The sequence below is a fragment of the Microcoleus sp. BROC3 genome (genome assembly GCF_036702515.1).
Lineage (GTDB): Bacteria > Cyanobacteriota > Cyanobacteriia > Cyanobacteriales > Microcoleaceae > Microcoleus.
In genome coordinates, this window is record NZ_JAUBTQ010000002.1 from 181,225 (window position 1) to 238,895 (window position 57,671).

General features: G+C 47.3%; 52 protein-coding genes and 1 pseudogene (1 of these 53 running past the window's edge). 34 read left to right on the top strand and 19 right to left on the bottom strand.

Annotated features, from left to right (window positions below; translation table 11 throughout):
* Nucleotides 1-872 (bottom strand): tetratricopeptide repeat protein (locus QUB30_RS02120; RefSeq protein ID WP_333328360.1); only part of this gene is annotated, 872 nt, incomplete at its 3' end.
* A 562-nt stretch (nucleotides 873-1,434) separates the two neighbouring features.
* On the opposite strand from QUB30_RS02120, the gene QUB30_RS02125 reads away from it, so the two are divergent.
* Nucleotides 1,435-1,809 carry a hypothetical protein gene (locus tag QUB30_RS02125; RefSeq protein ID WP_015179219.1) on the top strand — a complete coding sequence of 125 codons (375 nt, stop codon included), beginning with the start codon at nucleotides 1,435-1,437 and terminating at the stop codon, nucleotides 1,807-1,809.
* A 106-nt stretch (nucleotides 1,810-1,915) separates the two neighbouring features.
* Here the strand turns inward: QUB30_RS02125 and QUB30_RS02130 are convergent, their stop codons facing one another.
* Nucleotides 1,916-2,185 carry a hypothetical protein gene (locus QUB30_RS02130; RefSeq protein WP_333096050.1) on the bottom strand — a complete coding sequence of 90 codons (270 nt, stop codon included), beginning with the start codon at nucleotides 2,183-2,185 and terminating at the stop codon, nucleotides 1,916-1,918.
* A 254-nt stretch (nucleotides 2,186-2,439) separates the two neighbouring features.
* Between QUB30_RS02130 and QUB30_RS02135 the strand changes: the two genes are divergently transcribed.
* The 5 genes and pseudogenes from QUB30_RS02135 to QUB30_RS02155 form a co-directional block, all read left to right on the top strand.
* Entirely contained in the window at nucleotides 2,440-3,663 is a 1,224-nt protein-coding gene (locus QUB30_RS02135) for a hypothetical protein (RefSeq protein WP_333328363.1), read from the top strand.
* A gap of 10 nt (nucleotides 3,664-3,673) precedes the next feature.
* Nucleotides 3,674-3,907 carry a hypothetical protein gene (locus QUB30_RS02140; RefSeq protein ID WP_333328366.1) on the top strand — a complete coding sequence of 78 codons (234 nt, stop codon included), beginning with the start codon at nucleotides 3,674-3,676 and terminating at the stop codon, nucleotides 3,905-3,907.
* 167 nt (nucleotides 3,908-4,074) lie between these two features.
* On the top strand, nucleotides 4,075-4,497 hold the full coding sequence (locus QUB30_RS02145; protein WP_333328369.1) for a hypothetical protein: 423 nt from the start codon (nucleotides 4,075-4,077) through the stop codon (nucleotides 4,495-4,497).
* Nucleotides 4,498-4,876: 379 nt separating this feature from the next.
* Nucleotides 4,877-5,626, top strand: a complete 750-nt coding sequence (locus tag QUB30_RS02150) for an IS4 family transposase (RefSeq protein ID WP_333328372.1) — start codon at nucleotides 4,877-4,879, stop codon at nucleotides 5,624-5,626.
* Nucleotides 5,627-5,733: 107 nt separating this feature from the next.
* Nucleotides 5,734-6,000 (top strand): annotated as a pseudogene (locus QUB30_RS02155) (restriction endonuclease subunit R); the annotation flags it as partial.
* Nucleotides 6,001-6,122: 122 nt separating this feature from the next.
* Here the strand turns inward: QUB30_RS02155 and QUB30_RS02160 are convergent.
* The 3 genes from QUB30_RS02160 to QUB30_RS02170 form a co-directional block, all read right to left on the bottom strand.
* On the bottom strand, nucleotides 6,123-6,458 hold the full coding sequence (locus QUB30_RS02160; RefSeq protein WP_333328375.1) for a ribulose bisphosphate carboxylase small subunit: 336 nt from the start codon (nucleotides 6,456-6,458) through the stop codon (nucleotides 6,123-6,125).
* 45 nt (nucleotides 6,459-6,503) lie between these two features.
* Complete coding sequence (rcbX, locus tag QUB30_RS02165) at nucleotides 6,504-6,914, bottom strand: RuBisCO chaperone RbcX (RefSeq protein ID WP_333136955.1); 411 nt, start codon at nucleotides 6,912-6,914, stop codon at nucleotides 6,504-6,506.
* A 136-nt stretch (nucleotides 6,915-7,050) separates the two neighbouring features.
* Entirely contained in the window at nucleotides 7,051-8,481 is a 1,431-nt protein-coding gene (locus QUB30_RS02170) for a form I ribulose bisphosphate carboxylase large subunit (protein WP_190660564.1), read from the bottom strand.
* Between the two features lie 629 nt (nucleotides 8,482-9,110).
* Here QUB30_RS02170 and QUB30_RS02175 point away from each other — a divergent pair.
* From QUB30_RS02175 to panB, 5 genes are all read left to right on the top strand, one after another.
* Entirely contained in the window at nucleotides 9,111-10,868 is a 1,758-nt protein-coding gene (locus QUB30_RS02175) for a serine/threonine-protein kinase (protein WP_333328378.1), read from the top strand.
* 64 nt (nucleotides 10,869-10,932) lie between these two features.
* The gene (locus tag QUB30_RS02180; protein WP_333328381.1) at nucleotides 10,933-11,367 is read left to right on the top strand and encodes a hypothetical protein; all 435 of its coding nucleotides are present in this window, start codon (nucleotides 10,933-10,935) and stop codon (nucleotides 11,365-11,367) included.
* A 173-nt stretch (nucleotides 11,368-11,540) separates the two neighbouring features.
* Nucleotides 11,541-12,302, top strand: a complete 762-nt coding sequence (locus tag QUB30_RS02185; RefSeq protein ID WP_333328384.1) for a hypothetical protein — start codon at nucleotides 11,541-11,543, stop codon at nucleotides 12,300-12,302.
* 69 nt (nucleotides 12,303-12,371) lie between these two features.
* The gene (locus QUB30_RS02190; protein ID WP_333328389.1) at nucleotides 12,372-12,788 is read left to right on the top strand and encodes a hypothetical protein; all 417 of its coding nucleotides are present in this window, start codon (nucleotides 12,372-12,374) and stop codon (nucleotides 12,786-12,788) included.
* A 522-nt stretch (nucleotides 12,789-13,310) separates the two neighbouring features.
* Nucleotides 13,311-14,090 (top strand): 3-methyl-2-oxobutanoate hydroxymethyltransferase, encoded by a 780-nt coding sequence (gene panB / locus QUB30_RS02195; protein WP_333328392.1) that lies wholly within the window; start codon nucleotides 13,311-13,313, stop codon nucleotides 14,088-14,090.
* Between the two features lie 77 nt (nucleotides 14,091-14,167).
* On the opposite strand, the gene tatA is transcribed toward panB, so the two are convergent.
* Nucleotides 14,168-14,365, bottom strand: coding sequence for a twin-arginine translocase TatA/TatE family subunit (gene tatA, locus QUB30_RS02200; protein ID WP_333240485.1), 198 nt, complete (start codon nucleotides 14,363-14,365; stop codon nucleotides 14,168-14,170).
* Nucleotides 14,366-14,496: 131 nt separating this feature from the next.
* On the opposite strand from tatA, the gene QUB30_RS02205 reads away from it, so the two are divergent.
* The 4 genes from QUB30_RS02205 (at nucleotide 14,497) to QUB30_RS02220 (ending at nucleotide 19,090) form a co-directional block, all read left to right on the top strand.
* On the top strand, nucleotides 14,497-15,234 hold the full coding sequence (locus QUB30_RS02205; protein ID WP_333328395.1) for a phycocyanobilin:ferredoxin oxidoreductase: 738 nt from the start codon (nucleotides 14,497-14,499) through the stop codon (nucleotides 15,232-15,234).
* Between the two features lie 71 nt (nucleotides 15,235-15,305).
* On the top strand, nucleotides 15,306-16,949 hold the full coding sequence (locus QUB30_RS02210; RefSeq protein WP_333328398.1) for an HlyD family efflux transporter periplasmic adaptor subunit: 1,644 nt from the start codon (nucleotides 15,306-15,308) through the stop codon (nucleotides 16,947-16,949).
* A gap of 178 nt (nucleotides 16,950-17,127) precedes the next feature.
* A complete protein-coding gene (devC, locus tag QUB30_RS02215; protein WP_333328401.1) occupies nucleotides 17,128-18,288 on the top strand; it encodes an ABC transporter permease DevC in 1,161 nt (386 codons plus the stop codon).
* A 79-nt stretch (nucleotides 18,289-18,367) separates the two neighbouring features.
* On the top strand, nucleotides 18,368-19,090 hold the full coding sequence (locus tag QUB30_RS02220) for a DevA family ABC transporter ATP-binding protein (RefSeq protein ID WP_333328404.1): 723 nt from the start codon (nucleotides 18,368-18,370) through the stop codon (nucleotides 19,088-19,090).
* A 17-nt stretch (nucleotides 19,091-19,107) separates the two neighbouring features.
* Here QUB30_RS02220 and QUB30_RS02225 read toward each other — a convergent pair whose 3' ends face one another.
* On the bottom strand, nucleotides 19,108-20,019 hold the full coding sequence (locus QUB30_RS02225) for a hypothetical protein (protein ID WP_333328407.1): 912 nt from the start codon (nucleotides 20,017-20,019) through the stop codon (nucleotides 19,108-19,110).
* Nucleotides 20,020-20,420: 401 nt separating this feature from the next.
* On the opposite strand from QUB30_RS02225, the gene QUB30_RS02230 reads away from it, so the two are divergent.
* Entirely contained in the window at nucleotides 20,421-20,561 is a 141-nt protein-coding gene (locus QUB30_RS02230; RefSeq protein WP_333328409.1) for a hypothetical protein, read from the top strand.
* Nucleotides 20,558-22,618 (top strand): DNA polymerase III subunit gamma/tau, encoded by a 2,061-nt coding sequence (locus QUB30_RS02235; protein ID WP_333328412.1) that lies wholly within the window; start codon nucleotides 20,558-20,560, stop codon nucleotides 22,616-22,618. The genes QUB30_RS02230 and QUB30_RS02235 overlap by 4 nt, the downstream gene beginning before the upstream one ends.
* A 2-nt stretch (nucleotides 22,619-22,620) precedes the next feature.
* Here the strand turns inward: QUB30_RS02235 and QUB30_RS02240 are convergent, their stop codons facing one another.
* The 5 genes from QUB30_RS02240 to QUB30_RS02260 form a co-directional block, all read right to left on the bottom strand.
* Nucleotides 22,621-23,379, bottom strand: a complete 759-nt coding sequence (locus QUB30_RS02240; protein WP_333328415.1) for a GNAT family N-acetyltransferase — start codon at nucleotides 23,377-23,379, stop codon at nucleotides 22,621-22,623.
* A 26-nt stretch (nucleotides 23,380-23,405) separates the two neighbouring features.
* The gene (gene clpX / locus QUB30_RS02245) at nucleotides 23,406-24,749 is read right to left on the bottom strand and encodes an ATP-dependent protease ATP-binding subunit ClpX (RefSeq protein ID WP_333328418.1); all 1,344 of its coding nucleotides are present in this window, start codon (nucleotides 24,747-24,749) and stop codon (nucleotides 23,406-23,408) included.
* A gap of 9 nt (nucleotides 24,750-24,758) precedes the next feature.
* Complete coding sequence (clpP, locus tag QUB30_RS02250) at nucleotides 24,759-25,448, bottom strand: ATP-dependent Clp endopeptidase proteolytic subunit ClpP (protein ID WP_333045253.1); 690 nt, start codon at nucleotides 25,446-25,448, stop codon at nucleotides 24,759-24,761.
* Between the two features lie 347 nt (nucleotides 25,449-25,795).
* Entirely contained in the window at nucleotides 25,796-27,211 is a 1,416-nt protein-coding gene (gene tig, locus QUB30_RS02255; protein WP_333328422.1) for a trigger factor, read from the bottom strand.
* A 289-nt stretch (nucleotides 27,212-27,500) separates the two neighbouring features.
* A complete protein-coding gene (locus QUB30_RS02260) occupies nucleotides 27,501-27,677 on the bottom strand; it encodes a hypothetical protein (RefSeq protein ID WP_333328424.1) in 177 nt (58 codons plus the stop codon).
* A 118-nt stretch (nucleotides 27,678-27,795) separates the two neighbouring features.
* Here QUB30_RS02260 and QUB30_RS02265 point away from each other — a divergent pair, with 118 nt between their 5' ends.
* The 3 genes from QUB30_RS02265 to QUB30_RS02275 all read left to right on the top strand — a co-directional run bounded on the left by QUB30_RS02265 (nucleotide 27,796) and on the right by QUB30_RS02275 (nucleotide 32,006).
* Complete coding sequence (locus tag QUB30_RS02265) at nucleotides 27,796-28,839, top strand: aspartate-semialdehyde dehydrogenase (RefSeq protein ID WP_333328427.1); 1,044 nt, start codon at nucleotides 27,796-27,798, stop codon at nucleotides 28,837-28,839.
* Nucleotides 28,840-28,946: 107 nt separating this feature from the next.
* Nucleotides 28,947-29,870, top strand: a complete 924-nt coding sequence (gene dapA, locus QUB30_RS02270; protein ID WP_333328430.1) for a 4-hydroxy-tetrahydrodipicolinate synthase — start codon at nucleotides 28,947-28,949, stop codon at nucleotides 29,868-29,870.
* A gap of 267 nt (nucleotides 29,871-30,137) precedes the next feature.
* On the top strand, nucleotides 30,138-32,006 hold the full coding sequence (locus QUB30_RS02275) for a ribonuclease J (RefSeq protein ID WP_333328433.1): 1,869 nt from the start codon (nucleotides 30,138-30,140) through the stop codon (nucleotides 32,004-32,006).
* A gap of 245 nt (nucleotides 32,007-32,251) precedes the next feature.
* Here QUB30_RS02275 and QUB30_RS02280 read toward each other — a convergent pair whose 3' ends face one another.
* The 3 genes from QUB30_RS02280 to QUB30_RS02290 form a co-directional block, all read right to left on the bottom strand.
* On the bottom strand, nucleotides 32,252-32,527 hold the full coding sequence (locus QUB30_RS02280) for a MoaD/ThiS family protein (protein WP_333328436.1): 276 nt from the start codon (nucleotides 32,525-32,527) through the stop codon (nucleotides 32,252-32,254).
* Nucleotides 32,528-32,644: 117 nt separating this feature from the next.
* Nucleotides 32,645-33,943 (bottom strand): threonine synthase, encoded by a 1,299-nt coding sequence (thrC, locus tag QUB30_RS02285; RefSeq protein ID WP_333328439.1) that lies wholly within the window; start codon nucleotides 33,941-33,943, stop codon nucleotides 32,645-32,647.
* A gap of 370 nt (nucleotides 33,944-34,313) precedes the next feature.
* On the bottom strand, nucleotides 34,314-34,574 hold the full coding sequence (locus tag QUB30_RS02290; RefSeq protein ID WP_333328442.1) for a MoaD/ThiS family protein: 261 nt from the start codon (nucleotides 34,572-34,574) through the stop codon (nucleotides 34,314-34,316).
* Between the two features lie 274 nt (nucleotides 34,575-34,848).
* Between QUB30_RS02290 and QUB30_RS02295 the strand changes: the two genes are divergently transcribed.
* On the top strand, nucleotides 34,849-35,034 hold the full coding sequence (locus QUB30_RS02295) for a hypothetical protein (RefSeq protein WP_333328445.1): 186 nt from the start codon (nucleotides 34,849-34,851) through the stop codon (nucleotides 35,032-35,034).
* Between the two features lie 32 nt (nucleotides 35,035-35,066).
* Complete coding sequence (locus QUB30_RS02300; RefSeq protein ID WP_333328448.1) at nucleotides 35,067-35,354, top strand: hypothetical protein; 288 nt, start codon at nucleotides 35,067-35,069, stop codon at nucleotides 35,352-35,354.
* A 540-nt stretch (nucleotides 35,355-35,894) separates the two neighbouring features.
* On the opposite strand, the gene QUB30_RS02305 is transcribed toward QUB30_RS02300, so the two are convergent.
* Both QUB30_RS02305 and QUB30_RS02310 read right to left on the bottom strand, forming a co-directional pair.
* Nucleotides 35,895-37,271, bottom strand: a complete 1,377-nt coding sequence (locus QUB30_RS02305) for a cytochrome P450 (protein WP_333328453.1) — start codon at nucleotides 37,269-37,271, stop codon at nucleotides 35,895-35,897.
* 370 nt (nucleotides 37,272-37,641) lie between these two features.
* A complete protein-coding gene (locus tag QUB30_RS02310; RefSeq protein ID WP_333328456.1) occupies nucleotides 37,642-38,247 on the bottom strand; it encodes a hypothetical protein in 606 nt (201 codons plus the stop codon).
* Nucleotides 38,248-38,926: 679 nt separating this feature from the next.
* Here QUB30_RS02310 and QUB30_RS02315 point away from each other — a divergent pair.
* The 5 genes from QUB30_RS02315 (at nucleotide 38,927) to QUB30_RS02335 (ending at nucleotide 44,507) form a co-directional block, all read left to right on the top strand.
* Entirely contained in the window at nucleotides 38,927-39,493 is a 567-nt protein-coding gene (locus QUB30_RS02315; RefSeq protein ID WP_333328459.1) for a COP23 domain-containing protein, read from the top strand.
* A gap of 159 nt (nucleotides 39,494-39,652) precedes the next feature.
* Nucleotides 39,653-40,042, top strand: a complete 390-nt coding sequence (locus tag QUB30_RS02320) for a hypothetical protein (protein WP_333328464.1) — start codon at nucleotides 39,653-39,655, stop codon at nucleotides 40,040-40,042.
* A 111-nt stretch (nucleotides 40,043-40,153) separates the two neighbouring features.
* Entirely contained in the window at nucleotides 40,154-41,377 is a 1,224-nt protein-coding gene (locus QUB30_RS02325; RefSeq protein ID WP_333328466.1) for a COP23 domain-containing protein, read from the top strand.
* 210 nt (nucleotides 41,378-41,587) lie between these two features.
* A complete protein-coding gene (locus QUB30_RS02330; protein ID WP_333328469.1) occupies nucleotides 41,588-43,828 on the top strand; it encodes a phosphoketolase in 2,241 nt (746 codons plus the stop codon).
* A 79-nt stretch (nucleotides 43,829-43,907) separates the two neighbouring features.
* Complete coding sequence (locus QUB30_RS02335; protein WP_333328471.1) at nucleotides 43,908-44,507, top strand: Uma2 family endonuclease; 600 nt, start codon at nucleotides 43,908-43,910, stop codon at nucleotides 44,505-44,507.
* 488 nt (nucleotides 44,508-44,995) lie between these two features.
* On the opposite strand, the gene QUB30_RS02340 is transcribed toward QUB30_RS02335, so the two are convergent.
* A complete protein-coding gene (locus QUB30_RS02340; protein ID WP_333328474.1) occupies nucleotides 44,996-45,868 on the bottom strand; it encodes a methyltransferase domain-containing protein in 873 nt (290 codons plus the stop codon).
* Nucleotides 45,869-46,174: 306 nt separating this feature from the next.
* On the opposite strand from QUB30_RS02340, the gene QUB30_RS02345 reads away from it, so the two are divergent.
* The 6 genes from QUB30_RS02345 (at nucleotide 46,175) to QUB30_RS02370 (ending at nucleotide 55,906) form a co-directional block, all read left to right on the top strand.
* Complete coding sequence (locus tag QUB30_RS02345; protein WP_333328477.1) at nucleotides 46,175-46,846, top strand: response regulator transcription factor; 672 nt, start codon at nucleotides 46,175-46,177, stop codon at nucleotides 46,844-46,846.
* On the top strand, nucleotides 46,846-48,801 hold the full coding sequence (locus QUB30_RS02350; protein WP_333328480.1) for a CHASE2 domain-containing protein: 1,956 nt from the start codon (nucleotides 46,846-46,848) through the stop codon (nucleotides 48,799-48,801). The genes QUB30_RS02345 and QUB30_RS02350 overlap by 1 nt, the downstream gene beginning before the upstream one ends.
* A 219-nt stretch (nucleotides 48,802-49,020) precedes the next feature.
* The gene (locus QUB30_RS02355; RefSeq protein WP_333328483.1) at nucleotides 49,021-49,902 is read left to right on the top strand and encodes a DUF928 domain-containing protein; all 882 of its coding nucleotides are present in this window, start codon (nucleotides 49,021-49,023) and stop codon (nucleotides 49,900-49,902) included.
* Between the two features lie 6 nt (nucleotides 49,903-49,908).
* Nucleotides 49,909-52,605 (top strand): CHAT domain-containing tetratricopeptide repeat protein, encoded by a 2,697-nt coding sequence (locus QUB30_RS02360; RefSeq protein WP_333328487.1) that lies wholly within the window; start codon nucleotides 49,909-49,911, stop codon nucleotides 52,603-52,605.
* Between the two features lie 634 nt (nucleotides 52,606-53,239).
* A complete protein-coding gene (locus QUB30_RS02365; RefSeq protein WP_333328491.1) occupies nucleotides 53,240-53,755 on the top strand; it encodes a hypothetical protein in 516 nt (171 codons plus the stop codon).
* Nucleotides 53,756-54,166: 411 nt separating this feature from the next.
* Nucleotides 54,167-55,906 carry a S8 family serine peptidase gene (locus QUB30_RS02370; RefSeq protein WP_333328494.1) on the top strand — a complete coding sequence of 580 codons (1,740 nt, stop codon included), beginning with the start codon at nucleotides 54,167-54,169 and terminating at the stop codon, nucleotides 55,904-55,906.
* A gap of 168 nt (nucleotides 55,907-56,074) precedes the next feature.
* On the opposite strand, the gene QUB30_RS02375 is transcribed toward QUB30_RS02370, so the two are convergent.
* A complete protein-coding gene (locus tag QUB30_RS02375; protein WP_333328497.1) occupies nucleotides 56,075-56,209 on the bottom strand; it encodes a hypothetical protein in 135 nt (44 codons plus the stop codon).
* 105 nt (nucleotides 56,210-56,314) lie between these two features.
* Between QUB30_RS02375 and QUB30_RS02380 the strand changes: the two genes are divergently transcribed.
* Nucleotides 56,315-57,671, top strand: partial view of a tetratricopeptide repeat protein gene (locus QUB30_RS02380; protein ID WP_333328500.1) — the 5' portion only. 1,850 nt of this gene lie beyond the right edge of the window; the window shows 1,357 of its 3,207 coding nt (coding positions 1-1,357); the start codon lies at nucleotides 56,315-56,317; its stop codon lies beyond the right edge, outside the window.

A 57,671-nucleotide genomic window follows, 5' to 3' on the forward strand; every position in this document is an offset into this window, starting at 1 on the left:
AATCTTCCTAAATTACTCAGTGCAACGCCCCGATTATACCAGGGTTCGTGTTTATCTGGTTTGATTTCTAAGGCTTTGTCGTAGGAGGCTATCGCTTGTTCAAACCTTCCTAAATTATTCAGTGCATCGCCCCTGCTAATCCAGGCTTCGTATAAATCTGGTTTGATTTCTAAGGTTTTGTCGTAGGAGGAGATCGCCTCTTCAAATTGTCTTAAATCACTCTGTGCTCTACCTCGGTTCCTGAAAGCTTGGTGGTAGTCTGGTTTGAGAGCAATTGCCTGGTTGTAAGAATCTATCGCTTCTTCAAATTGTCCTAAATTACCGTGTTCATTACCTCGCTCGTACCACCCCTCAGCCGATCGATCGACAACCTCATCCCCCTCAACCGAAGATGACGGAAATTCAACCAAAATCTCCCTACCAACATTCCCCGCGCACTCTCCCAATTCCCCACCCGCAACTCTACCCAACAACTCCAACCTGCGCGCCAATTCCGGAAGCGATACCACCGCATCCGCAGACGCTGTATTCCCCTGCCTGCCCTCCAACAATCGAGCCTCAAACCTCCGCAACCAAGCCGCCAATTCACCATTTTTAATGCGTTTTGCGAGTAAGAATTCCGCAACATCCCCTCTTCCCCAGCCCTCATTCACCCCTTCGAGAAGTTCCATCAACTTCGCCTCGTATTCCGCATCAGTCAAAGTTTGAGGAACCCCCTTCTGTCCCCCCTTGCTAAGGCGGGAAGAAAGATTTGATCCTTCTTGTTCCCCCCCCTTACCAAGGGGGGGCCAGGGGGGGTTAAAATCCTGGGAAAAAGTGCGGAACACCTGCTGAATTAATTGTTTGAGGAATCGCCATATTTTATCCAACATTGGGGAGATTTTGAGGCGGTTGGTTTTTTTGATTGTAGCAACAATTGCCGGGATTCGTCGTCAGTCCGATACTCCGCCAGAGGTTGAAAAGGCGATCGGGATTTGTCGTCAGTCCCATAGTCCGCCAAGGGTTGAAACCCCTGTCTCATAGCGAAAGTCCTCTGAAAGAGGACTGAAGATGTGCACAATGTTAATTAAGGGTGACATTTTGAACATTGTTAATTACCATTGAAATCATTCTCATTAGTCCTCTTGAGAGGACTTCAGCTATGAGACGGGGGTTTCAACCCTCGTCGGACTTCGCCACAGCGCAATCTAACATTTTGAACATGATTAATTACCATTGAAATCCTTCTCATCAGTCCTCTTGAGAGGACTTCAGCTATGAGACTGGGGTTTCAACCCTCGTCGGACTCCGCTATGAGACGGGGGTTTCAAGCACATTGAACTATTGCACCAGCGAGCAAATTCAAACAATCAATCCCAACCTCAAAAAAAAATGCTATAATATCACCTTTAATTGCTAAACTTATCCCGCCAGCAGAGAACACAGGAAAATAATATGGTGATTATTACCTCACAACAAATTGCCCAATTTCGCTCACAATTAGCCGAATATCCCGAAGCGCTAAAAGCCCTAGATGCAATCGAAGATTGCGAAGGTAACATCGAAGATGCAGCGATATCTCTAGCAATTCAAGCCGGACAAGAACCGAATATCTCGGAAAATTGGTTAGACGGATTGGCCAAAAGATGCCGCGTTGCTATCTGCAAATCAGAGGTTAAAGAAGAGTTGACAAACGGACAATTGAATGCTGCATTTAGAGATTTAGTTGCAGCAAAAATTTGCCCCGATATTTTGGTGACTTCGGTGATTATTTATGTATTTAAAACTGGGGTGAATGATTTTTGCGAGCCTCTCGAATATAAACTGTAAAGCCATAGCTGCATTTAAAAATTAGGTGTAGCAAAGCTATCCCGAAGGGTAGGGAATCGCCCTCATTTCTCAAAACATGATACAACGAGGCGATCGCACTTTTTCTCTACCCCTTTGCACTACTGTACCCAGCCGGCCTCAAATCCGGCGACAAACCCAAAGATTTCCCCAGCAAACGAGCAAGTTGCACTAAAAAATTAGCAGTATCTTCGTCACCTTCCCGCGCCATAGAAGCCGATATCTGGATTAGCATTTGCACAAATCCCGCATCAATTAAATCGGAACGCGAACTCAAAACCTCTGGCTCTTGGCCGTTGGGACAGGTAAGCACTCGCTCGATTAAGTTCAAATAAGCCTCTTGGCGTTCTGGATTCATTTTGGCAGAAGCTGTACAGTAAATAATTTATTATTACGTTTAACTCAGTCCTGTCAATCAGGCGATCGAATAAGCGATCCCCGTTTTTACTCTAGAAACTCCATTCAGTCAGGAATAGACAGAAGCTTAAAGAAAATCTTAAGTTTCTCCATGCTAGTTTAGTCGAGGTAAGCTGCCCCGATGCCCCCCCTAGAATTCAAGCTAAGCTGCGCCAATAATAACCCTAAGATTCAAGGGAATTAAGAATATACAAAATGAAAATAGGAATATTTTTAGGAAATCTAGGAAACCCCGCCATCTACTATCCCAAACTCGCCCCAATTACCGGCGGAGTCGCGGCGAGTATTTTTCTTTGCCAATTATTGCAATGGCAATCACAAAAGTCCAACTCCGGCGAATGGGTAAACACCAACAGCAGCGAAATAGAAAAAGCCACTGGTTTGAATCACGAAGAACAAGAACTCGCGAGACGCCTGCTCAAAGTGCGATCGCTCCTGAAAGAAAAATTAACAAATCCCAACACGGACACCCTAGAACTCTGGGCGGACATTGACGCTTTCGAGGAAAAACTCAATAACTTTTGGACACCGAATCCGCCAGATATTATAACACCGATAAGTCGCGAAAACAACAATCACCCTGTAGAAATCTTCCGCGAAACATCACCCCCAAATCATGTAGTTAAAACCGACAAATATTTCGGGCAACCCCGCCAGCAAATAGCCGTTGCTGTCACCCCGAATTACCGATTTAGCGGCCCTTGGAATTCCCAAGAACAACTGCACAACTTTCAGCGAGCTTTAGAAGCATATGCTCAAGAGCGCAACTTAGGATTTGGCAATCCTTCTGGATGGGCATTTAAAATTATTGACAGCATGACAAAAGGCTTAACCTCGACTTTTTGGGAGGAATTTATCGCCGGAATTCCTTTAGGAGAAAGTCAGAAAGTCAAGCGGGATTGGGAAATCGAGCCGGAAGTGCCTTATCCTGCTTTTGAAGAGGAGCGAATTCAGTATTACGTCCACAAAGGAGAACCGCTGGAAGCAGCAGTCTCTAAAGCCCGTGCTGATTTGAGAAACCCGGTTTTGGGCAAAGATTTGTGGGAGGGATTTTTGCGAAAGTGCGATCGTATTGCTGATGATGCACTAAAAGCCAAAAACCAGGGCGTTGACACACCATATCTGCCCTCTTCCTTCAACGAAAAACCGCAAATCACCAAGGATAGCGTCATGCGGAAGTTAGGGGCGATCGCGCCGCAATTTGCCCTGAATCAATCCACATCCGACCCGATTCCAGAACCGCCAAAACTCGAACAAAAAGAGCCACCAACCGCCGCCGAAATCCCCAGTATTTCCTCTTTGCAAAAAGCTTACCAAACTCCTCTCGGCAGAAGTATAGTTGAAAAACAAATCGCTGCAAACCCCGACTGGGGCTACGAAATAGTTGACGGTGAAATCGTAGAATCTATCCCTTTTTAATGAGGCTGATATGAAACGAATTAGCAATATCAATCCGCTGGGAGAAGAGCGACCAAATCCTTCTGAGGAAGAGAGAGAAAACCTGCGGGGGGAAAGGTTGCAGCGAGAAAGAGATGAAGCATATCAAATGTTAGTTGAACTCTGCAATTTAGGCGAATGCGATATGGCCGAGCAGTTGGCAAATCGCAACTCTAATTGGGGTTATGAAATAGTTGATGGAATTGTAATGGAAAGGATAGATTAGGTTCGCAGTTATCCCATTTGTCACTTTCATGGGCGGGCAAGATGCCCGCCCCACAAAAAAATTAATATGTCGTGGAACAGGCATCTTGCCTGTTCTAAAAATGGTACAAATTGACTATCACAATCTCTATGTTATAATTCTAACTAAAACTTTAATAACTATCAAACATGACAACAACTATTAACGCCAAAAATATAACTCTCGGTGAAGTCAGTCAATTTTTGAAATTCCAAGAGCAGCTTAATAATGACACGTACACCATTTTTTTATCCTTAGAATCCTTAACAGAGATAGAACAGTTAGAACTCGCCCAAATCCGGAACGATTTTCGCGAATACCTCTCAGTGGAAAGAGTCTCTGAAGGACTGGTACAAGCTTTAACTACGTTTCCCTTAATGCGATTGGCTGGCTTCTACCGCCACCCAATCAAGATGAGTCTAGAACCAAACATTGCTAACATAACTATAGAAGATGAAGACACAACGATTACAGGCAGATTTGAAATTTTAGCAATCAATAAAGAGAAACAAATTGCCGCTGATATCTGGGGGGTGACAACCAGCCTGAAACCCAGAGGTGGTGAGGATTGAGCCAATCCGCTGCTCAAAAAAGATAGGCAGCATAATTGTTACACGCTTGCCTATCCAAAAAATAATGATACCAACATTTTACCAGACTCATTTAAAAAAACAACTGACATCAGCTCAGTTTCTTGTAATGACAACTTTGCTATCTGTGATGCAATCAGAAAAACAAGTGAGATTAGAACGACTGGCACGGGTATTTCCTTACCCAATTACAACGGAAAGTCGGCGTAGAAAACTACAAAGATTTCTGGATTTACCAAACTTAACTATTTCATTAATTTGGTTCCCCTTAATTACTTATTGGTTGACCACTTATTGCCGCATTGGTACTCGTTTATCAATTGCAATCGACCGCAGTTAATGGGGGTGCATTAATCTCTTTATGGTTAGCTTAATCTGGGAGCGAAGAGCAATTCCATTATACTGGTCATTGTTGCCCAAATTGGGGAGCAGCAACTTCGAGGAACAGACTACAAATCTACAGCAAGTTTTACCGTTATTTTCAGAATATAAAGTCATCGTTTTAGGAGACCGTGAATTTTGTTCGGTAGACTTAGGAAACTGGCTCAAGGAAAAGGGTGTGTCTTTTTGCTTAAGACTGAAGAGGAATCATTGTATCGAAACAGAGCATTTAGTTTGGCAGCGATTAGATGAATTAGGAATAGTGCCGGGAACCTCTTTATATTTTAAAGGTAAAAGAGTGAGAAAAACTCAACCTGCCACTGGATTTGATGTTGCTTGTAAGTGGAAAAGAAACTATGGGGCATGGCAGGTTGATGAAGCGTGGTTTATACTCACAGATTTAGGGTCGTTGCGGGCAGCGATCGATGCTTACAAGCAACGGATGGGTATCGAAGAAATGTTTCGAGATTGTAAAACAGGAGGCTACGATCTGGAAGGAACTAGCTTAAAAGGCAACCGACTGATTAACATGATTCTGCTGATGACACTCGCCTATAGTTTGGCAATATTTGAAGGTACTGAACTTCAGAAAAAGCAGGTAGGAAAATATGTATGTCGGCGTCAAGAACCTAAAAAAAGATATCGAAGACGGAGTACATTTGGTGTTGGCTTAGATGGAGAAAAGTGGGTTAATTATCTCGAACAATATTCTGATGAAGTGGAACAGTAAACGCAAGTTAACTCGAAATAAACGTCGCTTTTATCAACAAGCTATGCGGGCTGCAACCCTGATTCTGTCTATGTCCTAGGCCTCTTTGTCACCCCCCCAGCGCTGATATACCATTTTGGATTTTAGTAGTAGAATCTAAAAATAGTCTAATTGCTCCCCGCGCAGGTTTGCCCCAACTCCTAACTTACGCCTATAAAAGTTTAGAATATCAAGAGTCTGTTTGGGGGCTGGCGACTAGCGGAGAGTTTTATCAATTCGTCAATATCCGCAGAGGAAATCCCCCAACCTATCAGCTAATGCCATTTTTGACTTTGATGGAACCCGAACCTTCAGTTTTGTTGCTGCAAGTTTTAAAAGCTATTTGTAAGCTATAGCAGAAGGAAGAAGAAGGACTAAAGTCCTTAGTACAAACATAAAAAAAGAGGCAGAGAAAATTCTCCGCCTCAAATCTGAAATGACTGTTAACCTAAAATTTAGATTAGCCAGCCAATACTTTTTAGTAGCCTCTGGTGTTCGGCTTGTGCACGATGAAGCTCAGCACTTGACACTGCTTCACGTTGTCAAAACCCATGACGCGGATGTAGCAAGTAGGATTGTCTTGACGGCAAGCTTGAACTTCTGTCATGATTTCTTTGACGCTGCGAGCACCAAACAAAGGCAACTTCCACAGAGTCCAGTAGCGCATTTCAGCGGCAGAGGTTTCGTTGAATTCTACGCCGGGAATGTAGCCTTGATCCAAGATGTACTGGAGTTGCTTGGCAATTTGCGCGTCTGTCAGCGGGGGCAAATAGGACAGAGTTTCGTAACGACGCTCTTTAGGTAAAGTCTTCATTTTTTGTATCTCTAAGGTGTGTGTTCGATCGCACTTGTCGATCGATTAACTCGACAAATTATCCAGATTCGGTTCAGAATCTATTGATGTTTCAGGATTACTGCTAGAAACAGACCAATTAAGTTGCGTAGTTCGCTCTAAATGCTGGCGTCTGTGTTCCATATTCGCCTGTTGAATGCCAGTACAAACCATTTCTGGCAAATATTCTGTCACATCGTGAGCCAGATACTCTCGCACAGTCATGATCCGAAATCCTAAATCTTGATTTTCCCTCAGCAACTCTTGAATGTATGCTTCTCCATCTTGGATTTTGGCCTTCGTGGAAAAGTCGTTCAACCAGATTGCCAAAGGAGGATTGGTTTCGCTCAACTGAGCGACCACCATCCGCACGGATTGATAGGTTAGGTAACTTGCCAGCACCTTAGCGGTGTCTTTCGCAACTTGTTTGAGATCCATTTTGACCCCAGCCCCCTCAAATTTTAGATTTTGGATTTTAGATTTTGGATGCAAACTTACTTGTAAATCTTCTTCAAAGATAAAGACTTCCTAGCAAGTTTGCGACCTAAAACCTAAAATCTCCAACCAAAAATCCTTAAAGGGTATCCATTGCCTCGAACTCAAACTTGATTTCTTTCCAGAGTTCGCAAGCAACAGCCAGTTCAGGAGACCATTTGCAAGCTTCGCGGATCACGTCGCCGCCTTCGCGCATCAAGTTGCGGCCTTCGTTACGAGCTTGGACGCAAGCTTCCAAAGCAACGCGGTTAGCAGTTGCACCAGGTGCATTACCCCAAGGGTGACCCAAGGTGCCGCCGCCGAACTGCAAGCAGGAGTCGTCGCCGAAGATTTCCACCAAAGCCGGCATGTGCCAGATGTGGATACCACCAGAAGCAACCGGCATGACACCGGGCATGGAGGCCCAATCTTGGGTGAAGTAAATACCGCGGCTGCGGTCTTCTTCGATGTGGTCTTCGCGCATCAAGTCTACGAAGCCCATCGTGATGCCTTTTTCGCCTTCGAGTTTACCCACAACTGTACCGGAGTGCAGGTGGTCGCCGCCGGACATCCGCAAGCACTTGGCAAGCACGCGGAAGTGGATACCGTGGTTTTTCTGACGGTCGATAACTGCGTGCATGGCGCGGTGGATGTGCAGCAAAATACCATTGCGGCGGCACCATTTAGCCAAGGTGGTGTTAGCAGTGAAACCACCGGTCAGGTAGTCGTGCATGATGATGGGGGTTTTGATTTCCTTAGCGAACTCAGCCCGCTCCATCATTTCTTCGCAGGTGGGGGCTGTTACGTTGAGGTAGTGACCCTTGACTTCGCCGGTTTCTGCTTGAGCTTTTTCAATAGCTTCTTGAACGAACAGGAAGCGATCGCGCCAGCGCATGAACGGTTGCGAGTTGATGTTTTCGTCGTCTTTGGTGAAGTCCAAACCGCCGCGCAGAACTTCGTAAACGGCACGGCCGTAGTTCTTAGCAGACAGACCCAATTTGGGCTTAATTGTACAACCCAGCAAAGGACGGCCGTACTTGTTCAATTTGTCCCGCTCAACGGTAATACCGTGAGGAGGGCCTTGGAAGGTTTTCAGGTAAGCAATGGGAATCCGCAAGTCTTCCAACCGCAGAGCGCGCAGAGCTTTGAAACCGAACACGTTACCGACCAAAGAGGTCAGCAAGTTGGTGACGGAACCTTCTTCAAACAAATCCAAAGGATAAGCAATGAAGCAGATGTACTGGTTGTCTTCACCGGGAACTGGCTCGATGTCGTAGCAGCGACCTTTGTAGCGGTCGAGGTCGGTCAGGAGGTCAGTCCACACAGTTGTCCATGTACCTGTGGAAGATTCAGCAGCCACAGCAGCGCCTGCTTCTTCAGGGGGTACTCCCGGCTGCGGTGTTACCCGGAAAGCCGCCAAAACATCTGTATCCTTTGGGGTGTAGTCCGGCGTGTAATACGTTAGTTTATAGTCTTGAACTCCGGCTTTATACCCAGCCTTTGATTGAGTTTGGGTTTGCGCGTAAGCCATATCTCGCTTCCTAGTATTCGCTTAATTTTTTTGCCCGATCGCAGGCTGTTAAAAATATATCAATAAAGTGGCGTTCTCAAATTTTAATATTCTTTTAATCATCATAAGTATTATTTATTTTGCTTTACATTAGGCAAATATTTGTAACATATCTTATGAAAAGCCAGCGGCGAAGGATGCAGGAGGAAAGGCTGGGGATCGCAGAGCAGGGAGGAATTTCGCTTGAGCGGAAGATATGGTGCAGCGAGCCGAACAGCGAATCAATACGGTTTATGTAAAGAATTTAATACTTAAAAATCAGAATTAGTAAGGGGTAATGGGTCTGGGCTAAGTAGTTAGAAATACCTAAAGTTGTGGATGGCAGTTGAGATCGATCTCAACAGCAATCCTGTATGCAATCTAAAATCCAAAATCCAAAATCTAAAATCTAAAATCCCGCGACTTCCAGACCGTCAACTCAAAAATCGACAGCATACCACATAATATGGACAGGACTTGTGCAGCAAGAGTAAGCTCGTTTCTCAAACCAAATCCGCCGTTACAGCCATTTAACCTCGCTGAAAACCGGGTTTCTGCGTTAGCTGCGCGTAAGTCTAGTATGGATATTTAGCCCCATTTTTACTCTGGTTGTGCCTCACCCCCCTTCAAAAGCCGTTCACTGCATCAATCCAGATTGCCCAAGGCCCTACCCTCAGACTTGGGGCAACAATTTTTGTCATAGTTGCGGGGCTCCGCTGCGACTAAAAAATCGCTACCTGCCTCTAGAAAGCCTCGGTTCCGGGGGCTTTGCAGCAATTTTCACAGTCTGGGACACAGAAACTCAAACCGAGCGCGTCCTGAAAGTGTTGCTCGAAACTTCCGCGAAAGCGCTGAAACTGTTCGAGCAAGAAGCTTGGGTTTTGGCACTTTTGCGGCACCCGGGCGTCCCTAGAGTCGATCCAGACGGTTATTTTCACGTCCAAACCCAAAATTTTGCAGGCGGGGATGGAAATCCGGCGGCGAAGCGGCTGCCTTGTTTGGTAATGGAAAAGATTCACGGCAAAACTTTAGAAGAGGTTCTCGACGAGCACCCTCAAGGATGTCCGCAGGAATGGGTGTTTAGTTGGCTGAGTCAAGCTGTGGAAATTTTAGAGGAGTTGCACAGGTGTCAGATTATTCACCGCGACATTAAACCCTCAAATTTGATGCTGCGAGACCCGGAATCGCCCCAAGTTTTGCTAAGCAAGGGTTTGGGCGGACTGCAATTGGTGGCGATCGACTTTGGGGGAGTTAAACAGATGGGCGGTGTCGAATCCGTGGGGAAAGATTCTCGGAGTTCGACGCGGTTGATTTCGCCCGGGTACAGTCCGCCGGAACAAATTGTGGGCGGCGGTGTGGTGCCGGCGACGGATTTTTATGCCCTCGGGCGGACTTGCATTCACTTGCTGACGGGGAAGTATCCGGCGGAAATTGAAGATCCGATGACGGGAGAATTGCGGTGGCGGCACATTGTATCTGTGAGTCCGGCTTTGGCGAATTTGTTGGACGATATGGTGCGATCGAACGTGCAGCAGCGTCCGGCGACGGCTGGCGATGTTCGGGCGCGTTTGCAGGAGATTTATGCTAGGAGTAAGGGCAAAATCGCGATCGCCCCAATGGGTCAAGCTATTGTAGAATTCTGCCGGCAAGTAGTGGTGGCGGGGGCGCAAAAAACGGCAAATTTGACGGTTTTGCTGTTCGGCGCGATCGCCCAAATCGTGGTAGCTTCTCTGGATACGGGCTGGGAAATGGTGCTGGGTGCCGTTGGTGGAAGTGCGGGGGCGATCGGCGGTTTGGTTTTGGGTTATGCTTCGCCTCTAGGCCCGCAAATTGCCAGTTTTCTGAATGAAGGTTTGCAGCAATTAATGCCTAACATGACTTTCGCTGTGGGGCCGGAAGTGCTGCTGTTTGGATTTGCGGGGTTGGGAACTGCGATCGGTTTGACGGATGCAGGGAGTTTTCGCCAGCAAAAACAGTATTGGCTGTCTGGATTGATGGGAGCTCAGGGCTATTTGTTGGCGGGTTTGTGTTGGATGGAAGCAACAGCTTCTAGTGGCGTGCAGGGGGTTATTTTGGGAGCTTTTGCGATCGCCTCTGTGACTGTGGGAATGGGTTTGCGCAGCCATCAATTAGTTCACGCTTTGGTTGTGGCTGTTTTCTCTACGGGAATGTTTCTGTTTCTGAATGCTTGGAACATTTTTCCGGGGAGTTTCTTTGGGATTTTGTCACTGTCTAACGTTACGTTCGGCTGGCTGCAAGTTTGGGGTTCTATTGTGTTTTTTGGTTTGTTGGGAAGTGCGATCGGGCTTTGTTTGGGAGTTAGTCATTATTTAGTTGTGCCCGTGCTCAGGTGGTTGGGATGGCGGTAGGAATTAACACCAAATCACTATGCTAATCGAGTCGTTATCAATTAAGTCTGTCTCAAGATTTTCAATGGTTGGTGCTCTGGCGATCGCCCTTGCGTTCATCAGCCCCAATCTAGCCAAAGCCGAATCGCGAGAACAAGCCGTCGATCGATTGACCGATTTCTTATTCTACAGGGTTAATCCTCAGTTAAACAATCGCAAACTCCAAGCTGGCGATCGCGAATATAGCAATCAATGGCGGAGATTGCGCGAAGCGATCGATCCGCGAGTCAAGTCGGTACAAGAAGTCTGCTTTAGGCCCGCCCCAGGAGATACAGGATGGGAATTCACCACCATTAACGGGCAGACATACGAGCAAACCTACGATTTACTTGCAGATACAATTTTTTACAGCCGCCATCCTCAACGCACCGGACAGCCAATTCCCAAAAGCGATCGGATCGGCATTAGTGAATGGTCAGCAATTCGACGCGAAATGTATATTTCCAATTGTGGACTGTGAGAGTCGAACGCCTTACAGCGCAGCATTTATCGAAGATAACTCCTAGAGTAGAGGTCATCTCTACATAACTCTGTAAAAAGAAAGGTTTTAAACCGATGAGTAGGAAAAGTTGGATATGCGATCGCACTCTTATTACAACCAGAATTATTGCACCATTGATGGGACTAATCGCCATGGGATATACAAGTTTTGCCGGTGCTGCCCCACAGCAACAAATTCCCAGCATAAATAGTGCGAAAATCGATACAGGAAGTCAAACAAAATACATCAATAATTCCGAAGAAAATTTAACAATCGTTGCTTTAAGTGAAAAGGTTCAAGTCAGTATTGAAAATTCTGTAAATTCCCCTAAAAAAATACCTCTTCAACAAGGTATGCCATACGAAGAGGCCCGTCAAATCCTGATTCAACAACGGTGGCAGCCAAGCTTACAGGGTCAACCCAACCTCAGAGATCGTTCGGTTAAAGAGCTATTTGATTTAGGATATCAAGAGATTAAGGATTGTTCGGGTACAGGAGAGGGGCCTTGTCGTTTTGAGTTTATCAATCAAGAAGGAGAACTGCTAGTTATAGTCGCTACGACAAGAGGTTCTGAAAATACAAAACGTTTTGTGAGGAATTGGTGGATTGAGAAAAAGACAGATAGCCATCAACAAAAATCGTCATCAAACATAATTGAAGAAGGTCGTTATTGGTTGGGAGGTACGGATCAGGGTTTAGAGGTAAAGGGAAAACAATATCGATATTATGACGAGTCTAATATCGAGCGACCGTGGCAACCTCTCTCTGAGTTACAATATATCAAAAAAGGCGTTATTTTTGATGGAAAAATTTATTGGTGCTTATCTACTCTCGCACCTAAAACAGGAGGAAGTTCTTGTTCTATAGATGGATGGCAACAAAAGATTTATCACCAGCGATATCGGGGAGATTGATAATTTTTATTGGGTTTAATCGTGCTAATTAAATCACTTTCAATCAAGTCAAAATCGCAGTTTTTAGGGGTGTGTGCATTAGCTATAGCCCTTGTACTCGGTGTTGCCAATTTAGACAGTGCTACAGCGCGCGATTATGAATCACGAACTCAAGCTGTGGATAGGTTTACGGATTGGTTTTTTTATAGAGTTAATCCTCAATTAGGAGGTCGCAAATTGCGATCTGACGATTCTTCTGCCTACATTCGCGAATGGAATGCTATTCGCAATACAGTCGATCGAGAAATGATTACTACACAAGGAGATTGCGTCGGTGATGCTTTCTGGGACTTCGATTATCGTTCTCACGGGCGATCGCTCGATCGGATTGCAGATACAATTTGGGATATCCGCGATCCCTCGGGTGACAAAACTCGTGCAGATGTTTCTAAACAAGAATGGCAGAAGCTTCGCAATTCAATAAGTAGAGAGCATTTTTGCTATTAATTTGCAACATTTGTCAACCCAAATTAAACAATAAAGAACAACAGCAATCTCAGTTACAAATATTCTTAAAACATAGAATATGTACCCTGAATTGTATTATCGCTAAGTTAAGTTTAACCCTAGTTGGTGAAATCCAAGAAAACACTGCAAGAGGAACCAGAAAATTTCGTCAGTTCAAAAATGTTGGTCTTGCCGTAGCTGGACGAGAAGGCAGGTATGATTGTGTAGAACGTCCCGCAGGAGAAGAACCTTTACTCGGCTTCATTATCCAGGAAGATTTGGGTTGAGAAGGGGACTTGAAAAATTAGGGTTAATTCTTTTGCCAGCAGAGGGAATGCAAAGTTATATTCGCGTATAAAATTTCTCTAATTTTCTCATCTTACTCTTCGTCCCCCTCTGCTGGAAAGAAAGTTTGACTCTTAAGCGATTTTAATAGCCGAATGATAAATAATATAACCTGCGATCGCCCGGATTTGATATCATAAGTAATAGCGGGAGATAATATTATATTTTGGCACTAAAATGTCAGTCACGACTCATCAATTAATTCAGTGGAAACAACAACGGCGACCAATTGTCGCGCTGACAGCTTATGATTATGCGATCGCCCAACTCATAGATCTAGCAGGCGTAGATATCATCCTAGTCGGCGATTCTCTGGCAATGCCCATATTGGGCTACGAGACAACACTGCCCCTCACTCTCGATGAAATGCTGCACCACGCTAAAGCAGTGCGTCGCGGTGTTCAACAAGCATTAATTGTTGTCGATTTGCCGTTTTTAACCTATCAGGAAAGTCCCCAGCAAGCCATGCACTCGGCCGGGAGAGTTTTGAAAGAAACCGGCGCTCAAGCGGTAAAACTAGAAGGTGGATATCCAGCAATGGCCGCCACAGTTTCGCAGCTAACATCCGCCGGAATTCCGGTGATGGGCCACGTTGGTTTAACTCCGCAGTCGGTACACCAACTCGGCTACAAAAAACAAGGAAAAACGGCCCAAGCAGCCGATCGCATCATAGCAGAGTCGATCGCGCTTCAAGAAGCAGGCGTTTTTGCGATCGTGCTAGAACACATTCCCGCAGACTTAGCCGCTCAAATTACCCAAAAATTAACGGTTCCCACAATTGGCATCGGGGCCGGCCCGCACTGCGACGGACAAGTTTTAGTTACTTCTGATTTGTTGGGACTTTCACAAAAGCAGCCGCCTTTTGTGAAAGCTTACGCCAATTTGCGCGAAACAATTACCCAAGCTGTCAAAGATTATTCCCTAGAAGTTAGAGACGGAAAATTTCCCGAACTGTAATTAATAGTAGGTTTTGTAGTGAGTACGTCCGTCCTCATAAAACTCCGTCGGAGGGCGTTACTGACTGCAAATGTTATTTAAACCTTCGGCAGCCCCTCTTCCTCCTTCTCATTTTCCTTCTGGGCAGATTCATCTTCAGCTAGACCTACCCCTTCCTTAAAACTCCGCAGCGTTTTTCCCAAAGCATTTCCCAACTCAGGAATTTTCTTGGGCCCGAAAATTAGAATGGCGACTACCGCAATAATGCCCAATTCGGGCAATCCCAGACCAAACATACACTCATCTCCTGTAAAACTTGCTCGATCGGCAAGTCGATCTGCTGATATCCTTAAAAGTATCTACCTTTTTTCCTGCATCCTGCAACAGTAGAATCAAGTTTTATTAAGCTATCGCCCGATAAATAGGAATGTTAGAAATATCCAAGCCTTCCCTGCGCGAGCAACAGCACTACCTCATCCGCGAGTTAGCAGACCGGATGGAAGCAGTATGGCACCGCTATCTCGACCTCGAACCCTACTACCTGCCCGCTGAGTTGGGATACGTAGAAGGGCGCTTGGAAGGAGAAAAACTGATCATTGAAAACCGCTGCTATCAAACGCCCCAGTTCCGCAAAATACACCTCGAACTCGCTAAAGTCGGGCCGCTGCTGGATATCCTGCACTGCGTCATGTTTCCGAGACCGAATTATGCTTTGCCGATGTTCGGTACGGATATCGTAGCAGGCAAAGGGCAAATTAGCGCCGCGATCGCAGACCTTTCTCCCCTCAATCCCAGTCGAACTTTGTCGGAAACCTACCGAACTCGACTGCAAAATTTGCCGGTCAACCAATTTTCTTGTCCCCGCCAAATTCCTGAATGGGGGGATATTTTCTCAGAATTTTGTCTGTTTGTGCGGCCGGAGTCTATCGAAGAAGAAAGCAGATTTCTGAACATAGTTGAATCCTACGTTGAAATTCACTGCAAACTAGCAGTAGCTTCCGAACCAGTCTCTGCGGAGGAAGAATCGAAAATTATCGAGGCTCAAATTTACTACTGCACCCAGCAGCAGCAAAACGACAAAACCCGCCGCGTACTCGAAAAAGCTTTCGGTCAAGATTGGGCCGAACATTACATGACCGAGGTGCTTTTTGATTTCCCTAAATAGCTGCAATTTGTTTACAATACTTCACCGTGGGTGGAAAAAACTTCATTAGGAAATCACCTACTTTATAAGTCATGGGAAAGGAATCACGGGTTAAGGATAAATCATTTTTAAAACCCCCAGGGCGAGGAGTCATCGGTTTAGCGATCGCTGCCACTCTCATAACCACAGGAGTCGGTTTTTGGCAAGTATCTGAAATTAGAAAAGCCGAAGAGTTAAAGGTGGCCGCTGCCACGGCTGCTGCAAGTCCAGCCTCCACCCGCACCAGCGTTACCGCTTTGGGTAGGTTGACTCCGCAGGGGGAAGTGATCAAATTGTCGGCCCCTTCGGCGTCGGAGGGAGCGAGGATCGAACAGTTGCAGGTGGAAGAGGGCGATCGAGTCAGTCAAGGACAAATCATAGCAGTTCTCGATACGCGCGATCGGCTTCAAGCAATCCTCCAACAAGCCGACAAAGAAGTCAAAGTCAAACAAGCAGAATTAGCGAAAATTCAAGCAGGCGCAAAAACAGGCCAAATCGGTGCCGGAAAAGCCGAAGTTGCCAAGTTTGAAGCACAACTCCAAAGAGAAACCGAAGCCGAAGCAGCCAATGTCGCCCGCTTAGAAGCTCAACTGCGAAGAGAAACCGAAGCCGAACAAGCTAACGTCGCCAAATTCGAGGCACAACTCCAAAGAGAAACCGAAGCCGAACAAGCTAATCTTGCCAAATTTGAGGCACAACTAGAAAGAGAAACTGAAGTACAGCAAGCCAAACTTGCTAGGCTAGAAGCTCAATTGCGCGGCGAAATTGCCTCTCAAAACGCTACAGTCGATCGCCTCAAAGCAGAATTAAAAAATGCCGAAGCCGAGCAACAACGCAACAAAGAACTAGCCGAAACAGGTGCAATTTCTGCTTCAGTTTATGACACAAAGCGCTTAACTGTAGATACGGCTCGTGAAAAAGTCAGAGAAGCTGAAGCGATATTAGAAAAAACCGTGCAAACACTGCAAGAGCAAATAGTCGAAACTAAAGCCACACTAAAACAAACAGTAGAAACAGGCAAGCAGGAAATCAATCAATCCCGAGCCAATCTCCGACGCAAGTTAGAAACAGGCAGGCAGGAAATTAACCAAGCCAGAGCGACCTTAAATCAAAAGATAGAAACAGGACGCGAACAAATCAATCAAGCCGAAGCAATACTCAAACAAAAAGCAGAAACAGGCCAAGAACAAATCAATCAAGCCAAAGCAAATCTAGATCAAATTGGTGAAGTCCGTGCCGAAGACGTGCAAGCAGCCCAAGCCGCCGTCGAAAGTGCGATCGCCACCAAACAAAAAGCTCAAGTAGACTTAAACTTAAGCTACGTAAAAGCACCCGTATCCGGCTCCATCCTCAAAGTTCACACCCGACAAGGAGAACGCATCAACACTGAAGATGGCATTGTAGAACTAGGCCGCACCGATCAAATGTACGCCGTAGCAGAAGTTTACGAAACCGACATCGGCAAAGTGCGAAACGGCCAGCGCGCTAGCATCAGCAGCCCCGTATTTGCAGGCACTTTGGAAGGAACAGTCGCTCGCGTCGGCAAACAAGTCGGCAAAAAAGATGTCCTCAATACCGACCCCGCTGCCGATACCGATGCTAGAGTTATCGAAGTGAGAATTCGCCTAGATCCGGAATCGAGCAAAAAAGTTGCAACCCTAACCAACTTGCAGGTTGAAGTTAAAATAAATATCTAAATTTTACGTTGACAGGACTTACGCATGGGGACTCAAGAAACCGTTTTTTTTACCGAGATTAAGGGTTTGAATCAAATATAAGGGTAAAAAACCCGGTTTCTCAACACCCGTGCTTAAGTCCTAAAGTTATGCAATCCCAAATCCCACATCTCAACTCTAAAATATAAAATCGACTGTTATGGCAAAAATACCGCTAGCTTGGGCACAATTAACGCGCGAAAAAATGCGCTTAGTAATCGCGTTAGCCGGCATTGGATTTGCGGACTTGCTAATGTTTATGCAGTTTGGATTTAGAGACGCGCTATTTGAAAGCTCCATTAGCTTTCACTCGAAGTTAAAAGGGGATATTTTTATCACCAGCACTCAATCTACGGCTTTAATAGCCATGAAAAGTTTTCCCCAGCGGCGCTTATATCAAGCTTTGAGTTTTGACGGCGTTACAGCAATCAGCCCGGTATATTTAGGCTTTGGATTGTGGAAAAATCCCGACCCCAACCAGCGCAATACCCGCCAATTAATGGTCATCGGTTTTGACCCGACTAATCCCATCTTTGATATGCCTGAAATCCAAAATAATTTGGACAAAATCCAAATGGCGGATGTGGTTTTATTTGACCAAGCTTCTCGCCCGGAGTTTGGGCCAGTAGCAGAATATTTCAAGCAGGGAAAACCTGTTGAAACAGAAGTTGACAACCGCCGCGTTACGGTAGAGGGGCTATTTACTTTAGGCGCATCTTTCGGTGCCGACGGAAATCTTGTCACCAGCGATTTGAACTTTCTGCGAATTTTTGCGACGCGGAGAACAAGAGGTTTAATTGATATAGGTATTGTTCACTTGCAGCCGGGAACAGATGTTAAGGCTGTTGTTGATAAAATGAGGGCAACTTTGCCGAAAGATGTGAGAATTTCTTCTAAAGAAGACTTTGTAAATTTTGAGAGAAAGTATTGGGAAGAAAGCACGGCGATCGGATTTGTTTTCACACTCGGCGCGGCAATGGGATTTATCGTCGGAATAGTGATTGTTTATCAAATTCTTTATACTGATGTTACCGATCACTTGCCGGAATACGCTACGCTGAAGGCGATGGGATATAGGGACATTTACTTTTTGGGTGTGGTGTTTCAAGAGGCTTTGATTTTGGCAATTCTTGGCTATTTGCCTGGGTTTGGGATTTCTGTGGTGCTGTACAATTTAGGGAGAACTGCTACGAGTTTGCCGATGTACATGACTTTGATGAAAGCTGGGACTGTTTTTGCAATGACAGTTGTCATGTGTTCTGTGTCGGGGGCGATCGCAGTTAGGAAGTTGCAGGCGGCTGACCCGGCGGATATTTTTTAAGGAAGGGACGACACGGATTTTGACACGGATACACGGATTGAAGAAGGAAGAATTATGAAATTAAAAATAACAAATAACCATGAATACTTTACCAGTTGTCTCAATTAAAAATCTCAATCATTCCTTCGGGGAAGGACAACTTCGCAAACAGACATTATTTGACATCAACCTCGACATTTATCCGGGCGAAATCGTGCTGATGACAGGGCCTTCCGGGTCTGGTAAAACAACATTGTTAACCTTGATTGGAGCTTTGCGCTCGATCCAAGAAGGTAGTCTGAAAATTCTCGACCAAGAATTGCGGGGAACGCCGAAAAATAAATTAGTTAAAGTCCGCCGCGACATCGGCTATATTTTCCAAGCTCACAATTTGCTCAAATGCTTGAGTGCTAGGCAAAATGTGCAAATGTCTTTAGAACTGCACAGTCATCTTTCTAGCCAAGAAACTAATGATAAAATAGAGGAAATGCTGCAAGCTGTAGGCTTGGGAGAAAGAATAGATTATTACCCCGACAGTCTTTCTGGCGGGCAGAAACAAAGAGTTGCGATCGCCCGGGCATTAGTCAGCCAGCCGAAATTAGTCTTAGCCGACGAACCCACAGCAGCACTAGACAGTAAATCAGGTCGAGATGTGGTAGAAATTATGCGAGGTTTGGCAAAAGAACAGCACTGCACTATTTTGCTTGTCACCCACGACAACCGCATTTTAGACATAGCCGATCGCATTATTCACATGGAAGACGGCTACCTCGCACAAGATACATCAACAGCGGCTGCCACAGGCGTTCTTTCGGGAAAATAATATTAATCCACCTCAACTTATTTCCGAGAACCGGGACGCTTTCCTCCTACCTTGGCAGGACTTTTTGTGGCACCTTTGGCTGGAGTTTTAGAACTACTTTTGCCACTTTTTTGACCCTTAGCTCCTACCAATTGGCTATCATTGGCATTTGTAGGTCTACCGGCAGGCGTTCTCGTAGTTCTAAAGGTAACATTCACCCCTTCATTCGATTGTTCCAACACCAACATCGGCGTCGGCTTGGCTTTTTGATCCCATTCAATGTGAACGATGCGACCTTGAATTGTCGGCTGCCAACTGTCGTGGTCGTCTGAAGGACTCAGATAAGTTTCCAAACAGTCAATAATTTGATTAATTGTCGCCGATGTTGCCTGAGTCGGCAGTTTCATCAGCTTAATTTGAATCCTAAACAGCACTCGTTTTTCTATTTTTACAGCCGGATCGCCAGTTTCGTATTCGATATCAAACATCGAATCCACTTGCCTGCCGCTGCCAGCCGACCCGTTTTTATCTCCCACCGCACCCTGCGTCGGACGTAGGGCAATACTAATTTTGTCTTTGACTTTTACTTTAATTTGATTCACAATGGCAAAGTGAAATACTTCTTCCGCCATCCGCATTCTTAGGTAGTCTAAATTAAAGTCTCGGGAGTGGATAAGGTCGGGATTCTTTTCCATCTTTGACATGGTTTCCAGAGCCATTTTGTATTTTTTCTGGAGCTCTCGATTTCTAAACTCCTCAAATTTAAGCTTTTTGCTCAAATCGTCGAGTTTGATCTTGGTAAACACCGCTAAACCGATAAGCAATAACAACAGTAATCCCGACGCTCCCATGAAGAGTTGGTCTGAGGACGGATCTCCGGGTTTAGCCTGTTTAGGTTTGGGAGAGGCTACTGCCAACCTTGGTTCTACAAGGATTATTTGGGTTGACATGGGCTTTTAAAGGGTAAAATTTGACGCTATATTTATACAGGACTCCAGAGCATAGCTGGTAGTGCAACTCGATCAACCTATATTGACATCATTCCACCATCATCTTGGTACAACTGGATTTCTGCAACTGGAACACGCACCCTCTAATTAATACTTTATCTTTAACTGCAACCAGGTTCCCGAAATATCGGAAAATGGCGGTCTGGCACTGGCAATAAGAAATGGTGAATTGTCTGTAATATATTATACCAATAAAGCTAAAAAAAATGTTTGTTCGGCGGTCTCCGTTTCTAGCAAAATAAAAAGAAATACACATAAATTAATAGTAACTCTGGGCTCGAGCAGCGGAAAAGATCGAGGAGAACAGCCGATCGCTGGGACGATCCATGGGCGGACCTTGAGTGGGTGCTCGTGGCTGCTGTTCGATCGCTCCAGCCGTGCCAGCCCACCGGGCGGCTTGGTGTGAAAGTCGAGCTGTGGTGCGATCGAACAACGTCTCCTTAGCTAAGATTACAGCTAATACCACCAATATTCGATCGTGACCTACGAACCCCTGCACCACAAATATCGCCCTCAGACATTTGCCGAATTAGTCGGTCAAGAGGCGATCGCCCAAACCCTCACCAGCGCCATCCTACAAGAGCGCATAGCACCAGCATATCTATTCACAGGCCCCAGAGGCACCGGTAAAACCTCCAGTGCCAGAATTTTCGCCAAATCCCTCAACTGTATTTCTACGGTTGCCCCCACCCCGACACCCTGTGGCAAATGCAACGTTTGCCAAGAAATTGCCCGAGGTTCCACACTAGATGTCATCGAAATTGACGCCGCCAGCAACACGGGAGTAGATAACATTCGGGATTTGATCGAACGAGCTCAATTTTCCCCCGTACAGTGCCGCTATAAAGTATATGTAATAGACGAAGTTCATATGCTCAGTACCCAGGCATTTAATGCCTTATTAAAAACCTTAGAAGAACCGCCCGATCGCGTTGTATTCGTTCTCGCAACAACCGACCCACAAAGAGTATTACCAACTATTATTTCTCGTTGCCAAAAGTTCGACTTTCGCCGCATCCCCCTCGAAGCAATGATTGCTCATTTGCACAAAATTGCCCAATTAGAAAATATCAATATTGCCAGCGATGCAGTACAAATGGTCGCTCAAATGGCCCAAGGAGGTCTGCGAGATGCCGAAAGTTTGCTAGACCAACTGAGCTTATTTCCTGGTCAAATAACAGTCGAAAAAGTTTGGGATCTAGTCGGTGCAGTCCCTGAAAATGACTTAATGGATTTGCTGCAAGCTATTGATACAGATAACGCTACAGCATTAATAGACATGACCCGCCATCTCATGGATCGCGGCCGGGAACCGCTAATTGTGCTGCAAAGTCTCGCCAGCTTTTACCGAGATTTGCTAATCGCCAAAGCTGCACCAAAACGGTCAGATTTAGTAGCTTTAACATCAGCAACTTGGGAAAAACTGGGGAATTTTGCCCGCCATTGGGATGCGGAGTTGATTTTGGCAGGTCAGAAACATTTGCAAACCCACGAAGTGCAAATTAAAAACACTACTCAGCCGCGTTTGTGGCTGGAAGTAACGCTTTTGGGATTGTTGCCTTCAGCAATTAGAACTCAGCAGCAAACAACAGCCGAACCAGCGAAAAATGTTGCTCAACCACCACAAAATCACCCCCCCCAACCCCCCCTTGCTAAGGGGGGGAGCCAGACTTCTAATATTGAACAATCTTCAGTTCCCAATTCGCAAAACCCTCCACCTCAGTCGCCGCCTGTGGCTAATCGAACAGAAAGCACACCTGCTGCAGCGATTCCCGCACCTGTACCAACTCCTGAAACGACTCAAACAAATTATTCACCGACTAATTCAGCCGATGAAATCGATTTAAATCGAGTGTGGGAACAGGTACTTGACCGCGTGCGGCCGCACGGCACTCAATCGCTGCTTCGCCAACATGGACAGCTAGTAATTTTTAGCAATAATACTGCTCATGTTAAGATTAGTTCGCAGCCGTTGCTCAATATGGTTAAAGACAAAGTAGCTAATATTGAAGAAGCTTTTTTGCAAATTTTCAACCGTCGAGTAACCGTAAAAGTGGGATTGACAAATCCCGCTGAAACTAATAGTTCCCGCGCCAAGGATTTGCCTGCTTCTAACGGACGTGTTGGCGAAAATCCCAGGAATTCTCACCCTGTGAGTGATGCGGGCCAACAGGTGCAGAAGTCGGCGGATGCTGAGATTACAGATGATTTTTTGGGGAATGGTGGAGAAGAACAAAAACACCCGCCAGCGCCTGAAAATACCGCCGTTAATGTGCCGGCAATTTCCGAATCGCGATCGCCCACAAACGGTTCTACAGACTCTCAAAATGACTTTAACGCTCAGGCTATAGCGGTGCGCGATGACGCTCAATATGTCGCGAATACCGCTAGGCAATTGGCTGATATGTTTGACGGGGAAGTAGTCGATTTGTCGGATGACTTGGAGATTTGGGAGTCGGAAACTTTTAGATTGGAATCTGAACCGGATTTTTCCGAGTTATCTTCTGAGTTAGGTGAGGATGATTTTATAGATTGGTAAATCTATGCTTGCGGCAGCGAAATGTGCAAAATTTCGCCGGTGGCACAAAATCCAGCGCGGGTGTAAACTCGGAATCCCTCCTCGTGTCCCGGCATCAGAAACGCCACCGCAACACCCGCCTCGAAAGCTTCTCGCACCAGCCGGGCCGTCAAAGCCCCTGCTATGCCCCGCCGGCGAAAAGGGACGCGCACGCCGATACCCGCGATTTCTGTCGTCTCATTTGCCGGCACAGTAAACATTCCAGCCCCCGCAGGTTCGCCCGTTGCTGCTACGCGAGCGAGTACCGCGATGCCACCTGCCGCCAGAGTTTTCCGAAGACTGTCAACGTCTTCAGCGCTTGGTGCAGCCTCTGTGAAAGCCTCGTGTTGCGCCGAGGCTGTACCGAGGATCTCGGCCTCGGAAACTGGCACAATCAGTTCGATGTCCGGGGGGAGGGGAAGCAATTTCTCGGAACCTGGAGTGCAAGTCATCAGCGGCAAGCGTCCCTCAACGGTGAAACCGGCGGATATCAGGGTTTCTTCGACAGCAGGGGCTAGTTTCGCGACATACTCCAAACGCGGCTTTCGCCCGCGCACAGAGTACGCAGCGATTAGGGCCTTGACATCGGCGAGGGAGGGTGCGGCGCCGTCGTCGGGAATCGCATAGTTGAGATAAGGGTTGGCGCTGTGGCGGCTGAAGGTAGCGAGGAACGGCCCGATCTGCTCGCTGTCACGCTGCTGGCTCGCGGCAAAGCGCAGGTATGATTGAATGCGAGATTCCATAAGTGGCTGTGCTGAAAACCGTGCTTTTAAGCTGACTCTGGCTTGGGCAGCGAAGACGGAAGTACCAACAACTCAGCCGTCGATCGCTTCTCGACCATTTCCTTAGTAATCGTACACCGGGCAACATCCTTGCGCGACGGCAACTCGTACATCACATCCAACATCAATTCTTCGACAATTCCCCGCAGCGCCCGCGCTCCTGTTTTGCGGCGGTATGCTTCCTGGGCGATCGCCCGAATCGCCTCTGGCTTAAAGTCCAACTGCACGTTATCCATCTTCAGCAGCTTTTGATACTGCTTAACCAAAGCATTTCGGGGCTCCGTCAAAATCGCCATCAGCGTTTCCTCATCCAGCGGTTCCAACACCGCCGCCACCGGCACCCGCCCGATAAACTCAGGAATCATCCCAAACTTCACCAAATCATCCGGTTCCAGTTGCTTGAGCACGTCGGCGGCCCGCTTTTCCTTCGGCTGAGCTTCTCCGGGCTGAATAAAACCCATTGACTTTTTACCCGTTCTCTGCTCTATCACTTTTTCTAGACCGACAAAAGCGCCGCCGCAAATAAACATGATATTGCTGGTATCAATTTGGATGCAGTCTTGGTAGGGATGCTTGCGGCCGCCTTGGGGAGGTACGTTCGCGATCGTCCCCTCCAGCATTTTCAGCAGCGCCTGCTGCACGCCTTCACCCGACACATCCCGCGTAATCGAAGGATTTTCGCTTTTGCGGGCTATTTTGTCAATTTCATCAATATAAATAATTCCGCGCTGCGCCTCTTCCACGTCCATATCTGCCACTTGCAGCAGCCGCAGCAAAATATTTTCCACATCTTCCCCGACATAGCCCGCTTCCGTCAGCGTCGTCGCGTCAGCCACCGCAAACGGCACGTCTAGCATATCCGCCAAAGTCTGAGCCAGCAGAGTTTTTCCGCAGCCCGTCGGCCCGATTAACAAAATATTCGATTTTTGTAGTTCTACTTCTTCCGGTGGGTGCTTGCCGCTATTTTTGGCATGGATAAAGCTCAGGCGCTTGTAGTGGTTGTAAACAGCCACCGAGAGCACCTTTTTCGCCTCATTTTGCCCGATCGCGTTTTCGTCGAGGTAATTTTTAATTTCCCTCGGCTTCGGAATTTGGCTCATCGACATACTTTTGCCCGAGGTAGCGCGGCGCTTTTGCGTCGTTTCCTGCTTCGGAGCCACCGCCGCTGGGGGCACTGCACTCGAATCAAACAACTCCTCATCTAAAATTTCATTGCACAAGTCAACGCATTCGTCGCAGATATACACCCCTGGGCCTGCGATCAGCTTGCGCACTTGCTCTTGAGACTTGCCACAAAACGAACATTTTAGATGGGAGTCGTACTTAGACATAACAGCCTCTTAATTCAGTGCAGTGACATTCTCTCCCGCCGTCGGAAGGTTTTCCTTTTCGATAACTCGATCGACCAAACCGTAATTTTTGGCTTCCTCGGCTGACATAAAAAAGTCGCGCTCTGTATCAGCCTCTAATTTGTCGATCGGTTGACCCGTGTGGTGCGCTAGCAGTTGATTCAGCTTACGCTTATGATAAAGGATTTCTTTGGCTTGAATCTCAATATCAACTGCTTGACCTTGAGCGCCTCCAAGCGGCTGGTGGATCATAATCCGGGAACTCGGAAGCGACATCCGCTTACCGTGGGCTCCTGCTGTCAGCAGAAATGCGCCCATACTCGCTGCCAAACCGTAACAAATCGTTACCACATCCGGGCGGATTTGCTGCATTGTGTCATAAATTGCCATGCCGGCCGTCACCGAGCCGCCGGGGGAATTTATGTACATTTGGACATCTTTTTCTGGGTCTTCGGCATCCAGATACAATAGCTGAGCCACTATCGAGTCAGCAACTTCGTCGGTTACGGGAGTTCCTAAAAACACAATTCGTTCCCGCAGCAAGCGCGAGTAAATGTCAAAAGCCCGCTCGCCCATCCCCGACTGTTCTAGTACCATCGGCACTACATTGCTGGGGCTGGAACTGACATCAAAATCGTTATAGCTTGTAATTAGGTAATTGGAAGATTGAGATACAACCATAAGACACCAGTCAAGGATTCTAGACAATTTGCTGCTGCTGATGAAAGCTTTAAATTAAGCCGCCAGCTTTTAACTATTATGCCTCTTCTGAACGGATATCGGGGGAATGGGGAGTTTTGAGTTCTGAAATTGCTTTCTGCGCTGGGCGCAACGCTGGAGTGACTCGCAAGGCTCGCGGGGTGAATGAGTTAAAATACTCACTTGTAAATCATCGCTGCTTCTAGTGGGCACCCCGAGCTTTTAGTAAGGCTCAGGCGCACCCAGAGCTTGTAGTTAAAGATCAGGTGCGCCGTTAAAATCACGGTTGATTTCATGCCCCCAATTAGGGCATTTGAACACATTAAGTTCTATTCTTCGCCTACGACTTCCACTTCAACGCTCGTGGCTGCTTCTGCTGAATCTTCAGCGTCCGATTCTTCTGATTCTTCTGCTGCAGGAGTCAGAGAGCCTTCAGGTAGGAGTTCGATTGTCCCTTTTTCTTCCAACCATTTCAAGGTTTTTTGTTTGAGCAAGTCTTCTGCTACAAATTCCTGCAACCTTTGGGGGTCAAAATCTCCTTTGGGAAACTGCTTTCTGATTTTTGCTACTTCTGCTGCTACTTCTGCTGGTTCCACAGATAAGGATTCCAGCTTGGCTACTTCTGCCAGAGCTAAATTCTGCTTGAGGCGCTCGACTGCTTCCGGGCGCGAGCGTTCGCGCATCGGGCCCATATTTTCTTCGGTAAACAGTTGGTTGATATCTATGCCGTAATTTTTCAATTGGACGGCTTGTTGATTCAACAAATAATCGATTTCGCGATCGAGCATTGTTTCGGGAATTTCCACTTCTATTAGCTGCGCGAGTGCTGCTGATATAGCTTTTTCCTTATTAGCTGATGTCTTGTTTTCTTGGTCTGCTTTAAACCGAGTTTCCAGTGACTCGCGCAGTTCTGCTAAAGTTTCAAACTCGCTGACTTCTTGGGCGAAGTCGTCGTCCAACTCCGGCAATTCTTTTTCCTTAAGTTCTTTGAGAGTAATCGTAAATACTGCCGGTTTTCCTGCTAGTTCTTCACTGCTATACTCATCAGGGAACTGCACGGAAACTTCTCTAGTTTCTCCTGGATTCATCCCGATCATGCCTTGGATAAAGCCCGGTACAAACTGATTTTCCGATAATTCTACTTGAAAATCTTCTGCTTGACCGCCGGGAATTTCTGCGGGAGTTTCGCCTTCTGGTGCTTCCGCAAATCTACCAGAAAAATCAACCAAAGCCGTGTCTCCCAACTGAGCCGGTCTGCCTTCTACGGGGATTAAAGTAGCTTTGTCCGATCGATATTTTGCCAGTACCTCATCCACCTGAGCCTCATCATACTTAGCTTCTTCTGCTTGAAGCTGCAAACCTGTGTACTGACCCATTTTCACTTCTGGTTGTACGTCAACCTTAGCCGAAAAAATCAGAGGCTGTTCTGGATCGAACTTAGCTAGTAATTCTTCAAACTCGGTGCGAAGTTCAAAACTGCCAATTGCAGCAATTTTTTCTTGTTCGAGGGCTTTTTGCAGGGAATCATTAATCAAATTTTCCAAAGCCGTCGCCTTCAAACGAGTCTGGCCTAGGCGCTGTAGCAAAACTTGACGGGGAACTTTGCCTTTGCGGAACCCAGGAATATTAACCTCGCGAGCAAACTGTTTAATTACTTGCTCGTAAGCTTGTTTTGACTTTTCTGACGGTACTTCGATTTCCAGACCAATTTGGCTAGCTGGAAGTTTTTCCTGGGTTACTTTCATCGGCTTTTTTGATATTTAACAATAGTGTAATAAAATACATACAAATCTGACTTTGCCTGCATTTTAATTTTGTACGTTTTGAGTCGTAACTGCACAACTACAACACCTTTACCGGATGAGACTGTAAGTCATTGCCGGCTACTTTTTTGGCTCTTGCCAAATAGTTTTGGTTTGAGGATACTAGCTTTTGCTGCTAGGAATGTGGAGGTTAAGTCCACTAATTGCCGATGCACCATAGCACATATCGCCCTGTGATGTCAATCTTGCCGGCCTCTGCGACCAGTCAAAATCAATGGATGCGCCTGCGAAAAAGCAGATATATCGCAAAACTTAACCGGATGCGGATTGGGCGCGGGCGATCGTCTTCGAGAGCTTCGCTAACGGCAAAAGATGCTAAACTGGCACTGGGTACGATCGCACGGATCGATCGAGAAGTCCGATCGCCCGTTTCAGTTAACTGCACCATTGCCATCCTCTCATGCTCCCGATCTCGCATAACATTAATTAAGTTTGATATTGAGAATTGCAGTTATTTAAATTTTTGATTTCGATCGTTTAGAGTCTAATGTGTGGAGGAAAGTAATTTGTCTCAATCCTATCGAGTTGCCATTTTAGGAGCTACGGGCGCTGTCGGTGCCGAGTTGCTAGAACTATTGCACAGCCGGAGTTTTCCGATTTCTAACTTGAAGCTGCTGGCTTCGGAACGTTCAGCAGGCACAACTTTGCCTTTTGGCGGTGAGATGCTGCCGGTCGAAGCAGTTTCGGCGCGATCGTTTGATAATGTAGATCTGGTACTCGCCTCTGCCGGCGGCTCGACTTCTAAGTTATGGGCTCCGCAAGCGGTGGCAGCCGGAGCAGTGGTCATTGACAATTCTAGTGCTTTCCGCATGGATGCTTCTGTACCGCTAGTGGTTCCTGAAGTCAATCCCCAAGCCGCCGCAGCTCACCGAGGTATAATTGCTAATCCCAACTGCACGACTATTTTGATGGCAGTTGCTGTGTGGCCACTTCACAAAGTTAGGCCGATACAGCGCATCGTTGTAGCGACTTACCAGTCAGCCAGCGGGGCGGGCGCAAGGGCAATGGAGGAAATGAAAGCTCAAGCAAGAGCAATTTTGCAGGGGGAAACGCCCAAAACAGATATATTTCCCTACCCCTTAGCATTTAATTTGTTTCCCCACAACACCCCGATTAACGATTTGGGGTACTGTGAAGAAGAGATGAAAATGGTAAACGAAACTCGGAAGATATTTGGTACGGACGACATTAAAATTACGGCAACTTGTGTGCGGGTTCCCGTACTGCGCGCCCATTCCGAAGCGATTAATCTAGAATTTGCAGAGCCTTTTAGCGCGATCGAGGCCAGGGAAATCTTAAAGCAGGCAAGCGGGGTTAAGCTGGTAGAAGACTGGCAAGCTAATTATTTCCCGATGCCTGCAGAAGCCAGCGGTAAGGATGAGGTGTTAGTTGGCAGGATTCGCCAAGATATTTCTCACCCCTGCGGGTTGGAGATGTGGCTGTCTGGCGATCAAATCCGCAAAGGGGCGGCTTTAAATGCTGTGCAGATAGCTGAGTTGCTGGCCCAAAAAGATTTGTTGCGACCCCCAGTGGCGGCGGCTTCTAATTAACGGAAATTCTCGCAATTTGGAAATTGAAATTGGGGATTTTGGATAAACCTTTCATCTGAAATCAAAAATTTAAAATCAAAAATCAACAGTCTAAAATCGGAGAAAGTGTGGTAAAGTTTGGACGGGTTCTGACTGCAATGATTACGCCGTTTAAGGAAGACGGCAGCGTTAACTATGCGGTAGCAGAACAATTGGCAGTTCATTTAGCAGATCGCGGTACAGATAGCTTGGTAGTGTGCGGCACTACTGGCGAGTCTCCCACTATGACCTGGGATGAAGAGTACGAATTATTTCAGGTGGTACAAAAGGCGGTGGTCGGTAAGGCGTTGGTAATCGCAGGAGCCGGATCGAATTCTACTTCAGAAGCCGTAGTAGCTACCCAAAAAGCAGCTAAACTCGGGTTAGACGGCTGTTTGCAGGTGGTTCCTTATTACAACAAGCCGCCGCAAGAAGGTTTGTACAATCATTTTCGGGCGATCGCGCAATCTGCTCCAGAATTCCCTATAATGTTATATAACATCCCCGGTCGCACTGGTCAAAATATGTTGCCGGAGACGGTGGCTCGATTGGCCGAAATCCCCAACATTGTGGCCGTAAAAGAAGCAAGTGGCAACTTGGATCAAGCAAGTCAAATTCGGTGCTTGACATCCCCTGAATTTGCCATTTATTCTGGAGATGATTCCCTAACTTTGCCAATGTTGGCGGTAGGAGGATCTGGTGTAGTTAGCGTAGCCAGCCATCTGGTAGGAGAACAACTGCAACAGATGATCGAAGCTTTCGAGGCAGGTCAAGTTCAAGTCGCTACCCAGATTCACTTGCAACTTTTTGACCTGTTTAAAGCTCTTTTTCTCACCACAAATCCGATTCCCGTCAAGGCAGCTCTTAAACTTCAAGGCTGGGATGTAGGCTCCACCCGTCCGCCCCTGTGCGATCCGCCCGTTGAGGTAACTCAAAAGTTAAAGGACGTACTGAGTCAGCTAGCAGCAGTATCAGCTAGCAAGACGAGCGAGAACGAGTTTTCAGACAACTGAATATTGGTTGTTATCAGTCATTAGTTCTGAGTCATCAGTCATTAGTAATTAAGTGTTAGTAAGTAGCTAACAGTCAAGGATTAAAGACTGAAGATAGAAGAATGAAGGCCAAAGACAACTGACTGTACGGGATAGTAAAACCCGCCAGGGAGTTTTCCATAAATATTTGGAAAAATATCGCCCTACCAACGAACAGTAGACAAAAGACGAAAGACGACAGACCACAGACCACAGACCAATAACAAAAATAACTAACAAAGGATACGCATGATCAAAAATACAACTGCATCTGCTCTAAAAGTAATTCCCCTCGGCGGGCTGCACGAAATCGGTAAAAACACTTGTGTGTTCGAGTACGGCGACGAAATCATTCTTTTAGATGCCGGTTTAGCGTTCCCGACAGATGGAATGCACGGGGTAAATATTGTCCTCCCAGACATGACTTACCTGCGGGAAAACAGCCACAAAATTAAAGGTATGATCGTGACTCACGGTCACGAAGACCACATAGGCGGTATCCCTTATCACCTCAAACAATTTGAAATTCCGGTCATATACGGCCCGCGTTTGGCGATGGCTTTGCTAGCCGGAAAACTAGAAGAAGCCGGAGTGTCTCACCGCACTGAATTGAGAACGGTTAGACCCAGGGATACAGTAAGAATTGGCAAAAATTTCTTAGTCGAATACATTCGGAACACTCACTCGATGGCCGACAGTTTTACGGTGGCAATTCACACTCCCGTGGGAATTTTGATCCACACCGGAGACTTTAAAATTGACCACACTCCTGTAGACGGCGAGCATTTTGATTTGCAAAAGCTGGCGGAATACGGCGAGAAAGGCGTGCTGTGCTTGATCAGCGATTCTACTAACTCGGAAGTTCCCGGTTTTACCGCTTCGGAACGTTCTGTTGCTCCGAATTTAGACAGAATTATCGCTCAAGCACCGGGACGGGTGATGCTGACAACTTTTGCTTCGTCGGTACACCGATTGCAAATTGTTTTGGACTTGGCTAAGAAAAACAATCGCTATGTCGGAGTGGTTGGCCGGTCGATGCTTAACGTCATCGCTCACTGCCGCAATCTCGGCTACATCAAATGCGAAGATAGTATTTTCAAACCGCTGAAAGAAATCCGCAATTTGGCTGAAGACAAGGTTTTAATTTTGACGACGGGTTCCCAAGGCGAACCGATGGCGGCGATGACTCGCATTGCTAACGGCGAACATCACGAACTGAAAATCAGAAAAGGCGATACAGTTATTTTCTCAGCTAATCCGATTCCCGGAAATACGATCGCAGTGGTAAATACGATCGATAAACTGATGATGCTGGGAGCACACGTGGTTTACGGCCGCGACAAAGGCATTCACGTTTCCGGCCACGGCTGTCAAGAAGACCAAAAGTTAATGATTAACATGACTCGTCCCAAGTTCTTCTTGCCAGTGCACGGGGAACACCGGATGCTGATCCAGCACTCCAAGACGGCTCAAAGCATGGGCATTCCCGCTAGCAATATGGTGATTATTGACAACGGCGATGTCGTAGAGTTGACAGAAAATTCAATGCGAGTCGCTGGTCAAGTGCCTTCAGGAATTGAATTAGTAGATTCTTCTCGATCGGGCGTTGTCAAAGCGAGCGTCCTCAAGGAACGTCAGCAGTTGGCCGGAGATGGCGTTGTAACTGTAGCGGCGGCTTTGAATTGGGAAGGCAAATTAGTTGCCAAACCAGAAGTCCACTTGAAAGGTGTAGTGACATCAGCCGATCGCGCGGAGGTGATCAAATTAATCACTCAAACCATTGAAACAGTTTTGAGCGATCGCTGGTCAGAATTTGTCAAACCCGCCACTGCTGACTCGCAAGTTGACATTGACTGGGTAGGAGTGCAAACCCAAATAGAAAAAGCAATTCAGCGGGTAATGCGCCGCGAACTGCAAAGCAATCCGCTGCTGGTATTCCTGATGCAAATTCCTGAAGAAGCAGTGCGATCGGAAACTGTTCAAACATCTCAGCTTTCCATTGAAGCGCCTAAACTAGCATCATCAGTACCATCGCCAGTACCAGCCCCTGTGAATAAAGTAACAGGCCGCCGCCGTCCCCGGACTGCTGCTGCAAAAGAAGCTTCCGTAGCCTCCTAGTTCGATCGTGATTTGCTACCGCAGATAAACGTAGATAAACGCAGATAGATTAAATTAAATCATTATCTGCGTTCATCTGTGTTTATCTGCCCTCATCTGCGGTAGCACAAAAAAATCAGAGGAATTAAAACTTTGATTTGCAGCCGCAGATAAACACAAAAAATAAACACAAAAAATAAACGCAGATAGATTCAATAACTATCTGCGTTCATCAGTGTTTATCTGCCCCCATCTGTGGTCAAAAATCAACCACCAGCAACCGCCGGTACAATACTCACTTCATCACCATCTTTAAGAGCAGTTTCTGTACCTTCCAGAAACCGGATGTCTTCACTGTTGACGTAGAAGTTGAGAAATCTGCGAGGTGTTCCTTGTTCGTCGCACAGGCTCTTTTTGATGCCGGGACAATTTGTTTCCAGCGAATCAATCAGTTCGGAAATGTTGCCACCGCCGCATTCTATTGTGGCTTGATTGTTGGTGAATTTTTGCAGGGGAGTGGGAATTAAAACTTTAACAGTCATTTTTTTAGTCCTTAGTCAGTAGTCATTAGTCAGTAGTCAGCAGTCAACAGTCAGCAGTCAACAGTCAACAGTCAACAGCTTGATAACTAATGACCAATGACTAATGACTAATTACTATTAAACCGAAACTTGTTGCCATTCTAAACGTTCGAGGGTGCGGGCGCGTTCTAGGGCACGCTCGAAGGCTTCTATTTTTGGTTCGAGGGTGATGGGTTCGCCGATGTAACCTTGGACGGCTTCTTGGGTTTTTAAGCCGTTGCCGGTAATGTAGGCGACGGTAGTTTCGTCGGGGTCGATTTTACCTGCTTCTACGAGTTTCTTCAAGACTGCGATTGTAGTGCCGCCTGCGGTTTCGGTGAAGATGCCTTCGGTTTCTGCTAGCAGTTTCATGCCTTCGATGATTTCGGTGTCGCTGACGGATTCGATGTTGCCGCCTGTTTTGCGGGCGATGTCGAGGGCGTACATACCGTCGGCTGGATTGCCGATCGCGATCGACTTAGCAATTGTATTCGGTTTCACCGGTTTGACGAAATCGCGGCCTTCGCGGAAGGCTTGGGCGATGGGGGAACAGCCGTCAGCTTGGGCACCGCTGAATCTGACTTTCTTTTCATCCACTAAACCGACTTCGATGAATTCTTGAAAACCTTTGTAAATTTTTGTGAACAGGGAGCCGGAGGCGAGGGGACCGACGATGTGATCGGGCAATTGCCAGCCTAGCTGTTCGGCCACTTCGTAGCCGAGGGTTTTCGAGCCTTCGGAATAGTAGGGACGCAAGTTGATATTGACAAATCCCCACCCATGTGTATTGGCGACTTCGCAACAGAGGCGGTTAACTTGGTCGTAGTTGCCGTGAACTGCCATGACAGTTGGATTGTAAATCAGAGTGCCGAGGACTTTGCCTGCTTCTAAGTCGGAGGGGATGAAGACTACGCAGTCGAGTCCGGCGTGGGCGGCGATCGCAGCCGTAGAGTTAGCTAAATTGCCGGTGCTGGCACAGGATACCGTTGTGAAACCCAATTCTCTGGCTCTGCTGAGGGCGACTGACACCACTCTGTCTTTAAAGCTGAGAGTGGGCATATTGACGGCATCGTTTTTAATATAAAGATTTTTTAGACCGAGGCGGCGCGCCAAGCGGTGGGATTTTAATAGAGGAGTCATCCCAGTGCCGACATCGATGACGTTATCTGTAGCGACTGGTAAAAATGCGCGGTAGCGCCAGATCGAGTTGGGGCCGGCTTCGATGGTTTGGCGAGTGACGGTGCGGCGGATGGCGTCGTAGTCGTACTTGACTTCAAGCGGGCCAAAACAGCAATCGCAGACGTGCTTGGCTTGGAGTTCGTACTCTTCACCGCATTCTTTACATTTAAGGGCTGTGAAGGTTGCTGCTGTGGATTGGGTTCTGGTCGCCTGGGTCATAGCTCAACTCTCTAGTTTTGCGATGTTTTCTTAGTCTTGTGCAAGATTAGCACGGTCAATTTAGTCCGTCAACCATACCCGATTTTTTTAGTCGGGATTGATTTTTCAGTTAGTTTTGAGTTAAACAGCGGTGTATTTAACTTTGATATTTGGGCGGGCGGGACGCCCACCCCACAAGGATTTGACTTGTTTTCTGGATCCGGCTGGGAATCCAGATTGTCAGGCCCGCACGCGAGCATGAGCGAACTCAAGGATGATTTGCCGACGGAATTGTTACAAAACTTAATAAATCTTTTTTGGGCTAACAATCGGGCAGTCGTGCGATCGAACACAACTACAAAACCTAGAATTTTTGATTAACCAACTTAGCCTACCCGCCGCTGACGGGGGGGATGAGTACAACTTCGTCGCCGTCTTGGAGGATGGTGTCGGCGGAGACGAATTCCAGGTTGAGGCCGAAGCGGGTGCGATCGCGCCATTGTTCTAATTGAGGATATTGGGCGATCGAGCTTTCGAGGACTTGAGACACTGGGGTTTCGGGAGGAAGTTCTAATGTAAGTTCCGAAACGCCGTAGGCTTCACCGAAGGCGGCGAACAGTTTAACTGTGACGGTAATCGAAGAGTCAGACACGGTAGTTTAGTGCGATCGACGGTTTGGCAATTATCAACTACACCATACAATTAATTAGGAATTAGGCGCGCCGAGCCTTAGAATTGAAAGCAGCAACCTCTAGTTAAGTTTTACCCCATCGGGTAAAGATGATAGTCGATTGCAGCAAAAACTCTTAACAGGATTGTAGGCCGATCGCTCTCACCAACCAGGCGTTAGAAGCAGTTGGCATCCCCTTAGATGCAGCTAGCTAAGCTCTAGTTGGCTGCTGTTGATGCAACTGAGAGACTAATTTATGACGCTGCGGTGTAAATACTTTACGGTAGTTGTGGGAGAGTACAAAAACATCGCACTAAATTTAGCAGGCAACAACGCAGACAAGGCCCTGCCAACCGCTTATATGACCAAAAATCAGGTTTTAAAAGGCGGCTTGGATTTTCCAAACCTTTCTCCTGCAAAGCAAGTATGCCGTTTTATCTAAGAAGAATTCGGAAATTGACGCGATAGAGATATATGGCAAATAACGATTTTAAAGTGCTTCAAATTATTGAAGCTAAAGGCTGGTATGCCTTTGGAAGTACAAAGCAAAGCCAGCACGTTGAGAGGTGGGTAAGACCTGTCGTGTGTTGGGTTTTAATAGAAGATAAAAAAAAGCGGCGGATTGTGACAGCTACCGCTAGCTATCAGATCGAGATTGACGACAAAGAAGTCGAGTTTTTTGCCCACGAAAGTGAAATTCAAGATCTGGAGAGTCTGCCGAAGTCTGTTTCGGTATCGGAATTTCTGAAAACAGAAGATTGAGAGAAGGGCAGAAGGAGATAATTTAACAAGTTATTAATTATTCCTTAGTGATTCCTTAAACTTGCTGTCGGATTCTATTGGAATTAGAGGCAGAAGCTCTAGATTCGGGAGAGGGGGAGATGAGAACAGGGGGAGAATTTATACTTTTGCCTTGCCTTCTGCATCTTGTCCCCAATGCCTCAAGTACCGCAAAAAATAAAGAGGCCGGAAGATTGCTGGCAATGCCAACACGCTTCCGACCTTGCTGAATAACAGGGTATGCATATGTTTTTAAAGTATGGCAGGCAGGCTTTTGAGATATCAAGAGGACTATTGCAATCACCCACTTTTGCCTTCAGGCTGTGTTTGCAAGGTTCATATTATTTTAGACTGAAAATTTGAAAAGTGAGAGGGGGTGAGGGTTACAGGTTAAGGATTCTAGCTGTTTATCTGTAGCGGGCGCTACAAAAAATGGTGGCATTTGCCGACGATCGCACCTTCTCCCTAAATTGTGTGCACTCAAAGCTGAAAGTTCGATCGTCCGCTGCCACCGCTGCGACTTTAAACCCCACTAGCGACAGGTTCAGGCTTCTGCTGCCGCATCCGCCGCCCCAGCAGGGACATCCGCACGCCGCCGGCAGGCCCTAAAGTCACCCCTCGGCGTTTGGGCTGTACGGGCTTTTTCTCGGCCAATACTAGGTCAAAATTCCGCAAAATGGTTGCCAGCACCAGTTTCATCTCCAACTGCGCCAGCGCCAAGCCGATACAGCGGCGGCTGCCGCCTCCAAAGGGCAAATACTCATAAGGCGAGAATTGTCTCTCCAAAAACCGTTCCGGTTTAAATTGCAGCGGTTCTGGATACAAATCCTCCCGTCTGTGGGTCAAATAAATCGAGCCGAAAACAACCGTACCCGGTTCGAGTTGATGTCCCATCAGTTCCACTGGCTTACGCACTACTCGCGGAAACGTCAGCATTCCCACCGGATAAATTCGCAGCGTCTCCTGACAAACTGCACTCAGGTAAGGTAAGCGGAAAATCTCCATCGGGTCGGGAGTTTCCCCCAAACTGTCCAATTCTTCCAACAACTTCTGGCGCACTGAGGGTAAATGGTGAATCCAGTAAAATGCCCAAGCTAGGGCCGTTGCTGTGGTTTCGTGACCTGCAAACAGCAGCGTCATCAACTGGTCCCGCAATTCTTCATCGGTCATCGGTTGCCCGTGGTCGTCGCGGGCGGCCATCATTAAGCTGAGAATGTCGGTGCGATTGGCGTCTGGTTGCAGTCTGCGTTCGGCAATTTCGTCGTCCATCAGTTCCTGAATTTTCCGCTGCTGCTGTTTCATCAGTCCCCAAGGACTCCAAGATCCCCAGTCTTGCTGCATCCAGGGCAGAAATAGCATACTCGATCGCAGGGGAGAGCTGGTCATATCGACGACTGAGGCAAGTAAGGGCCTGAGTGCTTGTAACCGCGGCCCCTCGTGCAGACCGAAGACAGCTTGCAAGATTACCCGCATGGTGACTTCCTGCATGGCGGTGCGGGCCACAAAAGGTCGATCGACCGACCAATTGCTGGCAACATCTAAAGCAATATCGCAAATTTGCTGGCCGTAATTCCGCATCCGTTCCCCGTGAAAGGGCGGCATCAATAATTGGCGGTCGCGTTTGTGCTTTTCTCCAGAGCTCGCAATCATGGATTGTTCTCCCAGCAATGGTTTGAGAATACCGTTGATATCGCCTGGAGCGTCAAAAGCTTTGCTGTTGAGCATTTGCTCGATCGCTTGCGAGTTGTGGATTATCACAAATGGTTTGAGGTTGCTCCATCGACCGGTGAAAATCTCCCCGTACTTTTTGGCACATACATCCATGTATGTCAGCGGATCGGCAATCCATTGAAATAGCTGCATGAAGCGGGGGTTTTTGGGGCCGTCAGGTAGTGTCATAGAAATTGTGGTTGTCGCAGGACTTGAGGAACATCAATAGACTTCTTGCAAAAGTCCTTTCGATCAAATTTTCGGACGGGCTCTCCGGCCCATCCCACAAGAGAAAAAACTTTTTGTGGGACGGGCCGGAGAGCCCGTCCCAGCTATTTTTGCAAGAGGTCTAATACTATTAGGCACAAAAACCGGGTTTTTCTATGAAAAAACATCGCGCTTTGCGATCGGCCGTGGTTAGAGAAACCGGTTTGTGAATTTTTTGTGCGTAAGTCGCGATCGAGAAGAATCAAAGGCTTTGAACGTTTATTCAAAGTCTCCGAACTCCGCTTTTTTAAGCGAAAATTGCGTAAGTCCTATCTTCAATAATTTTAATAGATTATTCTCGAACCGTACTCAAAATATCCTCTCCAAGCTCTGTAAAACGGACTGTTTTGACTTGCCAAGGAGCATAACGGGTTAAAGTTTGGCGCACGCCCCCGAACAAACCTAACATCTGACAACTGGACAGATTTTGCAATTTCTGCCGCGAACTTCCCGAGGCTCGCAGATCCACGGTAGCTATTCCGAGGTCGCGATCGATCTTGAGGCGATAACCAGCCAAACCAAGACTATCGAAAATCTGCTGCTTTAACACTTCATTAACCGCCGATGACATTAACTGGTTCTCTGGGCCTGTAACTGTTTCCGGCTTCAGAGTTTGACACAAATTGTCTACCTTATAAACCGTAACGGTGGCAGTATTTTCTGAGAGGGCAGCACTGCCTAAAACTGAGGCAACAGAGTTAGAAGACTGCGTTAATTCACTAGATCGAGCCTCAATTTGATTTCCCGTTAGCTGTAGGTGTTGGAACTGACGGGCGCTTGCTGAGAGTTGGCTCTGGTTTTCGGTTGAGGTAGCTGCATCTGAGCTAGAACAACTGCTACCGCCTATCAAAATTAACCAAACGCCTAAATATCCTAACTGTTTACAGATATGATTCATAGTTTTTAATACTCTACTAAACGTCAGTGTATGGAGGGTGAATTTTGGTGGTAGAAAGCACTTAGACCCTGATTACACTCACTTAGAAGTATTTCCCGCAGTACGGAGATGAAAACAAGTTAAGAGTTCTTGTTAATACGTGGATTTTAGTGTTATATCAGGTAAAAGGGGTTTTACCCCTCAAGTGTGTAACCCAGCAGTTACCTGTCTCAGCAGATCAAGCTCGCGACACAGCTCGTAAGTGATATCAAATACCTTGTCAGTGGTGTGATGTACCGTTGCAACTCGACCTATTCCAAGGTCTGAGGTGAAAAGCCTCTTTCCGGTTGGTAAAAGCCTGAGTTTGATTAGTAGTAATGAGGACAGAATTCAGACTGGCGCGCGCATTTTAAGCTCGCATTCGGTGCGCTTTTTGAACAGCGCCGAAAGCGCGGTTAGAGGGAATGCGCAAGTCGCGAACAATATCAAAACTTACGCATCAAGAGCAAAGAAACCGGGTTATTTAACCAGGCATAACGGCTGTAACGAAGTGTTTTCGTAAGAAAAACTGGTTTCTGGTTAAGTCGCGAATCACATCATTCCCAAGTCAGCGGATCTGTAACGAACAGGCGCGTCAAGGGTGTTATCGCAGCATTCGGTGATTTTTGTCCCGAATCTCATAAACAAGAGTGAAAAAATCATGCAACAGCAATTATTGACAAAAGTTTTGGTGGCAACAGCGATCGCCCTCAGCGGCCTGACGGTTGCTTCTCAACCGAGTTACAGTCGGCGAGCACCGGGGGAAAGTGGATTTTGGTGCAGCACATCGACCGGTGCGCCGGTGACGGTGTACAAAAACCCTAAAGGTGCCGTGGAGCCTTGGATTGAGTGGACTTCCGATTATTTCTCCGGTTCTGGCTACGATCCGGCAACTCGGTGTCAATTAGTGAGTCAACGCCTCGAAACCTATCGTCGCCAACGGGTGCTCAAGTATATTACTGCGGGCCAGATGAACGGCCAGAACGTCATCTGCACGGCGAATCAAGTCAATGGGCTGTGTCAAAATTTGATTTATACCCTCAGACCCGGCCAAGACCCGATCGGCTCTTTGTATAATTTGTTGGCTTGGCGGCAAGGATATGTCGGGATGCCGTCTTTTGATGAAACAAGTAAAATTCCTTACATTAATGTCAGCGAAAAGCTAGGGGAAAACATGGATGATGAGGCGCAACAGCCCTCTTTTTCCCCGCCGTCCGGACAGCCTTAAAGATGGGCAAATTTTCCATCCCGTCACCAATTCCAAGGGTTGAGGTGGAAAACTTGGCGCGTCAAACAGCAGTACGCATCCAGACGGAAATCTTCTGGTTCCGGGACGATAGTCCGGCAGGAGGGGCAAACCTATACGGTGCTGACTAACTAGCAGGTTGTGGCGATCGGACTTGTCACCGACGACGGCCTCCTCTACCCACTGCTAGGAGTTCTGAGGCGGCTGGGCGATACCCATCCGGCGATCGTTCTGTTTCGCAGCGCGATCGAGTATAAAATAGCACTATTCACCCTTGAACCCGGAGCGGTGTCTGAGCCAGTGTTGGCAGTCGGCTTTCCTGCGAGTGCTGAGGTTGGGGGTTTGGCGGTGACGCGGGCTTCGTTTCGGTGCTGCTACCCAAATCTTTGCCTCAAGGTTATATTGGGCTATACAAATGAGGTTAAAATCGGTAGGAGTGGCGACCCGATTTTTAATGCCAAAGGTTTCTTGGTTGGGATTAACGGTAGGGGCAAGTATCGAAATCCAAATTTTGGCGTCTATGAAGAATGAAGATGGAAGTGAACCAACAGCGGAATTATTGGAGAAAAAGGTTAAATCCAGTTGGGGAATTCCGATTAGTATATATTGGCAGTTCGCCTCGTTTCATCTAGGGAGTTATCGATGAATGTGTGGAGTTTGCGGTTTGACGCGCTGACAATCATCTTGACAGGTGCATTAACAGTGACGGCAGTTGTCAGCCAACAATATGCTGCCTGTGCCAAAACAGCCGAAGAAATTGCCCAGCTAGCGACGTTGACAACTGTGGAAGTCAACAACACGCTGGGTTTTTTTGGTAGTGGATCGGGAGTAATTATTGCTAAACAGGGTAATATTTACACTGTTCTGACAGCTAATCATGTGGTGGCAAGCCTCGCTCAAAAATACAGCATTCGCACTCATTTAGAGAAGGATTACGCTGCGATTAGAATACAGCGACTACCGAAAAATGACAGGGATATAGACTTGGCTTTGATACAGTTTCAGAGCCGAGAACAGTATCCAGTAGCACCAATGGGCGAGTCAGAACGTGCTGTTGTTGGTTCTGCTATTTACGTTTCTGGCTATCCGCTGCCAATTTCGGGATTTGAACGAAAACTTGAGTTTACTGCTGGTATAGTCTCTTCTCGCTTGGGCAGCGCCTCATCGGGGTATCGTCTGCGCTACCAAGCTGTAACCAGGCGCGGGATGAGCGGCGGGCCTGTATTTGATGCTGATGGCAGGGTGGTAGGAATTCACGGCCAGGGGGATACTGTTGGCACAATTAGAAGTCAGTGGAACGGTCAAATTGAGGAGATTAAAACGGGGTTGAATGCAGCAATCCCGATCGATGCTTTTAGGGAGTTGCTATCACAAAATAAGCATAACGGCTTTGATATTCTCAGCAATCTTTCTATCAGCACCGCCTCTGGTCAAAACCAGCCGAGTCTGGGTTATGGAGGATTTGTGTGCGATACCTCGACGGGCGAGCCGGTGACTGTGTATCAAAACCCGCAAGGGTTCAGGGAGCCTTGGATTCGCTGGAATTCTAATTTCTTTTCTAGTTCGGGCTACGATCCTCTAACTCGCTGCCAACAAGTGACTCAGCGCCTTGAAAATTATAACCGCAATAAACAGCTAAATTATGTGACTGTGGGTATTGTAAATAACCAGAAAGCGATTTGCACGACTAGCCGCGTTAATGGGCCTTGCGAAGGTTTGATCTACACCCTGCGCGGCGATCAAGATCCGACTCCTGCACTGAGCAGTTTTTTTGTTTGGCTGGGGAATCAAAAGGCTGTGCCTTCTCTTTCTGAAAGCGGTACTGCGCTTTATATAGATGTCCGGGAACGGCTGGAACAATTTTAGATTTGGGATTTGAGATGGATTAGTAATGGGTAAACACAGAACCCCGACTTATGCAAAAAGTCGGGGTTCTCAAACAACTACTTATGAGCTTAAAAATTGAGATATTTTACTTATTTATCATTGACATAATAGAACTCATGATTTTTTGGAACACGGAAGCTATAAAATTACTCTTACATTAATCGAATTCAAATTTTTTAGGTATCAAGCATGACAGCAACTACCCCGCAGGCAACGTCAACAACGCCCGCTTTTTGCGAAGGAATTCAATATTTTTCTGAAACAGTCCCTGGTTTTGAGACTTATGGGAAAGCACCTGCGATCGCCGAGGGGAGCAAGTCGATCGCCGATCCTGCCGATCCCGTCGCCGTCTTTCAAACGATGCTGGGAGCAGACGCCCTGCGCTACCTGACACTACAAGTTACCGCGAGCAAGGCATCGGGACATCCGGGGGGTTTTGCTAGCCAAGCTGAGGCTTATGCCGCTTTGGTGATGCTCGGACACAAGAACATTGTCACCGAAGTCGGCCATCACGCCCCCGGCTTTTACAGTGCCATGTTTCTCGATCGATCTTTGGAGGATATGGGAATTGTTAACGTGCAGCAAGTGCGCGATAAATTCCGAGAAAAAGACGGTTTGTTAGGACATCTTTCCGGTTTCATTCCCGGCCTTTTAGCACCGGCGGGCCCCCTCGGACAAGGGCAGCATTTCGCAATGGCTGGAGCGCTTTTGCACCGCGAAAAACTGTTTGCTTTCACAATGGGCGACGGCGGCATGGGCGAACCCTATCCGATGAGCAGCATGGCGCATTTCCACACTGCTTATCCCAGCGTTACTAACTTTTTGCCTGTGTTGGTGTGGAACGGATATTCTCAGGAACATCACAGCATGGTTTCGACTAAAACTAATGCTGAAATGATTGCTTATTGGCAAGGTAACGGTTTTGAAGAAGTTATCTTAGTTGATGCTAAGGAATTTGACGATAAAAATCAACCGGAAGATTATGTTGACAGCACTGCTTTTTCGCTCCAACAGCGCATGGCATTTACCAAAGCTGTTTTACAAGGAATTGACAAAGCGGCAAAATCTGCTCTAGGCGGCAAATTAACTGCGTTTATTATCAAACAGTTGAAAGGTGCCGGCGTCCACGCGCGCGGAGCAAAATCTCACAACCTTTATCCGAAAGATACGCTGGATGCTCCGCACATTATCAGTGCTTTAAAAGATCGCGCTTTGACTGCTGCTGCTTGGGAGTTGGTGCGGACAAATTGCGAGCGTGCGGGCGGCGGGCCGGCGGCGAAAACAGTTGTTACTGAGTTTACATTGCCGCTGCCAGATTTAGGCGAATTGCCTTTAGAAGAATTTGCCGTTGGGGGAGAACCGAAGATTTCGACAACAGCAATGGGGGTTTTGGTAGGGAAAGTTGGCGAGCGCGATCGTACTTTTATTGTCACTAATGCTGACGGCAATGAAGCATCGGCAATTGCCAATATCAACCAAGCTCTCAAGATTATTCACCCGACGACAGATGACCTGTACAATCAATCGCCAAACGGCCAAGTTTACGAACCTTTGAGCGAAGATGCTTGCGCTGGTTTAGCCGTAGGTTTATCCCTATTCGGAGCGCGGAGTTTGTGGTGTTCCTACGAATCTTTTGCCATCAACGGTTTACCAATTTGGCAAACTGTAACCCAAGCAATGGCAGAATTGCGCCGTCCAACTCCGGCAACTGTCACCTTATTTACAGCGGGCGCATTGGAACAAGGCCGCAACGGTTGGACGCACCAGCGGCCGGAAATTGAGGCTTATTTTGCGGCGATGATGCGGAACGGAAATGTGTTTCCTTTGTTTCCACCGGATGCTAACAGCATTCAAGCTTGTTACGATTGGGCTTTGACTGCTAAAAATAAGGGAGTTGTGATTACTGCGAGCAAGTCGCCGCTGCCAATTCGCACTACTTTTGAACAGACTCGCCAAGCTTTGCAAGACGGTGCAATAGTGCTGCACGAAATCGATTCCCCGCAAGCTACCCAGAATCAAGGGGGGAGCAAGAAAGTTGTGTTTGCAGTTGTCGGCGACATGACGTTAATGCCAGTGTTTGAAGCGGCGGCATTTTTGGAAACAGAAGGGATTGGAGTGCGGATTGTTTCTGTTGTGAATCCTCGGCGTTTGTATCGTGCTAGCGATGTTGCTTGGGATACTTGTTCGGAAGCTGACGGCGGCTTTTTAAGCGATGAGAAATTTGCTGAATTGTTTGGCGGAGATGCCTTGATTGGCGTGACAGGCGGTGCTTCTGGGATGTTGGAACCAGTGATGCTCCGCAGCAATTGCAAGCGGGATACTTTCGCTTGGAAGCGGGGGGAAACTACTGCTAGTGCTGGTCAGTTGATGGCGTTTAATGGGTTGACTGCTGAGGCGTTGACTAAAAGGGCGATCGAGCTAGTTCATTAAGTTAGAATGTGAGTGAATGCCCCTGCCTGGTTTTGGCTGGGTAGGGGCTAGTAATATTTAAAATAGGATGGTGATACCTGTGACTGCACAACTTTTAGAGGAAAGAGGTACGCTTGCAGAACAGCGATTGATTCTCCCCGGTTATTATAGTTGGGAGCAGTTTGAGGCGATGGAATCTTTGATGGCCGACTCTCTGGGTTTGCGGATAACTTATCTTGATGGGTGGATCGAGTTTATGACACTGGGTGAAGCACATGAGACAATCAGTTGTATTCTTAATTTTTTGCTACAACTCTACTTTTGTGAAATGGGAATTGAATATATTCCTGTAGGGAGTGCAACTCGCAGAGACCGGGCAAGAGATGTATCATTTGAACCAGACGAGTCTTATTATATAGGTTCAAGAAAAGAGCATCCCGATTTAGCCGTGGAAGTAACGATGACTAGCGGTAGCACAAATAAACTAGCTAAATATCTGCGACTTCGCATTCCTGAAGTCTGGTTTTGGGAAAATAATCAGTTGGCTGTGTATGGGTTGCGGGAGGATAATTATGAGCAAGTTTCAAGAAGTGAGTTGCTGCCGGAATTGGATTTAGAATTGCTGGTGCGTTGCGTTTTAATGCCTTCAAGGATTGAGGCAAGGACGGAGTTTCTTAATGGGGTTCGGCAAGTGGGTTGAATGCGGAGGAGTTGGTAAAAAGTGCGATCGTCTACGAGGGCTTCGCTAAGGACTTGATTGCTTAAGCTAAAATGTTACAGATAACCATTGGCTCTCACAAACAACCTTTGGGCGATCGGCTCCAACGATTGGTTAGACTTGTAGGTGTAAAGTTACTAAATTATTCCTCTCTCTCTTCCTTAATCTGCGTGAATCTGCGTCAATCCATTGTCATCTGCGGTTAAAAATTTCTCTTCTTTTAACCGCAGATGAGGGCAGATAAACACAGATTAACGCAGATGAATTAGATCAAATCCGGTGGCAGGATTCGTGATTTTTGACTGTTGACTAGATTTGACGCCCGACGATGCTACCGGATTTGCTATGATAGGATTCTAGAGCTATACGTGCAGCTTTAACCTAATGCTGAGGGGATAATTTATTCTGAATTTTTTCCTGATTTGTTGTTAAGTAAGTTTGCTTTTTTAGCTGGGAATGTAGTAAGAGTGCTAGAGGTTGTGCTGCGACGGGACATCAATATTGTGTGAAATATGTGTCTTAATTTTATTGCTTTTTTCCCCGCAAGCCATCAACCAAAAACTCATCATCGATCGATCGCCTGCCGCTACAAACTCATCCCGCGAAACCAGATAGCTTTCTATTTCCGACTCTGAAATCAACCCCTGTTTGACCATTTGCAAAATGGGCCCGGAGTCAAGCAAAGGTTGAAACGCCTCAATTCCGATGATATCGCTGTGGCTGACAACGGCTTCTAAATCAACGCTAACAAACCCAGCTTCTTTGAGAATGCGGCACAGATTTCGCCCGACGCATAAATTGCCGCCCCGCGATGCCATTACCTGCTTGAATTTCTCCCTGACAATCTCGACTGACCAAGGTGGATTTGTCAGCCAAAACAGATCCGCGTCGCTATCAATAATCACCAGTTTGCCGCCCGGTTTCAAGATGCGGAATATTTCTCTAGCTGCTGCGACGGGCTCGGGAAGGTGAACGAACAGCAAACGGGCGATCGCAAAGTCAAACGTGTTATCATCCAAACCAGTATCCGCCACCGAGGCTTGAATGCGATTTACTCGATCGCCCCCTTTGTCCTGCAAATATCCTACTGCTTTTTCGTGCAGTACCGGGTCAACTTCTACCGCTGTTACCGAACTGTTTGGCAGCAATTCTAACAGTTTTTCGGTAAAAAATCCCGGCCCGCTACCCGCTTCCAAAACATTCATCCAGTCGGCTAAACCGAACCACTTTAAAGTGCGCGCTTCCTTTTCCCAACTGAGGAGAACTTGAGCTTTTAACCGCTGAATTTCTGCGTCAAGTTCCAGATTGTACGTACTGGCTTGATACGAACCTTCGGCTGCCATAAAATCATCCTTTTTCCTACTTCGACACCTAGATTATAATAAAACTGCGCTTTAGCGCAACTCTCGTTGCGGATATCCTCAACCCCAGTTGGCGGACAGATGCAGGACGGGAGCCAGGTAATTCCTCTATTGTAAGAAGATGACCGAGACGATTTTAGATTGGGGATTTGGGATTTTGAATGAGAATTTCAGCGGTTTAAAGCCCCTAGTTTCAACTAGGTCACAAATCGAAAATCGTAAATCCCAAATCTAAAGTGGGTTGACGGATTACCTAAACTGACGATGTTGTGTGGCAACGAATCAATTATGCCCCAGACTTTACCTCAACCGGAGAAACGAACATTTTTAGTTGTGGATGACCATGCGATGGTGTTAGGTGGCACGCTTAACATTCTGAAGCAAGAATATCCAGAGGCAGACATTCTGACGGCTCCGACTGCTCAGGCAGCCCTTGAGCAAATAGCGCAGACGACCCCGGATTTGGTGATTGTGGATCTGGTGATGCCAGAGACGAGCGGCGAAACAGCTCAAGCGAATTCAGGGCTTCAACTCCTCAAAACCTTGATGGAGCAGTATCCGAGTCTGAATATTGTGGTGCAGAGTGCCCATGTTCGGACTTTAGTTTGGCTGAAACCGTCGATCGACAATCACATGGGCGGCTTCACAGTTGTCGATAAGAGCCAGCCCATGAAAGACTTGCTAGCAATGGTTGATTGGGCGCTGCACGAGCGGATTTATACACCCAGAGAGATCCGCAATGGGCTGCAACTCAAACCCGCCTGGATGCAGGTGTTGCAATTTGCTTTTCAAGAGAGCTTACAGGATACTGCGATCGCCAAACGGATGAATGTTTCTGAACGCACTGTGCAGTATTACTGGACTAAGATTCGAGATGTGCTAGAGGTGTATCCTGATGATGATAAGAATCTGCGGATTCAAACGGAAGTGCGAGCTAGGGAACAAGGATTGATTGATTAGTGAAGCGCGATCGATGGCAAGCAGTGAAAGCGGGCGTCACGACTTGGGGACGAGGAGCGCTTCCAGGGGTGATGGTGATTGTCGCTGTGACGATGGCTCGATTGACCGGTGCGCTTCAGTTTTTGGAGTTGGTGACGTTCGATCGATTTCTGCGCCTGCGTCCCGCTGAGCCAATGGATGAAAGGATTGTAATCGTAAGTATCACTGAGGGAGATATTCAACGCGCCAGAACTTATCCGATTCCCGATCGCGAAATTGCCGATTTGCTTAAACGGTTGCAGGCCTATCAACCGACTGCGATCGGGCTGGATATTGTACGCGATATTCCGGTTGAGCCGGGTAATGCTGAACTAACATCGGTGTTTCGCAGCAGCAAGAATACGATCGGAGTGGAGATTGCCCTGCCCGATCGCAGTGGTTTTACCGTCGCACCTCCGCCCGCGCTGCCATCGGAACAAATTGGCTTTGCAGATGCCGTTCTCGATGCGGATGGCTACCAGCGCCGCAGTTTATTGGGCGCTCACAACCCCCAGCAGGAATACCGTTTTTCGTTGGCGATCCGGCTGGCAGAACGCTATTTAGCAGCCCGAGGAATTGAGTTGGGTAATGGAATACGCGACCCAGACGCGAAGCGCTTTGGCAGCATTGAATTGACCAGAGTGCAGTCAAACTCTGGCGGATATGTCGGGGCGGATGCTGGCGGCTACCAAATTTTGCTGAATGTTCGCAGCGGGACAATGCCGTTTCGCGTGCTTTCTCTCTCGCAAATCAAATCGGGACAGGTCAACCCGGATTGGATTCGAGGCAAAATTGTGCTGATTGGGATGATGTCTTTTAGCGCGAAGGATTTGGTAAGTTCAGGTGCGATCGCAGGCATCAATCCCGGACGAATTTACGGAGTGGAAATGCAGGCACACGCCACTAGCCAGATCGTTAGTGCGGTGTTCGATGGGCGATCGTTGCTTCGGGTTTGGGCAGACGCATGGGAATATCTCTGGATTGTGGCATGGGGACTTTTGGGGATAAGTCTGGGACGGTTTTTGCGATCGCCCTGGAAAATTTTGTTCGGGCTTTTAGTCGCCAGTGTCAGCTCGATCGGGATATGTTACGGGCTAATTCTTATGGGGTGGTGGGTGCCGATCGTACCTGTGTTATTGGTGTTGGTGTTGAATGGGGCTGGCTTGATGGCAGCGTTATTTTATCGCCACGAACAGGAACTCCGACTGCGGTTGGAGGAACGTCAGTTTGCGATCGAGCAGACCTTTAATGCAATTCATAGTGGGCCCTTACAAACATTGGTGGGGATTTTGAGAAGCGCTCAGGAACAAGCAACACCGCCGCCATTTCTACCGGAGTTGCAACGCCTGAATCAAGAATTACGGGCAGTTTACGGCTCGGTACAACGAGAAGCGATCGCAGATGAACCGCATCTCCGCATGGGAAGTGCGATCGAATTGGCCCTGCAGGCTCCATTGCATGAATTGCTCTACAAGGTCTATTGCAACACGTTAGAACAAGAACTGCCTTACCTCAAAACGCTCAAATTCAAAATTGTCCAGTTCGATCCTTTGAACACCTCGCATCTGCGGTTGGAACACAAGCGAGCACTCTGCCGCTTTCTGGAAGAAGCACTCTGCAATGTGGGGAAACACGCGATCGAAGCCACTCGCTTGACTGTAATTTGCACTCAAGAAGGCGATCTGCAGGTGATTCGGGTGGCGGATAATGGTAGGGGGAAACAGTCTCAGTCAGAAACGCTTAGCTTGGCTGCAATGGATCGAGAGAGGGAAATAACCGAAGATCCAAACCCTAAACTTCAACCTTCAGGATTAGGAACCCAGCTTGCAAAGAACTTAGCCAAACAGTTAGGCGGAGCATTTCGGCGCTACCCGAATCAACCGAAGGGGACAGTGTGCGAGTTAACCTGGCCAGCAAAACGGCGGTGGTTCTGGTGATCGGTGTGGCTCACGCTTGTTATATCAACCGTCTTGACGGTTAGGGTTCGATCGCCCCTAGCCCCCCCTTAATAAGGGGGGGACAAGAACTTGGTCAAAGTCCCCCTTATTAAGGGGGATTTAGGGCGATCGAGACTCGGCTACCAGGGAGAGATACATAGGGTTTCAGGCTTAAGTTCTCACCAATAGTCCAGGACTATTCCCAATGCCCGATGCCCGATGCCCAATGCCCAATGCCCGATTCCCAATATCTTTGCACCTTCCCGCAAACGACGCTTGCGGGCAGTCCTCTATTGTATTTGTGTATTGTTGATTACTGTAGAAATAGTTACAGAGGGGATTGCGATGATGACTCACGAGTTGAAGCGTCGAACCGCTTACTCTGCGGGCATTACGAGTTTAATGCTGAGTGTTTCGTTCTGGATCGCTCCTCTAGCGCTGGCAAAATACACTCCTCCTCAAAACCCTTCTAAACCGAAAGACACGGGGACGAATACCACTCGCGGCGGCAGTTGCGAAGCTAATTCATCGGCGAGATTGACTGTCTTGGTGCCGTTTAGCCATGTGGGAGAGACGATTTCTGGGCATCCGACCTTTACCTGGTTTGTACCCGATCGCACTCCTCGTCCGCTGCAATTCCGGCTGTTTACTCGCACGGGACAACTGCTCTACAGAACCCAGATGCAGAGTCAGCCAGGAATCATGTCGGTTGCTTTGCCCTCAAATCTGCCCCAACTGTCGATCGGGCAATCCTATCAGTGGCAAGTGGTGTTGGTGTGCGATCCGAATGTTCCTTCGAGGAATGTGGTGGCGGCGGCAGAAATCCAAGTCGTTGGGCCTGCGGCGTCGTTGCAGAGTCAACTTGCAGCGGCGCAAACTCCCCAACAACGGATCGACCTGTATGCGGAGTCTGGGCTGTGGTATGACGCGATCGCCGAAGCGCGCAAAGCCTCTGAGACTTCTCAAAGCCAAGCGGCTGTGCTGGAATTGCTAGATGCTCTTGCTAGTTCGGAAGCCCAACCTTTGAAAGATTGGAGCGATCGATTGAAGCAAATTAGAGCGATCGAACAACAACGCCAACTTCCTCAACCAAAACCCTAAAATTCTATGAAATCTTTATCGTTAAAACTACTTAAATCAAGCGATCAAAAAGTGCGATCGGGCTTCCTGTTTCCCCTCGCCTTTTGCCTTTTGTCTGTTGCTTTTTACATTCCTCCACACTCCTTACTTCCGGCTAATGCTCAGGCGTTCGATGCTCGTAAAATCGAGGCCGATCTACTAATACAGCACGGGCTTCAACAGTATCAGACTGGTCAATTCCCAGCAGTGCTGAATTCCTGGCAACAGGCACTCCAAATTTATCGCGCCATCAAAAACCGCCAAGGGGAGGGTGTAGCACTGGGCAATTTGGGAGCCGTTTACATCAATCTGGGCGACTATGCCAAAGGCATTGAGTATACACAGCAGAGTTTAGCCATCGTCCGCGAAATTAAAGATCGCCAAAATGAAGGTAGGGCACTGGGCTTTTTGGGAGCTGCTTACGGCGCTTTGAGCAACTATGCCAAAGCCATTGAGTATTTACAGCAGGGTTTAGCCATCGCCCGCTCCATTAAAGACCGCTACGGGGAAGGTTCCACACTGAGCAATTTGGTACGTGCTTACCGCTCTCTGGGCAACTATGTCAAAGCCATTGAGTATTCACAGCAGAGTTTAGCTATCGCCCGCTCCATTAAAGACCGCAAGGGGGAGGGTAATGCACTGGGCAATTTGGGAAACGCTTACAGCTCTCTGGGCAACTATGCCAAAGCCATTGAGTATGCACAGCAGAGTTTAGCTATCGCCCGCTCCATTAAAGACCGCCAGGGGGAGGGTGAAGCACTGGGAAATTTGGGGAACGCTTACTCCTATCTGGGCAACTCGGCCAAAGCCATGGAGTATACACAGCAGTGGTTAGCCATCGCCCGCTCCATTAAAGACCGCCACGGGGAGGCTCGAGCACTGGGAAATTTGGGAGGCACTTACCACTCTCTGGGCAACTCGGCCAAAGCCATTGAGTATTTACAGCAGGGTTTAGCCATCGCCCGCTCCATTAAAGACCGCCAGGGGGAGGCTGGAGCACTGGGAAATTTGGGAGTCTTTTACCACTCTCTGGGCAACTCTGTCAAAGCCATTGAGTATACACAGCAATATTTAGCCATCGCCCGCTCCATTAAAGACCGCCAGGGGGAGGGTATGGCATTGGGCAATTTGGGAGCTGCTTACCTCTTTCTGGGCAACTATGCCCAAGCGATCGAGTATATAAAGCAGAGTTTAGTCATCGCCCGCGAAATTAAAAACCGCGACGGGGAAGGTATGGCGCTCAACAACCTCGGAGTGGGGTTCTTGAAAGCTGGGAACCTAACAGAAGCTGAAAAAATGCTCGTCAATGGCATTCAAGTTTGGGAATCCATGCGTCAAATGCTCGGCTCCAACGACGCGAATAAAGTCTCCATCTTTGAAGAACAAGCTCGCACCTATCGGACTTTACAAGAAGTCCGAGTGGCTCAGAATAACCCGATCGCCGCTTTAGAAATTGCCGAGCGGGGACGTGCCCGTGCCTTTGTCGATCTCCTGACAGAGCGCTTATCGTCAGGTTCTACCAATCCGGTGATTACCGCTGCTCCCAACGGCGAGCAAATCCGCCAAATCGCCAAAGCACAGAATGCCACTTTGGTACAGTATTCCATCATCTCCGACAACTTTCAGATTCAGGGCAAGCAAGTAGGACGTGAATCCGCACTCTACATCTGGGTGATTCAACCTACGGGCGAAATTACCTTCCGTCAAGTCGATCTCAAACCCCTCTGGCAGAAACACAACGCCTCTCTAGCCAGCTTAATCATTGGCAATCAAGAATTCCTCGCCGTCCGCAGTCGCAGCAGTTTTGGCTCCACCCAGCCCCAACCCAACTTACCGACGCTGCATCAACTGCTGATCGATCCCATTGCCAGCCTCCTACCCAAAGACCCCAATGCCCATGTCATTTTCATTCCCCAAGGTTCCCTGTTCCAGGTGCCCTTTCCCGCCCTGCAAGATGCCAACGGCACTTACTTAATCGAAAAACACACGATTCTCACCGCACCCTCGATTCAAGTATTGGATTTGACTCGACAACAACGACAGAAGCTCGCACAGAAGCCAGCTAACAGCGGCAGGGCTCTAGTATTGGGTAATCCCACCATGCCGAGTGTGTCTCTCTCTCTGGGAGAGCGCAAACAGCAATTGTCTCCTCTACCTGGAGCCGAAGCTGAAGCTAGAGCGATCGCCCCTCTGCTCAAAACCCAAGCCATCACAGGCGCTCAAGGGACAAAAGCCCAGATCGTCCAAAAAATGCCCCAAGCATCGATTATTCACCTCGCAACGCATGGATTGCTGGATAATGTGCGCGGATTGGCAAGTGCGATCGCTATGGCTCCTTCTGGTAGCGATGACGGCTTATTGACCGCAGAAGAGATTTTTGACATGAAACTGCAAGCAAGCTTAGTCGTTTTGAGTGCTTGCAACACTGGAGAAGGCAGGATTACCGGGGATGGAGTGATTGGTTTGTCGCGCGCTTTGATTTCGGCAGGAGTGCCGAGTGTAATTGTTTCTTTATGGGCGGTTCCCGATGCGCCGACATCCGAATTGATGCAGTTGTTTTACCAAAACTTGCAAAATAATCCCGACAAAGCACAGGCATTGCGGCAGGCAATGTTAACCACGATGAAAACTCATCCTGGGCCGCGAAATTGGGCGGCATTTACTCTAATTGGGGAGGCAGAGTAAGTTTTTATTAATAGCGAATTGGCTCAATGTTTTTCACCTAAATTTTCTCCTAAATTATATCAATTCCGGTTGTACCGGAATGATAGAGGAGACGGCAGAGCCGTTTCCCTACCCAAAATAACATTGTAGGGAGACGGCTCTGCCGTCTCCTTTTCGGATACTAATAATTCCGATGCAATCGGAAACGATCTTTATTCTTTAGTCGGCGCAGGCCGACTTTGTTTGTGTAGACGCGGTTTCAACCGCCGAGTTATCTTCTCAATCTCAAAACTGATGGAAGTGAACCATCTACTCTACATATTCACATACTTTGCACTTTCCCGCAATCTATTTTGCACCCCGTACTTCATCAAGTCTGTGGGTATAACGAATGATTTTCTCATCTGGGTTGCTTAAGATTTAAGTCAAGTGTTAAGAGGATTTTTTTATGGCTTTACAACTCTATCCGTCAGAATTTCGACGATTAATTGGCGACAATACATCCGAATTTGTTACTTTGTCGATCGGGGTAAAAAATTTACGACTCATTTAGGATTGCTATATCAACTGTCAACTATCAACTAAGAGGGCCGGCTCTCTTGGCACCGCCCCTACCACAGGTCAACTGTCAACTGTCAACTTACTGCCTAACTTTATGAATGCAGAATCAGCTACAAACATTCTAGATAACCTGGTACAGGAAAAGAGAGGCGAACCATTGAACGGCTTACAGCGAGCAATTATTCAAGGAGTGTTAGATGGTTTGACATACCAAGAAATCAAGAATAATTATGCGATCGCGCGGAACTATCAAATATGCTACTTAGCGCGATACGTTGCTTATCATTTGTGGAAATTGCTGACAGAGGTATTGAAAGATGCAGGTATTATCGACCCGGACGAAAGAGTCCGCAACAAAAATTTGTGGGAGTCCGCGATGAGAGTGGCACAGCAAAGCGTGCAGTCGGAATCTGTACAAAAAAGTCAACCCCCCGTACCGCCAGATCCGATGCTGGACAGAAAACTGCCAATGCGTTACCGAATTACCGAACATTTGGTAAGTACCGAGTTTAGCGATACTTATCTTGCGGAAGATGAAGATATGCCCGATCGCATACCGGAACTGCTAGCTCGCTTTCAGGAAGAGCGAGATTTTTATTTGATAGTTTAATTGATTTATATCTGAAAGAGGACTAAGGAGTTATATTATTCAGTCCTCTAAAAGAGGACTTGTGCTATGAGACAGGGAATTAATTCTCTGGCTGACTGTGGAATGAATCTTTGTTCGCGATCGCGTCTTAATCTCAAAACTTACAGCGTATTCCAGGTTTATGAAGTAGGGACACGGCAGTGCCGTGTCCCTACGGCGGGATAGATCGATAGGCGGGTGTCCTTCATAAACGTGGAATCTGCTGTATTTGAGCGAACCATCTATCTACCTATTCACATACTTTGCACTTTCCCGCAATCTATCTTGCACCGCATACCTCATCAACTCTGTGGGTAGAACGAATGCTTTTTCCATCTGAGCTGCTTAAGATTTAAGTAAATAATGAATCGAAATTTCTGGGGGTTTTAAATTATGTTAGACATCACAAACAATTCTAACGAGCGCCTTTATTTAAGTCAACAGCCAAACGATCTCGCCCAATCAACATTTGCGGTTAACAGCGACTTGCTCAGCGGAGCGATCGCTCCACTGAATGCTTCTGGTTACAGTCCTGAATCTAGCTTGACTAATCCCACAGCATCCAGCTTCGATCGACAGACACAGATAGCAGATTTTATTGTAGGTAATGCAGGCGAGGGCCTCAGTTTCCCTGCGAGCGATCGAGTTACTGGCGATGTCGCCGATTCTCAACTCAAACCGCAGTCGCAATCGGCGAATGTAAACACAGATCCGCTAACAGGAACGATATCTGCTTCCCAGTTGAATTTAGCCGATCCAGGTAACTCTATTTCGACAGCTCGTAATATTGTTGGTGTTGAAAATGGTAGCATCAACTTAACTGATGTTGTCGGCACAGGCGATCGCGACGATTTCTACCGCTTCGATATCAACACTAAGAGCAATTTTAACCTGCGTCTGGATGGTTTGACCAGGGATGCCAATGTCAGGTTAATTCACGATAGAAACCGCAACGGTGGTGTCGATAGCGGTGAAACTATTGCCAGCTCTATTGAGATTGGCACCATCCCGGACGCGATTAATGTACCCAATCTGGTTCCAGGAACATACTATGTTCAAGTCTCTAGCTTCTTCAACAACAACTCTACTAATTACAACCTGAATTTGTCTGCAACATCTGTTCCTGTAGTGCCCGATATTACTACAGGTAAGGGTGTTTATAATATTAACTACGGCTACGGTTTAGTGAATGCAAATGCCGCAGTTTCCCACACCCTAAATCGTTCAACTCTTTTCCCCGCTCTTCCAGATTTGGGTGGGAAGAACTGGACGTTAGATGTGATAAATGCGCCGGAAGTTTGGAATCAAAACATTACAGGAAATGGCATTGTTGTAGCTGTCGTGGATACTGGTGTTGACTACACCCATCCCGATTTGGATGGCAATATTTGGCAGAATACTGATGAAATTGCGGGAAATGGTATCGATGACGATCGGAACGGATTTATTGATGATATTCGGGGTTGGGATTTTGTGTCTAGCGACAACGACCCAAGAGATCAGATCGATAATAACCCCATAGGTAAGGGTTTCTATGGTCACGGCACTCACATAGCAGGTTCGATCGCGGCAGAGCGAAATGATTTTGGCATCACAGGAGTTGCGTACAATGCAAAGATTATGCCTGTGAGAGTATGGCCCGCCTCTAGTCCCGGCTCGCCGAATAATGTTGCTGCTGGAATCCGCTATGCTGCTGATAATGAAGCAAATGTAATTAACCTCAGTGGTTCTTACCCTTCCAATCAGGTGAATGACGCAATTGAGTATGCAAATAACAAAGGCTCTGTTGTGGTTATGTCAGCCGGAAATTTGGGCTTTAGCCAACCAAATTATCCAGCTCGTAATGCCGATCGCTGGGGAATTGCCGTGGGCAGTATTGATGTAAGGGGCAGAATGGCTGACACCTCGAATCGTTCGGGTTTTACACCTTTAGATTACTTAGTTGCTCCGGGAGTAGATATCTCTTCTACCATTCCTGATGACGATTATAAAGTTGAAAGTGGCACGTCTATGGCAGCGCCACACGTAGCGGGTGTAGCGGCTTTAGTTTTGAATGCCAATCCGACTTTAACTCCGGCTCAAGTTGAGTCCATTTTGACGACAACAGCTAATCGAAATGGGTTGACAGGATAGCATTGCAAATCCCGACTTAAGTCCTGCGGACATTAATCGAGCATTAGAGCAGACGGCTCTGGATATGGACGATCTAAACACCCCAGGTTTTGATTTTGGACTTGACTATGCCAGTGGGTAATGGTTTGATTCAAACCGATCGGGCGATCGCTAAAATTGTCGTCTAATTCAGATTAGAGTCCCCATCCCTGCGGCGAGATTGGGGAGACAGAGTAAGCTTCTATGAAGGTCGATCGCCTGTGGCAGATTGAGGCGATCGCACGACGGCAGAAAGAGCGATCGGGCTAATTCTATAAATTTCAACTCTAGAATCCTATGCTGTACTCCCCATTTAAGCGACTCAAATCAACCCACTCTAGGCTCACTCATGTTTTCCTAGCTTCCATTTCCCTATTCCTGGTTGCCACTATGTCCCTATTAACTACTCCTGACTCTTTCTTCCCAGCGATCGCCCAAACTACCGATGCTCGTGAAGCAGAGGCCGATCGGCTCTTGCAGCAGGGCACCCAACAATATCAGACTGGGCAATTCCAAGCAGCACTGAATTTCTGGCAACAGGCACTGCCAATTTATCGCGCCCTCAAAAACCGCCAAGGAGAGGGTTGGATACTGGGCAATCTGGGAATGGCTTACCGCTCTCTGGGCAATTATGCCAAAGCCATTGAATATGCACAGCAACATTTAGCCATCGCCCGCGAAACTAAAGACCGCCAAACAGAAGGTTGGGTACTGGCCGATTTGGGACGTGCTTACTACTCTCTGGGCAACTATGGCAAAACCATTGAATATTCACAGCAGACTTTAGCGATCGCCCGCGAAATTAAAGATCGCAAAACAGAAGGTTGGGCACTGGGCAATTTGGGACGTGCTTACCTTTCTCTGGGCAACTCGGCCAAAGCCATTGAATATACACAGCAACAGTTAGCGATCGCCCGCGAAATTAAAGACCGCAAAGTGGAAGGTACGGCACTGGGGAATTTGGGAATCGCTTACCTTTCTCTGGGCAATTATGCCAAAGGCATTGAATATGCACAGCAACAGTTAGCCATCGCCCGCGAAATTAAAGACCGTCAAAGTGAGGGTGCAGCACTGGCTAATTTGGGAACCGCTTACCTCAAGCTGGGCGACCATACCAAAGCCATTGAATATACACAGCAGAGTTTAGCCATCGCCCGCGAAATTAAAGACCGCCACAGTGAAAAGGTGGCACTGGGCAATTTGGGAGCCGCTTACAGATCTCTGGGAAATTATGCCAAAGCCATTGAGTATTCACAGCAACATTTAGCTATTGCCCGTGAAATTAAGGACAGCCAGCAGGAGAGTCTGGCACTAAACAATTTGGGACTCGCTTACAGATCTCTGGGAAATTATGCCAAAGCCATTGAGTATTCGCAGCAACATTTAGCTATCGCCCGTGAAATTAAGGATCGCCAGCAGGAGAGTCTGGCACTAAACTATTTGGGAGTCGCTTACCTTTATCTGGGCGACCATATCAAAGCCATTGAATATATACAGCAACAGTTAGCTATCGTCCGCGCAATTAAAGACCGTAAGTTGGAGGGTTTAACACTAGGCAGTTTGGGAGAGGCTTACCGCTTTCTGGGCAACTATACCAAAGCCATTGATTATTCACAGCAACACTTAGCCATCGCCCGCTCCATTCAAGACCGCGAGGGGGAGGGTATAGCACTAGACAATTTGGGACTGGCTTACCGCTTTCTGGGCAACTATGCCAAAGCCATCGAGTATTCACTGAAATATTTAG

Bases quoted from the DNA above. Each gene is read 5' to 3' on its own strand.
- clpX (WP_333328418.1), bottom strand. From the start codon at position 24,749: ATGTCTAAGTACGACTCCCATCTAAAATGTTCGTTTTGTGGCAAGTCT.
- QUB30_RS02315 (WP_333328459.1), top strand. From the start codon at position 38,927: ATGCAACAGCAATTATTGACAAAAGTTTTGGTGGCAACAGCGATCGCC.
- QUB30_RS02220 (WP_333328404.1), top strand. From the start codon at position 18,368: ATGAATACTTTACCAGTTGTCTCAATTAAAAATCTCAATCATTCCTTC.
- QUB30_RS02145 (WP_333328369.1), top strand. From the start codon at position 4,075: ATGACAACAACTATTAACGCCAAAAATATAACTCTCGGTGAAGTCAGT.
- QUB30_RS02150 (WP_333328372.1), top strand. From the start codon at position 4,877: ATGGTTAGCTTAATCTGGGAGCGAAGAGCAATTCCATTATACTGGTCA.
- QUB30_RS02205 (WP_333328395.1), top strand. From the start codon at position 14,497: ATGTTAGAAATATCCAAGCCTTCCCTGCGCGAGCAACAGCACTACCTC.
- tatA (WP_333240485.1), bottom strand. From the start codon at position 14,365: ATGTTTGGTCTGGGATTGCCCGAATTGGGCATTATTGCGGTAGTCGCC.
- QUB30_RS02340 (WP_333328474.1), bottom strand. From the start codon at position 45,868: ATGGCAGCCGAAGGTTCGTATCAAGCCAGTACGTACAATCTGGAACTT.
- QUB30_RS02305 (WP_333328453.1), bottom strand. From the start codon at position 37,271: ATGACACTACCTGACGGCCCCAAAAACCCCCGCTTCATGCAGCTATTT.
- QUB30_RS02280 (WP_333328436.1), bottom strand. From the start codon at position 32,527: ATGACTGTTAAAGTTTTAATTCCCACTCCCCTGCAAAAATTCACCAAC.
- QUB30_RS02180 (WP_333328381.1), top strand. From the start codon at position 10,933: ATGGTTGGTGCTCTGGCGATCGCCCTTGCGTTCATCAGCCCCAATCTA.
- QUB30_RS02310 (WP_333328456.1), bottom strand. From the start codon at position 38,247: ATGAATCATATCTGTAAACAGTTAGGATATTTAGGCGTTTGGTTAATT.
- QUB30_RS02260 (WP_333328424.1), bottom strand. From the start codon at position 27,677: ATGGTGCAGTTAACTGAAACGGGCGATCGGACTTCTCGATCGATCCGT.
- clpP (WP_333045253.1), bottom strand. From the start codon at position 25,448: ATGGTTGTATCTCAATCTTCCAATTACCTAATTACAAGCTATAACGAT.
- QUB30_RS02140 (WP_333328366.1), top strand. From the start codon at position 3,674: ATGAAACGAATTAGCAATATCAATCCGCTGGGAGAAGAGCGACCAAAT.
- QUB30_RS02360 (WP_333328487.1), top strand. From the start codon at position 49,909: ATGAAATCTTTATCGTTAAAACTACTTAAATCAAGCGATCAAAAAGTG.
- QUB30_RS02345 (WP_333328477.1), top strand. From the start codon at position 46,175: ATGCCCCAGACTTTACCTCAACCGGAGAAACGAACATTTTTAGTTGTG.
- QUB30_RS02300 (WP_333328448.1), top strand. From the start codon at position 35,067: ATGGCAAATAACGATTTTAAAGTGCTTCAAATTATTGAAGCTAAAGGC.
- panB (WP_333328392.1), top strand. From the start codon at position 13,311: ATGTCAGTCACGACTCATCAATTAATTCAGTGGAAACAACAACGGCGA.
- QUB30_RS02210 (WP_333328398.1), top strand. From the start codon at position 15,306: ATGGGAAAGGAATCACGGGTTAAGGATAAATCATTTTTAAAACCCCCA.
- QUB30_RS02275 (WP_333328433.1), top strand. From the start codon at position 30,138: ATGATCAAAAATACAACTGCATCTGCTCTAAAAGTAATTCCCCTCGGC.
- QUB30_RS02240 (WP_333328415.1), bottom strand. From the start codon at position 23,379: ATGGAATCTCGCATTCAATCATACCTGCGCTTTGCCGCGAGCCAGCAG.
- QUB30_RS02295 (WP_333328445.1), top strand. From the start codon at position 34,849: ATGACGCTGCGGTGTAAATACTTTACGGTAGTTGTGGGAGAGTACAAA.
- QUB30_RS02135 (WP_333328363.1), top strand. From the start codon at position 2,440: ATGAAAATAGGAATATTTTTAGGAAATCTAGGAAACCCCGCCATCTAC.
- tig (WP_333328422.1), bottom strand. From the start codon at position 27,211: ATGAAAGTAACCCAGGAAAAACTTCCAGCTAGCCAAATTGGTCTGGAA.
- thrC (WP_333328439.1), bottom strand. From the start codon at position 33,943: ATGACCCAGGCGACCAGAACCCAATCCACAGCAGCAACCTTCACAGCC.
- QUB30_RS02130 (WP_333096050.1), bottom strand. From the start codon at position 2,185: ATGAATCCAGAACGCCAAGAGGCTTATTTGAACTTAATCGAGCGAGTG.
- devC (WP_333328401.1), top strand. From the start codon at position 17,128: ATGGCAAAAATACCGCTAGCTTGGGCACAATTAACGCGCGAAAAAATG.
- QUB30_RS02355 (WP_333328483.1), top strand. From the start codon at position 49,021: ATGCCCAATGCCCAATGCCCGATTCCCAATATCTTTGCACCTTCCCGC.
- rcbX (WP_333136955.1), bottom strand. From the start codon at position 6,914: ATGGATCTCAAACAAGTTGCGAAAGACACCGCTAAGGTGCTGGCAAGT.
- QUB30_RS02170 (WP_190660564.1), bottom strand. From the start codon at position 8,481: ATGGCTTACGCGCAAACCCAAACTCAATCAAAGGCTGGGTATAAAGCC.
- QUB30_RS02365 (WP_333328491.1), top strand. From the start codon at position 53,240: ATGAATGCAGAATCAGCTACAAACATTCTAGATAACCTGGTACAGGAA.
- QUB30_RS02325 (WP_333328466.1), top strand. From the start codon at position 40,154: ATGAATGTGTGGAGTTTGCGGTTTGACGCGCTGACAATCATCTTGACA.
- QUB30_RS02330 (WP_333328469.1), top strand. From the start codon at position 41,588: ATGACAGCAACTACCCCGCAGGCAACGTCAACAACGCCCGCTTTTTGC.
- QUB30_RS02185 (WP_333328384.1), top strand. From the start codon at position 11,541: ATGGGATATACAAGTTTTGCCGGTGCTGCCCCACAGCAACAAATTCCC.
- QUB30_RS02125 (WP_015179219.1), top strand. From the start codon at position 1,435: ATGGTGATTATTACCTCACAACAAATTGCCCAATTTCGCTCACAATTA.
- QUB30_RS02160 (WP_333328375.1), bottom strand. From the start codon at position 6,458: ATGAAGACTTTACCTAAAGAGCGTCGTTACGAAACTCTGTCCTATTTG.
- QUB30_RS02225 (WP_333328407.1), bottom strand. From the start codon at position 20,019: ATGTCAACCCAAATAATCCTTGTAGAACCAAGGTTGGCAGTAGCCTCT.
- QUB30_RS02370 (WP_333328494.1), top strand. From the start codon at position 54,167: ATGTTAGACATCACAAACAATTCTAACGAGCGCCTTTATTTAAGTCAA.